General features: G+C 32.0%; 58 protein-coding genes, 1 riboswitch and 1 other annotated feature (2 of these 60 cut by a window edge). Of the genes, 50 read left to right on the forward strand and 8 right to left on the reverse strand.

The window, feature by feature from the left end:
• The 6 genes from ACUL40_RS05160 to ACUL40_RS05185 all read left to right on the forward strand — a co-directional run.
• A protein-coding gene (locus tag ACUL40_RS05160; protein ID WP_000565681.1) for a DUF1835 domain-containing protein crosses the window boundary here: on the forward strand, nt 1-290 show its end. Its footprint begins 715 nt before the window's first position; the window shows 290 of its 1,005 coding nt (coding positions 716-1,005); its start codon lies beyond the left edge, outside the window; its stop codon occupies nt 288-290.
• 145 nt (nt 291-435) lie between these two features.
• Nucleotides 436-840: a hypothetical protein gene (locus tag ACUL40_RS05165; protein ID WP_000282687.1), complete on the forward strand. Its 405-nt coding sequence runs from the start codon at nt 436-438 to the stop codon at nt 838-840.
• Between the two features lie 159 nt (nt 841-999).
• Nucleotides 1,000-2,235, forward strand: a complete 1,236-nt coding sequence (locus tag ACUL40_RS05170) for a cytochrome P450 family protein (protein ID WP_000062122.1) — start codon at nt 1,000-1,002, stop codon at nt 2,233-2,235.
• A 267-nt stretch (nt 2,236-2,502) separates the two neighbouring features.
• Nucleotides 2,503-3,786 (forward strand): MFS transporter, encoded by a 1,284-nt coding sequence (locus ACUL40_RS05175; protein ID WP_000106401.1) that lies wholly within the window; start codon nt 2,503-2,505, stop codon nt 3,784-3,786.
• The gene (locus ACUL40_RS05180) at nt 3,776-4,408 is read left to right on the forward strand and encodes a Vat family streptogramin A O-acetyltransferase (protein ID WP_060852101.1); all 633 of its coding nucleotides are present in this window, start codon (nt 3,776-3,778) and stop codon (nt 4,406-4,408) included. The genes ACUL40_RS05175 and ACUL40_RS05180 overlap by 11 nt, the downstream gene beginning before the upstream one ends.
• A 70-nt stretch (nt 4,409-4,478) precedes the next feature.
• Nucleotides 4,479-4,634 (forward strand): DUF1540 domain-containing protein, encoded by a 156-nt coding sequence (locus tag ACUL40_RS05185; protein ID WP_000046095.1) that lies wholly within the window; start codon nt 4,479-4,481, stop codon nt 4,632-4,634.
• Nucleotides 4,635-4,736: 102 nt separating this feature from the next.
• On the opposite strand, the gene ACUL40_RS05190 is transcribed toward ACUL40_RS05185, so the two are convergent.
• On the reverse strand, nt 4,737-5,234 hold the full coding sequence (locus ACUL40_RS05190; protein ID WP_000289127.1) for a PadR family transcriptional regulator: 498 nt from the start codon (nt 5,232-5,234) through the stop codon (nt 4,737-4,739).
• Nucleotides 5,235-5,374: 140 nt separating this feature from the next.
• Between ACUL40_RS05190 and ACUL40_RS05195 the strand changes: the two genes are divergently transcribed.
• The 7 genes from ACUL40_RS05195 to ACUL40_RS05225 all read left to right on the forward strand — a co-directional run bounded on the left by ACUL40_RS05195 (nt 5,375) and on the right by ACUL40_RS05225 (nt 14,958).
• Complete coding sequence (locus ACUL40_RS05195) at nt 5,375-6,589, forward strand: cytochrome P450 (RefSeq protein WP_000168020.1); 1,215 nt, start codon at nt 5,375-5,377, stop codon at nt 6,587-6,589.
• Nucleotides 6,590-6,698: 109 nt separating this feature from the next.
• The gene (locus ACUL40_RS05200; RefSeq protein ID WP_060852100.1) at nt 6,699-7,277 is read left to right on the forward strand and encodes a cysteine dioxygenase family protein; all 579 of its coding nucleotides are present in this window, start codon (nt 6,699-6,701) and stop codon (nt 7,275-7,277) included.
• 175 nt (nt 7,278-7,452) lie between these two features.
• A complete protein-coding gene (locus ACUL40_RS05205; protein WP_000766385.1) occupies nt 7,453-8,304 on the forward strand; it encodes a Cof-type HAD-IIB family hydrolase in 852 nt (283 codons plus the stop codon).
• Nucleotides 8,305-8,755: 451 nt separating this feature from the next.
• Entirely contained in the window at nt 8,756-10,543 is a 1,788-nt protein-coding gene (locus ACUL40_RS05210; protein ID WP_134208820.1) for a PAS domain-containing sensor histidine kinase, read from the forward strand.
• 234 nt (nt 10,544-10,777) lie between these two features.
• Nucleotides 10,778-12,904, forward strand: a complete 2,127-nt coding sequence (locus ACUL40_RS05215) for a peptidoglycan D,D-transpeptidase FtsI family protein (RefSeq protein ID WP_000743775.1) — start codon at nt 10,778-10,780, stop codon at nt 12,902-12,904.
• 76 nt (nt 12,905-12,980) lie between these two features.
• Nucleotides 12,981-13,511, forward strand: a complete 531-nt coding sequence (gene lepB, locus ACUL40_RS05220) for a signal peptidase I (protein WP_033666239.1) — start codon at nt 12,981-12,983, stop codon at nt 13,509-13,511.
• A 259-nt stretch (nt 13,512-13,770) separates the two neighbouring features.
• Nucleotides 13,771-14,958 carry a macrolide family glycosyltransferase gene (locus ACUL40_RS05225; RefSeq protein WP_000932155.1) on the forward strand — a complete coding sequence of 396 codons (1,188 nt, stop codon included), beginning with the start codon at nt 13,771-13,773 and terminating at the stop codon, nt 14,956-14,958.
• Between the two features lie 90 nt (nt 14,959-15,048).
• On the opposite strand, the gene ACUL40_RS05230 is transcribed toward ACUL40_RS05225, so the two are convergent.
• Entirely contained in the window at nt 15,049-15,729 is a 681-nt protein-coding gene (locus tag ACUL40_RS05230) for an aspartate/glutamate racemase family protein (RefSeq protein WP_000864372.1), read from the reverse strand.
• Between the two features lie 153 nt (nt 15,730-15,882).
• A riboswitch (SAM riboswitch) is annotated at nt 15,883-15,998 on the forward strand.
• A gap of 140 nt (nt 15,999-16,138) precedes the next feature.
• Between ACUL40_RS05230 and ACUL40_RS05235 the strand changes: the two genes are divergently transcribed.
• From ACUL40_RS05235 to ACUL40_RS05250, 4 genes are all read left to right on the forward strand, one after another.
• Entirely contained in the window at nt 16,139-16,687 is a 549-nt protein-coding gene (locus tag ACUL40_RS05235; RefSeq protein ID WP_001038210.1) for an ECF-type riboflavin transporter substrate-binding protein, read from the forward strand.
• Nucleotides 16,688-16,697: 10 nt separating this feature from the next.
• Nucleotides 16,698-18,398 carry an ABC transporter ATP-binding protein gene (locus tag ACUL40_RS05240; protein ID WP_420729251.1) on the forward strand — a complete coding sequence of 567 codons (1,701 nt, stop codon included), beginning with the start codon at nt 16,698-16,700 and terminating at the stop codon, nt 18,396-18,398.
• Nucleotides 18,391-19,191 (forward strand): energy-coupling factor transporter transmembrane component T family protein, encoded by an 801-nt coding sequence (locus ACUL40_RS05245; protein ID WP_000556372.1) that lies wholly within the window; start codon nt 18,391-18,393, stop codon nt 19,189-19,191. Before ACUL40_RS05240 ends, ACUL40_RS05245 begins: the two co-directional genes overlap by 8 nt.
• A 136-nt stretch (nt 19,192-19,327) precedes the next feature.
• Nucleotides 19,328-19,435 (forward strand): YjcZ family sporulation protein, encoded by a 108-nt coding sequence (locus ACUL40_RS05250; RefSeq protein WP_000120182.1) that lies wholly within the window; start codon nt 19,328-19,330, stop codon nt 19,433-19,435.
• Between the two features lie 92 nt (nt 19,436-19,527).
• Here the strand turns inward: ACUL40_RS05250 and ACUL40_RS05255 are convergent, their stop codons facing one another.
• A complete protein-coding gene (locus ACUL40_RS05255; protein ID WP_000348330.1) occupies nt 19,528-20,796 on the reverse strand; it encodes a LytS/YhcK type 5TM receptor domain-containing protein in 1,269 nt (422 codons plus the stop codon).
• 89 nt (nt 20,797-20,885) lie between these two features.
• Nucleotides 20,886-21,767: a protein kinase domain-containing protein gene (locus ACUL40_RS05260; RefSeq protein ID WP_000654538.1), complete on the reverse strand. Its 882-nt coding sequence runs from the start codon at nt 21,765-21,767 to the stop codon at nt 20,886-20,888.
• Between the two features lie 127 nt (nt 21,768-21,894).
• On the opposite strand from ACUL40_RS05260, the gene ACUL40_RS05265 reads away from it, so the two are divergent.
• From ACUL40_RS05265 to ACUL40_RS05320, 12 genes are all read left to right on the forward strand, one after another.
• On the forward strand, nt 21,895-22,401 hold the full coding sequence (locus ACUL40_RS05265) for a GrpB family protein (RefSeq protein ID WP_445422858.1): 507 nt from the start codon (nt 21,895-21,897) through the stop codon (nt 22,399-22,401).
• 172 nt (nt 22,402-22,573) lie between these two features.
• Entirely contained in the window at nt 22,574-23,563 is a 990-nt protein-coding gene (locus tag ACUL40_RS05270) for a zinc-binding dehydrogenase (protein ID WP_445422859.1), read from the forward strand.
• A 247-nt stretch (nt 23,564-23,810) separates the two neighbouring features.
• Nucleotides 23,811-24,410: an undecaprenyl-diphosphatase gene (locus tag ACUL40_RS05275; protein ID WP_001110124.1), complete on the forward strand. Its 600-nt coding sequence runs from the start codon at nt 23,811-23,813 to the stop codon at nt 24,408-24,410.
• A gap of 288 nt (nt 24,411-24,698) precedes the next feature.
• Nucleotides 24,699-26,837 (forward strand): penicillin-binding protein, encoded by a 2,139-nt coding sequence (locus tag ACUL40_RS05280; protein WP_445422860.1) that lies wholly within the window; start codon nt 24,699-24,701, stop codon nt 26,835-26,837.
• A 189-nt stretch (nt 26,838-27,026) separates the two neighbouring features.
• Entirely contained in the window at nt 27,027-27,623 is a 597-nt protein-coding gene (locus ACUL40_RS05285; protein WP_445422861.1) for a TetR family transcriptional regulator C-terminal domain-containing protein, read from the forward strand.
• An 83-nt stretch (nt 27,624-27,706) separates the two neighbouring features.
• Nucleotides 27,707-28,528, forward strand: coding sequence for an SDR family NAD(P)-dependent oxidoreductase (locus ACUL40_RS05290; RefSeq protein ID WP_445422862.1), 822 nt, complete (start codon nt 27,707-27,709; stop codon nt 28,526-28,528).
• 54 nt (nt 28,529-28,582) lie between these two features.
• Nucleotides 28,583-28,841, forward strand: a binding site (T-box leader).
• A 64-nt stretch (nt 28,842-28,905) separates the two neighbouring features.
• A complete protein-coding gene (locus ACUL40_RS05295; protein ID WP_000793348.1) occupies nt 28,906-30,138 on the forward strand; it encodes an MFS transporter in 1,233 nt (410 codons plus the stop codon).
• A 264-nt stretch (nt 30,139-30,402) separates the two neighbouring features.
• Nucleotides 30,403-31,428 carry a serine hydrolase domain-containing protein gene (locus ACUL40_RS05300; protein ID WP_445422863.1) on the forward strand — a complete coding sequence of 342 codons (1,026 nt, stop codon included), beginning with the start codon at nt 30,403-30,405 and terminating at the stop codon, nt 31,426-31,428.
• A gap of 225 nt (nt 31,429-31,653) precedes the next feature.
• Nucleotides 31,654-32,286, forward strand: coding sequence for a VanZ family protein (locus tag ACUL40_RS05305; protein ID WP_121868626.1), 633 nt, complete (start codon nt 31,654-31,656; stop codon nt 32,284-32,286).
• A gap of 191 nt (nt 32,287-32,477) precedes the next feature.
• Complete coding sequence (locus ACUL40_RS05310) at nt 32,478-32,630, forward strand: hypothetical protein (protein ID WP_000353713.1); 153 nt, start codon at nt 32,478-32,480, stop codon at nt 32,628-32,630.
• Nucleotides 32,631-32,688: 58 nt separating this feature from the next.
• Nucleotides 32,689-33,195 (forward strand): DUF3189 family protein, encoded by a 507-nt coding sequence (locus ACUL40_RS05315; RefSeq protein WP_000639421.1) that lies wholly within the window; start codon nt 32,689-32,691, stop codon nt 33,193-33,195.
• A 199-nt stretch (nt 33,196-33,394) separates the two neighbouring features.
• Nucleotides 33,395-34,201 (forward strand): DegV family protein, encoded by an 807-nt coding sequence (locus tag ACUL40_RS05320; protein ID WP_000831929.1) that lies wholly within the window; start codon nt 33,395-33,397, stop codon nt 34,199-34,201.
• A gap of 164 nt (nt 34,202-34,365) precedes the next feature.
• On the opposite strand, the gene ACUL40_RS05325 is transcribed toward ACUL40_RS05320, so the two are convergent.
• Entirely contained in the window at nt 34,366-34,938 is a 573-nt protein-coding gene (locus tag ACUL40_RS05325; RefSeq protein ID WP_098771888.1) for a DJ-1/PfpI family protein, read from the reverse strand.
• A 723-nt stretch (nt 34,939-35,661) separates the two neighbouring features.
• Here ACUL40_RS05325 and ACUL40_RS05330 point away from each other — a divergent pair.
• The 4 genes from ACUL40_RS05330 (at nt 35,662) to ACUL40_RS05345 (ending at nt 40,365) form a co-directional block, all read left to right on the forward strand.
• Entirely contained in the window at nt 35,662-36,627 is a 966-nt protein-coding gene (locus ACUL40_RS05330) for a helix-turn-helix transcriptional regulator (RefSeq protein ID WP_445422864.1), read from the forward strand.
• 71 nt (nt 36,628-36,698) lie between these two features.
• Nucleotides 36,699-37,331, forward strand: coding sequence for a type 1 glutamine amidotransferase family protein (locus tag ACUL40_RS05335; protein ID WP_001193598.1), 633 nt, complete (start codon nt 36,699-36,701; stop codon nt 37,329-37,331).
• 402 nt (nt 37,332-37,733) lie between these two features.
• Nucleotides 37,734-38,957 (forward strand): methyltransferase domain-containing protein, encoded by a 1,224-nt coding sequence (locus tag ACUL40_RS05340; RefSeq protein ID WP_414209386.1) that lies wholly within the window; start codon nt 37,734-37,736, stop codon nt 38,955-38,957.
• A gap of 112 nt (nt 38,958-39,069) precedes the next feature.
• Nucleotides 39,070-40,365 carry an MFS transporter gene (locus tag ACUL40_RS05345; RefSeq protein WP_427260147.1) on the forward strand — a complete coding sequence of 432 codons (1,296 nt, stop codon included), beginning with the start codon at nt 39,070-39,072 and terminating at the stop codon, nt 40,363-40,365.
• Nucleotides 40,366-40,404: 39 nt separating this feature from the next.
• On the opposite strand, the gene ACUL40_RS05350 is transcribed toward ACUL40_RS05345, so the two are convergent.
• A complete protein-coding gene (locus tag ACUL40_RS05350) occupies nt 40,405-41,109 on the reverse strand; it encodes a hypothetical protein (RefSeq protein ID WP_000035356.1) in 705 nt (234 codons plus the stop codon).
• Nucleotides 41,110-41,619: 510 nt separating this feature from the next.
• Between ACUL40_RS05350 and ACUL40_RS05355 the strand changes: the two genes are divergently transcribed.
• The 3 genes from ACUL40_RS05355 to ACUL40_RS05365 all read left to right on the forward strand — a co-directional run bounded on the left by ACUL40_RS05355 (nt 41,620) and on the right by ACUL40_RS05365 (nt 44,475).
• Nucleotides 41,620-42,420, forward strand: a complete 801-nt coding sequence (locus ACUL40_RS05355) for a GNAT family N-acetyltransferase (RefSeq protein ID WP_427260146.1) — start codon at nt 41,620-41,622, stop codon at nt 42,418-42,420.
• A gap of 45 nt (nt 42,421-42,465) precedes the next feature.
• Nucleotides 42,466-43,344, forward strand: coding sequence for a glycerophosphodiester phosphodiesterase (locus tag ACUL40_RS05360; RefSeq protein WP_240834990.1), 879 nt, complete (start codon nt 42,466-42,468; stop codon nt 43,342-43,344).
• Nucleotides 43,345-43,629: 285 nt separating this feature from the next.
• Nucleotides 43,630-44,475, forward strand: a complete 846-nt coding sequence (locus tag ACUL40_RS05365) for an SH3 domain-containing protein (RefSeq protein ID WP_000873738.1) — start codon at nt 43,630-43,632, stop codon at nt 44,473-44,475.
• Between the two features lie 133 nt (nt 44,476-44,608).
• On the opposite strand, the gene ACUL40_RS05370 is transcribed toward ACUL40_RS05365, so the two are convergent.
• Nucleotides 44,609-45,070, reverse strand: coding sequence for a DUF2306 domain-containing protein (locus ACUL40_RS05370; RefSeq protein WP_000021744.1), 462 nt, complete (start codon nt 45,068-45,070; stop codon nt 44,609-44,611).
• 166 nt (nt 45,071-45,236) lie between these two features.
• Here ACUL40_RS05370 and ACUL40_RS05375 point away from each other — a divergent pair, with 166 nt between their 5' ends.
• Nucleotides 45,237-45,767 carry a DUF4269 domain-containing protein gene (locus tag ACUL40_RS05375; RefSeq protein WP_000495197.1) on the forward strand — a complete coding sequence of 177 codons (531 nt, stop codon included), beginning with the start codon at nt 45,237-45,239 and terminating at the stop codon, nt 45,765-45,767.
• A gap of 44 nt (nt 45,768-45,811) precedes the next feature.
• Here the strand turns inward: ACUL40_RS05375 and norG are convergent, their stop codons facing one another.
• Nucleotides 45,812-47,245 (reverse strand): efflux pump transcription regulator NorG, encoded by a 1,434-nt coding sequence (gene norG / locus ACUL40_RS05380; protein WP_427260145.1) that lies wholly within the window; start codon nt 47,243-47,245, stop codon nt 45,812-45,814.
• A gap of 152 nt (nt 47,246-47,397) precedes the next feature.
• On the opposite strand from norG, the gene ACUL40_RS05385 reads away from it, so the two are divergent.
• The 13 genes from ACUL40_RS05385 to dnaN form a co-directional block, all read left to right on the forward strand.
• Nucleotides 47,398-48,312: a DMT family transporter gene (locus ACUL40_RS05385; protein WP_000551623.1), complete on the forward strand. Its 915-nt coding sequence runs from the start codon at nt 47,398-47,400 to the stop codon at nt 48,310-48,312.
• A 138-nt stretch (nt 48,313-48,450) separates the two neighbouring features.
• Nucleotides 48,451-49,812: a glycosyl hydrolase family 8 gene (locus ACUL40_RS05390; protein ID WP_445422865.1), complete on the forward strand. Its 1,362-nt coding sequence runs from the start codon at nt 48,451-48,453 to the stop codon at nt 49,810-49,812.
• Between the two features lie 162 nt (nt 49,813-49,974).
• Nucleotides 49,975-50,898, forward strand: coding sequence for a nucleoside hydrolase (locus tag ACUL40_RS05395; protein WP_075677084.1), 924 nt, complete (start codon nt 49,975-49,977; stop codon nt 50,896-50,898).
• 76 nt (nt 50,899-50,974) lie between these two features.
• Nucleotides 50,975-51,433: a GNAT family N-acetyltransferase gene (locus ACUL40_RS05400; RefSeq protein ID WP_001102671.1), complete on the forward strand. Its 459-nt coding sequence runs from the start codon at nt 50,975-50,977 to the stop codon at nt 51,431-51,433.
• Nucleotides 51,434-51,463: 30 nt separating this feature from the next.
• Complete coding sequence (cutA, locus tag ACUL40_RS05405; RefSeq protein WP_001160791.1) at nt 51,464-51,811, forward strand: divalent cation tolerance protein CutA; 348 nt, start codon at nt 51,464-51,466, stop codon at nt 51,809-51,811.
• Between the two features lie 16 nt (nt 51,812-51,827).
• Nucleotides 51,828-52,274, forward strand: a complete 447-nt coding sequence (locus ACUL40_RS05410; RefSeq protein ID WP_000836829.1) for an NUDIX domain-containing protein — start codon at nt 51,828-51,830, stop codon at nt 52,272-52,274.
• Between the two features lie 199 nt (nt 52,275-52,473).
• Nucleotides 52,474-52,740 (forward strand): heterocycloanthracin/sonorensin family bacteriocin, encoded by a 267-nt coding sequence (locus ACUL40_RS05415; protein WP_001071389.1) that lies wholly within the window; start codon nt 52,474-52,476, stop codon nt 52,738-52,740.
• Nucleotides 52,741-52,841: 101 nt separating this feature from the next.
• Nucleotides 52,842-53,858: a serine hydrolase domain-containing protein gene (locus ACUL40_RS05420; protein WP_000288894.1), complete on the forward strand. Its 1,017-nt coding sequence runs from the start codon at nt 52,842-52,844 to the stop codon at nt 53,856-53,858.
• Between the two features lie 31 nt (nt 53,859-53,889).
• Nucleotides 53,890-54,033, forward strand: a complete 144-nt coding sequence (locus ACUL40_RS05425; protein WP_000653680.1) for a hypothetical protein — start codon at nt 53,890-53,892, stop codon at nt 54,031-54,033.
• A 279-nt stretch (nt 54,034-54,312) separates the two neighbouring features.
• Nucleotides 54,313-55,521, forward strand: a complete 1,209-nt coding sequence (locus ACUL40_RS05430) for an L-lactate MFS transporter (protein ID WP_025687535.1) — start codon at nt 54,313-54,315, stop codon at nt 55,519-55,521.
• Between the two features lie 130 nt (nt 55,522-55,651).
• Nucleotides 55,652-56,077, forward strand: coding sequence for a GNAT family N-acetyltransferase (locus ACUL40_RS05435; protein ID WP_445422866.1), 426 nt, complete (start codon nt 55,652-55,654; stop codon nt 56,075-56,077).
• Nucleotides 56,078-56,356: 279 nt separating this feature from the next.
• Entirely contained in the window at nt 56,357-56,800 is a 444-nt protein-coding gene (locus ACUL40_RS05440) for an NUDIX hydrolase (RefSeq protein WP_229175314.1), read from the forward strand.
• Nucleotides 56,801-56,830: 30 nt separating this feature from the next.
• Nucleotides 56,831-57,671, forward strand: partial view of a DNA polymerase III subunit beta gene (dnaN, locus tag ACUL40_RS05445; RefSeq protein ID WP_229175313.1) — the 5' portion only. The gene runs 290 nt beyond the window's last position; only the first 841 of its 1,131 coding nucleotides appear in the window; the start codon lies at nt 56,831-56,833; the stop codon falls past the right edge of the window.

Below are 57,671 nucleotides of genomic sequence, written 5' to 3' on the forward strand. Positions count from 1 at the left end.
GATTATCGGAAAGCATAGAATGTTTAAGAGTGTGGAAAGAAAATGAAGTGCATTTTGTACAAGAAGATTATTTTGATCAATTTATAATTGAATGCGCGAAAAGTGTGGGTGCTGATCGAGAGTTCCTCAAAGCTCCTAGAGTAATTGGTGAAGCACTTGGTCTTGTTGAACAATTGGTTGGAGATACATTCTTAGAATATCGCTTGAAACAATTAATTAAACAAGAAGTATTTGAATTTGAAGGTTCGTTAGATGAAATGCGTTTTTATAGTGTGAAGTTAAGGAAATAATAAACACATTCTATTTTTGAAAGGCTCGTATTTTTAATAATACGAGCTTTTTAAGTTGAATTTGGGCTATACATAAGCTTCCTAGAGAGGGCATATCACATATGAATGATAAAGGTAATGAATGAAAAGAAGGTGATTTGTTAATATGTATAACCAACAAAATTATCCATATGATCAAGCGATGTATTATAATCCACAAAACTACGGGTATGAACCTACAAATGAAGTGAGAGATATTGAACAAGAAGATTACAGACCAGATGATGCGGAGGATGCTCCAACGTCACCACCACCGTCACAAGCGCCATCGTTACCGTCTACATTTGCTTCTCCAGCACAACCAGGCAATATGAAATCATGGATGTGTAACTGTTTAGGAAGATGGGGCTATTTACGTTTACATCGTCCTGGACCTTTTGGAAGGGATTTATGGTTCTTTCCGACTGAAGTGAGAAGAAACGGAGTATCAGGTTACACTTGGCAAGGTGGTCGTCGTCGTAAAGTAAGTTATCGCTATCAACAAATTAGTAATTTTATGTGCTTCGCATAAAGAGAGGTGGGAGAGTAAAATGATTGTACTCTCTCACTTTTTTATTTTTCAATATACGAAGTAAGATTTTGATTAAAAATTTACAATTTTCACGTTTTTATTAGAGTATAATGCATATGTTGGTTGGTTTTCAAAAACAAATGAGAGTGAGGGAATACAATGTCAATGAAAAACAAAGTTGGGTTAAGCATAGAGGATGGCATTAATTTAGCTTCAGCTCAGTTTAAAGAAGATGCGTATGAAATTTATAAAGAATCGCGAAAAAAACAACCTATATTATTTGTAAACCAAGTTGAAATCGGTAAAGAATGGCTCATTACTAGATATGAAGATGCTCTGCCACTTTTAAAAGATAATCGTTTAAAAAAAGATTGGACAAATGTGTTTTCTCAAGATATAAAGAACATGTATCTTTCCGTTGATAATAGTGACCACTTAACAACACATATGCTAAATTCAGATCCACCTAACCACAGTCGTTTACGATCTTTAGTTCAAAAGGCTTTTACACCGAAGATGATTGCACAATTAGACGGAAGAATTCAGAGAATAGCAGATGATTTGATAAGTGATATAGAGCGAAAAGGTACATTAAAGCTTGTGGATGATTATTCATTTCCATTACCAATTATTGTAATAAGCGAGATGCTCGGTATTCCAAAAGAAGATCAAGCGAAATTTAGGATTTGGTCTCATGCTGTTATTGCATCACCAGAAACACCTGAAGAAATAAAAGAGACTGAAAAACAACTATCTGAATTTATTACATATCTTCAATATTTAGTTGATATTAAAAGAAAAGAGCCAAAAGAAGACTTGGTGAGTGCTTTAATACTTGCAGAGAGTGAAGGGCATAAACTTAGCGCTCGGGAACTATATTCAATGATAATGCTATTAATTGTCGCAGGACATGAGACGACAGTGAATTTAATTACAAATACGGTATTAGCACTTCTTGAAAATCCAAATCAATTACAGTTATTAAAAGATAATCCAAAACTAATTGATTCGGCTATTGAGGAAGGATTGCGTTATTATTCTCCAGTTGAGGTTACAACTGCAAGGTGGGCAGCGGAACCTTTTCAAATTCACGACCGAACAATTGAAAAAGGAGATATGGTTGTCATTGCCTTAGCTTCTGCAAACCGTGATGAAACTGTATTTGAAAACCCAGAAGTATTCGATATTACTCGAGAAAATAATCGTCATATTGCCTTTGGTCATGGTAGCCATTTCTGTTTAGGCGCTCCACTTGCGAGGTTAGAAGCAAAGATTGCTATTACTACTTTGTTTAATCGAATGCCTGAACTACAAATAAAAGGGAATCGTGAAGAAATTAAATGGCAAGGGAACTATTTAATGCGTTCTTTAGAGGAATTACCTTTAACTTTCTAGAATAGTTAAAAGGAGACATGCATACATCGAAAATGATTTACATAGAGTATGTATGTGTTATTTAAATTCGAAACGGAAGGGTGAAGACATCCCAATGATCAACTAATTCTATTTGTAAGAGATCTTCGTTAAAAAACGAAATATTCTTCTGAATAGGGTTAGTCTGTACATTTATAGAAAAGGGATGTATTTCGCTCTGCGAATATATAGTCTTTTTATATGATTTGTGCTGCCTCCTGTTCAGAACATGAAATAGGAGGCTTTTTTATGTCGACAAATGTAGTAACGAAACAAAACAATGGGGTATCACAAGTATTAAAAAATCGGTTTGTACAAGGGATTTTAGCATCAGCATTATTTTTACAAATAGGAATATGGGTTCGAAACTTTGCGGTATTACTATATGTAATGGAAATGACAAAAGGTGATGCTTTTGCTATTTCTATGATTTCAGTTGCTGAATTCGCTCCAATTTTTATTTTTTCATTTATTGGCGGTACCTTTGCTGATAGGTGGAAGCCAAAGAAGACAATGATATGGTGTGAAACGTTAAGTTCCATTTCAGTATTCGCTGTATTAATTACGCTTATGTTTGGAACGTGGAAAATTGTGTTTTTTGTGACACTCATCTCTGCAATCCTTTCACAGTTTTCACAACCATCTGGAATGAAGTTGTTTAAACAACATTTATCAACGGAACAAATTCAATTAGCGATGTCTATATATCAAACGATATTTGCAATATTTATGGTATTAGGACCAATTCTAGGGACATTTATCTTTCATAGTTTTGGAATTTATATTTCAATCATCATAACAGGTATCTCGTTTTTACTTGCGGCAGTTGTATTGTTATTTCTTCCGAAAGATCTTGAAAACGACGTAGAAAAGAAAGATATCACTCTGCTGCAGGAGATGAAGGATGGTATTAAGTATGTCAAAAAGAAAAAAACATTAACTTTGCTAGGGCTTTGTTTTATGGCTGCAGGACTAGGTATAGGATTAATTCAGCCATTAGGTATATTTATTGTGACTGAGCAGTTAGGATTATCAAAAGAGAGTTTACAGTGGCTACTAACAGTAAATGGTGCGGGAATGATTGTTGGCGGAGCATTAGCAATGGTATTTGCGAAAAATGTTGCTCCGCAAAAGATGTTAATTATCGGTATGCTTGGTCAAGCAATTGGTATTGGCATTATAGGATATTCTACAAATTTATGGGTGACACTTACGGCGCAGCTTTTTAGTGGTTTAGCTCTTCCTTGTATCCAAATTGGTATTAATACGCTTATTATTCAAAATAGCGATACCGATTTTATAGGTCGTGTAAATGGTATTTTAAGTCCGCTTTTTACCGGTTCAATGGTAGTAACGATGAGTATAGCTGGTTCATTAAAAGAGATGTTTTCATTAAGTATGATGTATGAAGGGACGGCTTTACTTTTTATAATTGGATTATTGTTTATTTTACCTATATACAATTTAAAGCCAGTAATAGCGGTAGAAAGTGAAATAAGTGGTAAAGGAAGTGCCGTACAAAATGAATCCTAATCCAAATGTTAAATACCCTATTGAAGGAAATCAAAACGTTCAATTTATAAAAAATATAATAACAAAACCTAATATACTTGTTGGTGACTATTCTTATTTTGATGCAAAAGATGGAGAAACATTTGAAAATCGAGTATTACATCATTATGAATTTCTTGGAGATCGCCTTATTATTGGAAAGTTTTGTTGTATTGCATCTGGAGTTAACTTTATTATGAACGGAGCCAATCATCGGATGGATGGATTTTCGGCATATCCATTTAATATATTTAGAAATGGGTGGGAGAAGTATACACCTAGTTTGTCTGATTTACCTTATAAAGGTGATACAGTTATAGGAAATGACGTTTGGATTGGTATGGATACAACAATTATGCCCGGAATAAAAATAGGGGATGGTGCAATCATTGCAGCTAAATCTGTTGTGACTAGAGACGTCGCACCATATACAATTGTTGGTGGAAACCCTGCAAATAAAATAAAAGAGAGATTTTCAAATGAAATAATTCAAGAATTATTGCAAATTCAATGGTGGCATTTTGATATTGAAAAAATAACTGAAAATATAGATGTGATTGTACGAGGAGATATTGAACCATTAAGAAAGCTAAAAAGGGAATAAAAAATGCATGACAAAGAGTATCATACCTCCGAATGTTGTTAATGATAATAGAACAAGGAGGTGTGATACTATGGCACAAGACGTTTTATGTGAAGTAAATAACTGTAAATTTTGGGCGAACGGTAATAAATGTAGTGCAGAGGCAATTTACGTAGTAAGTCATAAAGGTAAACATGCATCTACAACGGAAGAAACAGATTGCAAAACTTTCGATCCAGAAGTGTAAATGTTTGAAGGGTAGCCAAATCGTGGTTGCCCTTTTATTAATTATAGTATTGATAATAAATATCATTTTCATTCATTGTTTTTAACTTTTCTTGTTATTTTTTCATATTTTTTTCATAAGTGATGTAATCCAACTCAATTCATGTTCAATTCGTGATTTACTAAATTCAATGACTTCAGTAATAAAAGATGAGGTAACATCTAGAGACTGAATAGCAGTAAGCTGATTATATAGTACGTTTTGACGTACAGTCAAAATCTCTTTTCTATCCTCATAGTCAAGTTTTTCAAATAGCGCAATACGAACAAGAAATTCTGTATTGTTTGTCGCAAGTTTTTCGGGAAACTCTCGTAACATTTCAGAAAAAATTTCTTCTCCTGTTTCTGTTATATCGTACATATTTCGGTTTGGTTTTCCGACTTGTTTATGTATTTTTTTCGTTATAGCACCCATATTTTCAAAGCGCCGAAGGGCAGGATAAAGCATGTTGTGATTTAATTCGAAATTTTCACCTAAACGATTTTGAACATTTTTTTTAATTTCATATCCATGTTTTGGTCCTGTCGTTAATTCTGCTAGTAGTAAAATGTCAACGTACATAAAAATCCCCCTTATATATTTCTCAAGTTCTCTAATGAAAAATCCCCTTTGGTATATGTTAAAATAACATATGATAGTTTATACAACTTTGGACTGCCGACCTATCACTTTTATTGTAAAAGAAAAGGGAGGAAAGAACTATGGCTTCACCTGAAAATGTTATTTTAGTTCATGAAATTTCAAAGCTGAAAACAAAAGAAGAATTATGGAATCCATATGAATGGTATCGTTTGATGAGGGATAATCACCCAGTTCATTATGATGAAGAGCAGGATGTATGGAATGTTTTTTTATATGATGATGTAAATCGTGTTTTATCAGATTATCGCTTATTTTCAAGTAGAAGGGAGCGCAGACAATTCTCAATCCCTCCTTTAGAAACTAGAATAAATATAAACTCTACAGATCCACCAGAACATCGCAATGTACGTTCCATTGTTTCTAAGGCATTTACTCCAAGAAGTTTAGAACAGTGGAAACCTCGAATACAGGCTATCGCAGATGAACTTGTACAACATATCGAAAAATGTAGTGAAGTTAATATCGTTGAACAGTTTGCTGCACCTTTACCTGTTACCGTTATTTCCGATTTATTAGGAGTCCCAACAACAGATCGTAAAAAAATGAAAGAATGGTCTGATATTTTATTTATGCCGTATAGTAAAGAAAAGTTTAATGATCTGGATGCCGAGAAAGGGATAGCATTACATGAATTCAAAGCATACCTTCTACCGATTGTTCAGGAAAAGAGATATCATTTAACCGATGATATCATTTCTGATTTAATTCGAGCTGAATATGAAGGCGAAAGATTAACCGATGAAGAAATTGTAACCTTTTCATTAGGTTTACTAGCGGCTGGGAATGAAACCACTACAAATTTAATTATTAATAGCTTTTATTGCTTTTTAGTAGATTCACCTGGAATTTATGAAGAGTTAAGAAAAGAACCTAACTTAATTTTAAAAGCGATTGAGGAAGTATTACGCTATCGCTTTCCTGTTACATTGGCCCGGAGAATTACAGAGGATACAAATATATTTGGTCCTTTCATGAAAAAGAATCAGATGATTGTTGCGTGGGTTAGTGCAGCGAATTTAGATGAGAAAAAATTTTCACAAGCCTCTCAATTTAATGTACATCGAACAGGAAATGAAAAGCATTTAACCTTTGGGAAAGGTCCTCACTTTTGCTTAGGAGCACCACTTGCACGTTTAGAAGCTGAGATTGCATTAACTACCTTTATAAATGCTTTTGAAAAAATAGAGCTATCTCCATCTTTCTGTTTAGAAAAATGTATATTGGAAAATGAACAAACATTAAAATACTTACCTATTCGATTGAAAGCCAAATAAAAATCTTAACAAGGTGCATACATTTGCATCTTGTTTTTTTGTTTCTCAATTGTGAGTTTTCGGTAATTACCTTAATATGGAATTGTATAAAACGTAGAGGAGGATTCTTATGTTGACTTGTAATGGAAGTAAATCATTTCAAAAGTTTATTAAAGGTGTTACAAATCTTATGGAAAACGGTTTATTTGAAGAAGAAATAGTGTGTGGCATTGAAAAGTTACTAGAAGAACTTTTAGAAAAGAAAACATGGCTTCCGTTAGATAAACAGAAGGCCAATTTGACTCAATATGCACGACATTTATTGTATGAAGATCCGCTCAAACGTTTTGAAGTACTAGCTCTCGTATGGAAAGATGGACAATCTACACCTTTACATGATCATGACGGCACATGGGGAGTAGAAGGCGTTTTTTCAGGAAGGATTATGGTGCAGAACTTTATACAAACGAAACAACTTGGAAATTCACTTGTTTATTTAACACATACAGGAAATCTTTATTTGGGAGAAGGAGAAACAGATAAAGTAATTCCACCAGCGGATTGTCATATTCTTGAAATCAGCAAAAATGAAAGCGTTATTACGATTCATGTCTATGGAAAACGGTTAGAAAAGTTTAAAGTATATATCCCAACTGAAGAAAAAAATGTGTACATGTGTGAGACGAAATACATTAGTTATAATTCATAGTTTAAAATCCAAAGCTTTTTTAAAAAGAAAAGCTTTGGATTTTATTTTTAATTATTTCTTGACCTGAAACGCTTTTCATAAATTATAAATAAGAAGTACCTCACGAGGATTGTATGAAAACGATACCTAATAATTAATTAGAACTCGTGTATTTATAGAAAGTGGTGAAGAAATAATGAAATTAATTGCAATTGATTTAGATGGAACTCTTCTTTCGGGGAATAAAATGATAAGTAAAGAAAATGCAGAAGCAATTCGAACATGTCAAGAAGCTGGCCATGTTGTAGCAATTTGTACAGGACGTTCTATTGTTGACATTGAGCGATTATTGTTAGAAGTTGATTTAGAGTGTCCAATCATTGCGGAAAATGGTGCTCTTATATATAAAGATAAAAAAATGATGAAGAGATATCCAATTCAAAATATGCAGGCACTTGAAATTGTAGAATATCTTGAAGAGAATGGTTTATATTATCAGCTCTATACTGATAAAGGTGTGTATGTACCGGATTATGGAGTAGAGAGTGTACGTAATGAAATTGAGCATGTGAAGAATTCAAAAGAAAATTTCGACTTGAAAGAGTTAGAAACAATCGCAGCATTATATCTTGAGCATACAGCGTTTCATAGTGCGGAAAGTTGTAAACCAATTGTAGAAACAGATATACATGTGCATAAACTATTACCATTTTCTTATGAAATTGAGAAATTAAAAAAACTAAAAGAAACATTTCTTCATAATACAGATTTAGCAATTACATCTTCATATTGGCACAATTTAGAGATTAATCATCGAGATGCTCAAAAAGGGAATGGATTATATACTTTAGCAGAACATCTTAATATTCCGGTTGAAAACACTGTAGCGATAGGTGATGGGCTAAACGATGTTTCTATGATGGAAAAAGCGAACATATCAATTGCAATGGGGAATGCAGTAGAAGAAATAAAAGCAATGTGTAAATACGAAACGTTATCAAATGAAGAACATGGTGTGGCACATGCTTTATATAAATATGTAATGTAATTAAAAAAGAAAAAAGAATCCAAATGGATTCTTTTTTCTTTTTTATTAGGGGTAAGGTATTCTATGAGATTCATAGAAGCCTTATTACATTTTATTATATAGAATATATTGGAATAAATGTTTATATTTTTCATAAAAATTGTGAATATTTTATGAACTTTATACTTATTGCATGTTTATACCGCTATTAGTAACGTGTATGACTCTCGAGTGAAAATTCAGTGAATGTAAGGAGGAATTCAAGTTATCTAGACAATAAGTGAGGAATCAACGAAATATATACTAATTAAAGGTATATTCAGTATATATATTCTTTTCTTGTTTTAATTGAAAAATAAAATTTGTTCGAATAATTATTCTACAGCTATATACCTACACTAGCTTTCTTCGTATAATGGAGAAGTATGAATTTTAGATTTGTATTAATTTTACATATTGAGGTGAAAAAGGAATGAATTCGCGGCTAATGGAACTTATTGATGTGAGTACAATAGAAACCATGGCAGAACAATTTTATAAATTAACTAACATATCACATCAACTTCTTGATGCTGAAAAAGAGTGTGTTTTTTCATTCGGAATGAATGAGATAAAAAAGAGTAAACTTCCAAAGATTGAAATCCCCATTTTCTTATACAATCAACATTTAGGCTCTTTTGTTGTATGGTCCAAAAAAAGTGAAATTTTCAGTTGTCAAAAATACTTTGAAATGCTCTCAAGTTTAATTTTAGATAGCGCAATAAAAGTATTTCAAAGTAAAAATACAACGTTGCTTTCTCAGAAAGAGGAGGAACTACATACGATTTTACAAAACATGCCTGTTATGGTAGATGCGCTTGATTATAATGGAGATTTTGTTTTGTGGAATCGAGAATGCGAAATTGTAACAGGTTATACCGCTGAAGAAATAATTGGAAACCCCAATGCACTGCAATTATTGTATCCTGATCATAATTATCGCCATCAAATACAAAAGAAATTTTTAACTTGTGGAAAAAATTTCAGAGATTGGGAAATGCACTTAACATGTAAAAATGGTGAAATCAAAACAATAATGTGGTCGAATATATCAGAACAGTTTCCTGTAACAGGATATAGTTATTGGGCTGTTGGTGTAGATATTACACATTTAAAAGCGATAGAAGAGCAGTTAAAACAACAAACATCTGAACTGGAATTAATTTTTAAAGCTTTACCAGATTTATGTTTTTTAACAGAAGATGATGGCACAATTATAGATTACAAGGCAGGATCTCCTACAAAGTTTTACGTACCCGCAGAAGCTTTTATGGGAAAAAAGTTTTACGAAGTATTACCAACGTCAGTAGCACAGCAGTTTCAGGAAGCCATTAATCAAGTGAAGGAAAAAGGAACGAATGTAATTGTAGAATATCCACTCACACTTAATGGAAGTATTGATTTCTTTGAGGCTAGGTGCTTACCATTATTACATGATAAAATTATGATTATTGTACGCGACATTACAGAGCGAAAAAAGACAGAAGAATTGCTAAATAAATCAGATACGCTTGCAGCAATTGGTCAATTAGCAGCTGGCGTGGCTCATGAAGTAAGAAATCCTTTAACTGTAATTAAAGGTTTTATACAGTTATTTCAAATTAATAAAGAAGATCAAGAAAAATATTTTGATCTTATGCTCTCTGAAATTGAAAGGATAGAAGCGATCCTGCAAGAATTTCTGGCAATTGCTAAAACAGATGAGATAAATACAGAAAAGAAAAATATTTATCAAATTTTTAAAAATGTCGTATCGTTGATGAACACAAAAGCAATTATGACAAATATTCAAGTTGAACTATTTACGGATGACAAAGATATAATTATTGAATGCTCAGAAAATCAATTGAAACAAGTATTTATTAATATTTTGCAAAATTCAATCGAAGCTATGCCAAATGGTGGGGGAATTTCAATTCACATAAAAGAAATAAATGATGATGGTGTCATCATTCATGTAATAGATGAAGGAATAGGAATACCTGAAGAAAGAATTAAGAGATTAGGTGAACCTTTTTATAGTACGAAAGAAAAAGGGACTGGTATTGGATTAATGTTAAGTTATAAAATTATTGAAAGTCATCAAGGGACAATTAGTATCATGAGCGAGGTTGGTGTCGGGACAACAGTAACTATTTACTTACCGAAAGTACTAAGTAAACAATCTCTTTCTAATTGTGACGACAAATGTATAGCAATACGCACTAGTAGTAATTCTTAAATCAATTAATACCCAATAACAAAGCGATTAGTGAAAACTAAGCTTTTTGTTATTGGGTATTTTTTATATTTAATTTAGTAAACTTTACCTTTTCTTTACCTTTGTTTTAATTTCTATTAAGTTTTAAACATTATATTAATATTTGTACAAAGCAATGTATAGAAATTGTACATTACTTTTAATATAGAAATGTGATTATTATTTGAAATATTGTAAGGAGGAGATTATGACAAGGTGAAAAAGCAAGAGAAGAAAAGTGGTAGAGTAGTACCTCTCCGGTTAAATATTTTATTCCTTTGTGTATTTTTATTATTTTCTGGCATTATTATTCAGTTAGGGAAAGTGCAAATTTTTGATGGAGAAACATATAAAAATGAAGTAGAGAAGAGAGAAAATGCAACCGTGGGCCTTTCTGTACCACGTGGGAAAATATTTGATCGTGAAGGAAATCCAGTAGTTGATAATAAGTCTTTACGTACGATTACATATACAAAGGTGAAAGGTGTAAAACAAGAAGAAATATTAAAATCAGCAAGACAACTTGCAGATATTATTGAAATGCCACAAGAAGATATAGATAAGTTAACTGAGACTGATAAGAAAGACTTTTGGATGCAATTAAATCCAGAACTTGCTCAAGACTTAGTATCAAAAACAGAAATAGATAAGTTCCGAGATAAGGATATTACCGGAAAAGAGCTAGACAAAAAAATAGAAGATTTAAAAAGGAAACGCGTTACAGATAAAAATCTTCAAGAACTAACGGCTAAAGATATAGAAGTGTTAGCTATTAAAAGTAAAATGACCTCAGGTTTTCAAATGGCACCTCAAATTATTAAAAAGGACGTTAGTGAACAGGAATATGCGGTGATTAGTGAAAATTTAGCGAACCTTCCAGGAGTAGACGCATCAGTTGATTGGGAGAGAATCTATGTAAATGATGGATTATTCCGTTCTGTCCTTGGTAACGTTTCAAATGCTGATGAAGGATTGCCACGTGAACGATTAGATTATTATTTAGTGCGTGATTATAGCCGAAATGATAGGGTCGGCAAAAGTTATATCGAACAGCAATACGAAGATGTACTTCATGGTACAAAAAAAGAAGTAAGAAGCATTGCTGATAAACAAGGAAATACTATTAGAACGGAAACGGTTTCGGAAGGGAAAAGCGGTAAAAATTTAACTTTAACAATAGATATGGAATTGCAAAAAAAAGTAGAGGAGAGCATAGAAAAAATATTAAAACAATATAAAGGATCAGAATCAATGTTAGACCGTGCTTTCGTAGTGATGATGAATCCGAAAAATGGCCAAGTATTATCAATGGCTGGGAAAAGGCTTGTAGAAAAAGACGGGAAAATGGAAGTTGAAGATTATGCTTTAGGCACGCTGACAAGTTCATATGAGCTTGGATCAACGGTTAAAGGTGCGACAGTGTTAACAGGGTTTGAAACAAATGCAATAACTCCTGGAACACATTTTTATGATGCACCTATGAAATTTAAAGGAACTAAGGAAAAGAAGTCTTGGAAAAATTTTGGTGATATAGACGATCTAAGAGCGTTACAAGTTTCTTCAAACGTTTATATGTTTAATATAGCATTAAAAATTGCTGGCGTGGGTTATGTGAAAAATAGTTCACTAGATATTAAACAAGAATATTTTGATAAAATGAGGTATTATTTCAGGCAATTTGGACTAGGCGTACAAACTGGTATTGATTTACCAAATGAAACCGCAGGACAAATTGGAAGAAAAGATAATCAGCCTGGTTTCTTATTAGATTATTCTATTGGACAATATGATACGTATACACCACTTCAGCTTGCACAATATATTTCGACTATCGCAAATGGAGGGTATCGAATGAAACCACAAATTGTTCAAGAGATTAGAGAACAAACCGTTCAAAAAGATGAGGTTGGTAAAGTAGTACAATCAATAGAACCCGTTGTTTTAAATAGAATCGATATGAAACAAGAATATATTAATCAAGTAAAAGAAGGATTTAGAAAAGTATTTCAAGAGGGAGATGGAACGGGAGTAAGAGCATTCCAAAAAGCACCATATAAACCAGCTGGTAAAACAGGGACCGCACAAACTGTATATGGTGGAGAAAATGAAATTGGGCGAAATGCGAAAGGTGATCGTAGAGAATGTTATAACTTAACATTGGCTGGATATGCGCCATATGATGATCCAGAAGTAGCATTTTCTGTTGTAGTACCATGGGTTGAAAATGATAAATCGGGCATTAACTCCGATATTGGAAAAGAAGTTTTAGATGCTTATTTTGATTTGAAAAATAAGAGATTAACTGGTGAAGCGCCAAAAACAGATGCCTCTAAAGAGAATTAAAATGTACGAAACGTCTCTAGCATTCCTGTAAACTAGAGGCGTTTTTATCTGGGAATAGATTAGAAATGGGGTATATATGAAGCTGTTTATTCTAAAATATTGGAGGAACATATGTAGCTACATATTCATTATAATAGGGGTTATTTTTATTAATAAGTCCTTTTTATTTTGTATGGTAGAAGGAATTTCGATGCAACCTACTTTGAATGAAAAAGATTATATACTTGTTAATAAGGTAAACGTCTGTTTATCGTCTTTTCATCATGGAGATGTTGTCATTATAAAAAAAGAAGACGCGCCTACTTACTATGTGAAACGAATTATTGGATTATCGGGGGATAACATACAACTAAAAGAGGATGAGGTATTTATTAACGGTAAAAAGCGTGATGAGTCGTATATACATTTAGATATGTCACAAGTATCCAATCGTTTTTCAAATTTTAGAGAAATAAAAGTTCCTACGCATAAATTATTTGTGTTAGGTGATAATCGTAATCATAGTAAAGATAGTAGGAATACACTTGGACTTATTGATGAATCAAATATAATAGGTAAAGTAGAAATGGTATTTTATCCATTTGATCATATAAAATGGATAAAATAATTCTATTAACGATTCACATTTTATAAAATAAATCATATATTGATAGCATAGGACAAGCAGAAACGCTTGTTCTAACCTCACAGAACACTCCTTATCACGGTTAGGCATCTACATAGGTAGATGCTTTTTTTTATGTTGATGACTGAAAATTATTTATCAATATAATGTAGCAAGCATATTAGGACTATTAGGGGAAGATTACTTGTACAAATAACAGTATGCTTAATTAAAACAGTGAAATGTAAGGAGTGAGGAATAAGTGCTAAATATTTTAGTAGTTAATTTTCCAGCAGAGGGGCATGTAAACCCTACATTAAATTTAGTAAAAGCCTTTACTGAACGAGGGGATAACGTACATTATATTACAACGGCAAACTTTAAGGATAGAATTGAAGATTTAGGAGCTACTGTACATACTCATCCGGATCTATTAAAAGAGATTTCTATTGATGCTGAAACCTCATCTGGGTTAAATGCTTTCTTTCATGTGCATGTTCAAACTTCTTTATATATATTAGAAATTACGAAACAATTATATGAAAGTATAAATTTTGATTTCGTAATTTATGATATATTTGGCGCAGGAGAGTTAGTAAAGGAATATTTACAAGTTCCAGGTGTAGTGTCCTCACCTATATTTTTAATTCCGCCAGAATTTTTGAAGACATTACCTTTTCATCCAAATGCAGATATGCCATTTCAACCAGAGGAAATCTCTGAAAAATTACTAAATCAGATGGAACATAAATTTGGAGTAAAACCAAAGAATAATCTTCAATTTATGAATAATAAGGGTGATGTTTGTCTCGTATACACAAGTCGTTATTTCCAACCTAATAGCGAATCGTTCGGGGAAAATAACATTTTTATTGGACCGAGTATTTCAAAGCGTAAAACAAATATAAAGTTTCCACTGGAATCACTTAAAGAAAAGAAAGTTATTTATATTTCAATGGGAACACTGCTTGAAGGACTCGAACCATTCTTTAATACTTGTATTGATACTTTTTCAGATTTTGATGGGATAGTTGTAATGGCAATTGGTGATAGAAATGATATTTCTAAAATTAAGGAAGCACCAGATAATTTTATAATTGCTCCATACGTACCTCAATCAGAAATATTAAATGAAGCAGATGTTTTTATTACACATGGCGGTATGAATAGTGTACACGATGCCATTCATTATAATGTCCCATTTGTAATAATACCGCATGATAAAGATCAGCCAATGATAGCGCAAAGATTAACTGAGCTTGAAGCGGCACATAGACTATTGAAAGAACATGTTAATGTACACACTTTAAAAGAGGCCGTAACAGATGTACTTTCAAATGAAAAGTATAAACATGGTATAAGAAAACTTAATGATAGCTTTTTAGAATGTGGTGGTTCAAAAGAAGCCATTGCAGTTATTGAATCTCTTTTAAATAAAGTAAAACTTTAATTGGTGGGGCTTTACTGCCTGCAAATAGCGGGATAATTAGTCGTAACTGTATACAAGCATAGAGGTTCTCACCTTTATGCTTGTGTATTCTTATCCAGCAAATTGTACAGCAGTATTTGCATGTAAAAAAGCAGTATCAAAAACGGGAACAGTAAGATCATTTTGGGAGATGAGTAAAGGTATTTCAGTGCAGCCTAATAATATACCTTCAGCGCCGTTTTGAATTAATGATTTTGTAATTTGTAATAACCTTTTTTTAGATGTTTCTGAAATGATCCCTCTACTTAATTCATCTAATATGACATGGTGGATAAAAGTTCTTTCCTCGTCATTTGGGATAATTGTCTCAATGTTATATTTCGCTAATCGTGATTTATAGAAATCTTGCTCCATCGTTTGTTTTGTTCCTAATAGTCCGATACGTTTTATATTCTGTTCTACCATTTCTTTAGCACTTACATCACCAATGTGAAGAAGCGGGATAGATATTGCTTGTTCTACCTCCTCGGCAAATAGATGTACAGTATTTGAACACATTAATAAACATTCAGCCCCAGATTTTTCAACTTTCTTTGCAACTGTAACTAGTTCATTTTTCACTTCTTCATATTGATGGTTTTGTAATAAAGTAGTTACTTCACCAAAGTCCATACTATATAAAATTAGCTTCGCATTTTGATCGTATTGAGAGAGTGTAAGTGTATTAATATGTTTATAGTATAATGATGTAGATTCCCAACTTAATCCTCCAATCAAACCAATAACTTTCATAATGCATTCCTCCCGAAACGATTTTGAACTCATTATTTCATAATTCCGATAAGAATACAATGATTTAAATGCGCTATTTAATAAAAAATAAAAATAGTAAGAAAAGTGTTGAAATTTACATTCTTTAGTGCCATAATACGAATTACAAATTAATACTTATCCAGAGAGGTGGAGGGAACGGCCCTAAGAAACCTCAGCAACCCCTATGCAATTTTATAGGAAGGTGCTAATTCCGCAGAGGACACGATGTGTTTTTTGAAAGATAAGAGGATTCTTGAAAGTGAAAGAAAGTGACCTCTTATGTAAGAGGTCATTTTTTTGTTGTATAGAAAGGGAGTGTCGATGCATAATTCATTTTTAAATTAAATATAGAGTAATAAAAGTTGACTAATATGAGAGGGGAATTGTCATGAATAAATTATCAACAAAGTTAGTAGTAGCAATCGGTATTGGAGCAGCATTATACGGGATATTAGGACTTTGGGGATTTTCTATTGCACCGAATACATTTATTAAACCAGCATTAGCTATATTAACTGTTTTTGGAGCATTATTTGGTCCAGTGGCAGGACTGTTAATCGGACTTATCGGTCATACCGTAACAGATACGATTGCTGGATGGGGTATTTGGTGGGGATGGGTTATTAGTTCAGGAATTATTGGTTTTTCAATGGGGCTTATTCAAAAAAGAGTTGGTTTTAGTGTGAAAAACGGGTCGTTTAACAAGGGGGATATTTCTTATTTAGCAATTACTGGGCTAGTTGGTATTGTCATTGCTATTATATTTGCTGGGGCATTCGATATTATTGTGATGGGAGAACCATTTGACAAAATTGTTATACAAGTATTAGGAGCAACAATTTCCGATGTCATCGTTTTCTTAGTACTTGGATTGCCACTTACAATTGGTTTGGCGAAATCCAATAAGAAACATACACATTTAAAAATTGAAAAGTAGGGATGTTAACATGCAACCAATTATTTCGTTTGAACAATTCACCTTTCAATATGGGCATGCTGCGCAGCCTACTTTAAGTGATATTACCTTTCATATATACCCTGGGGAAAAAGTGCTAATTGCTGGACGAAGTGGTTCAGGAAAGTCGACATTAGCTCATTGTATAAATGGGCTAATCCCATTTTCTTACGAAGGGAATAGCACAGGTAACGTTTTAATTGCCGGTAAAGACCCAAGGGAAGGAAGTATTTTTGAACAAAGTAAACAGGTAGGAACAATTTTACAAGATCAAGATGCTCAATTTATTGGTCTGACAGTAGAAGAAGATGTAGCTTTTTATTTAGAAAATGAATGTGTAAAGCAAGATAACATGAAAAAGATTGTTTCGGACTCATTAAGAAAGGTGAAGATGCATACGTTTCATAAACAAAGTCCACATGAATTATCAGGAGGTCAAAAGCAAACAGTTTCTCTTGCTGGTTTATTAACAACAAATGCGGATATATTATTGTTCGATGAACCATTAGCGAACTTAGATCCACTAAGCGCCATACATACGATAGAACTTATGAAAGATATACATGAGCAGTATAATAAAACGATTGTTATTATCGAACATAGGATAGAAGAAATTTTAAAACTGGATTTAGACAAAGTTATATTAATTGATGAAGGTAAAGTCATTGCGATGGGAACACCAAAAGAAATCTTAGCGTCAAATATATTACCACGTATTGGCTTAAGAGAGCCTATTTACATCGAAGCATTAAAGAGATTACATTTTGATCGTAATAATGACGTAATATATCCAATGGAAAACCTTCAAAAAGAAAAGGTAAGCAACGTTATAAAAGAGTGGATGGAGAAACAAGTCATATTAGAAAGGAATGCTAAAAACAAGGAATTACTTAAAGTGGAGAATTTATCATTTTCATACCCTAATAAACAAAAAGTATTAGAAAATGTAAACCTTTTAATATATGAAGGAGAAATTGTGGCACTGTTAGGACATAATGGAGCAGGGAAATCAACATTAGCTCATAGTCTTATAGGTATAAACAAAATGAAAAATGGGAAAATTGCGTTAAAAGGTGAAGATATTAGTTCTTGGTCTATTCGTAAACGTGGGGAAATCATATCTTACGTGATGCAAAATCCAAATCATATGATTACACAGCCTACTGTTTTTGAAGAAGTTTCATTTACATTAACATTACATAATTTTTCTAAGGAAGAAATTAAGAATAAAGTAGAAGGGATTTTAAAAATTTGTGGCTTATATCCATTTCGTAATTGGCCAATTCAAGCACTAAGCTATGGGCAAAAAAAGAGACTAACAATCGCATCTGTATTAACAACAAATCCTAAGCTTATCATATTAGATGAACCGACAGCGGGACAAGATTATTATCATTATAAACAATTTATGTCGTTTATTAAAAACCTAGCTAAAAAGGGAATTTCATTTGTTGTTATCACTCACGATATGAATCTCGCGCTAGAATATACAGACCGTGCAGTAGTTCTACATGAAGGGAAAATTATTGCGGATAATACAGTGTTTGATGTATTAGGCAATCAAGAAACGTTACAAAGAGCCAACTTAAGAGAGAGTTCTTTAACCAAGCTTATTAAATTTAGTGGGATTGCATGTCCAGAAAAATTTATGGAGCTTTATTTAGACAGTAATAGGAGGGAGGAAGGTGCATAGTACATATTTTCATCGTATGGATGGGGTAGTGAAATTGTTTTTATTTATTTTTTGTATGACGCTTACTTTTTTGTTTTTTGATTTTCGGGTGTTGCTAATATTATTTATTATTGGGTGTATCGGACTCAGCATTGCTAAAATTCCATTTCGTAAAATTTTAATTGTTTTTAGTGTCATATTTACATTTAGTTTATTAAACTCTGTCATGATTTTATTTATTACACCAACTCATGGATCTGAATTAACTGAATCATATACCGCGTTTTTACATGTTGGATATGCAACGATTACATATGAAACATTATTTTATGCAGCTACACTTTCATTAAAGTATTTTACGTTATTACCATTTACACTTCTTTTTATTTACACGACAGATCCAAGCGAATTTGTAAGTAGCTTAAGTAAACTTGGTATTCATTATAAGATTACATATGCAATAAATATTGCACTACGTTATATTCCTGACATCCAGTCTGAGTATAAAATTATTAAACACGCGCAAGAAGCGAGAGGAGTGGCTTTTGAAAAAGGAGAAGCAAGTTTATGGGTTCGTATGAAGAACCGTGTTTTAATTTTCTGGCCACTAATCATTCATTCTCTAGAAAGAATAGATACGGTTTCAAATGCAATGGATTTAAGAGGATTTGGAAAGAAGGATAAACGTACATGGTTTTATACAAGTAAGGCGAAACGTGAAGATTTCATCGCTTTATTTGCCGGTATTTTCATATTTATTGTTGCGGTATATTTAAAATTAAACGTATTTCAAAACTTTTGGTATCCATTTTAAAGCACTCTTTAAACGAGTGCTTTTACTTATTTTTATGTAGACATGCTCAAAAAAGGGATATATACATAATGTATAATACGAACCAGTTAAAATGATCAACTACCTATTAGTTTTCAAACCAAAAGGAGGAGAAAATATGAGTTACGGTGGTTCTTGTGGTTTTGGTGGAGGTTTCGCTTTACTAGTTGTGTTATTCATTCTATTAATAATTGTAGGATGCAGCTGCTGGGGCGGAGGATACTAATTTTTAATTAGTCTTCACAAATGTAAACTAAAAAAACATTGAAGATACTTATGTATCGAAACAAATAAAAAAGGAGCAACTATGCTCCTTTTTTATTTGTTTAAATGCGTATTCTCACTATATTTCGGGAACGTAATCGTTAAAGTCGTTCCTTTACTAACGATACTTCGGATTTTTAAACTTCCATGCATCGTCTCAATAATCTTAACAGCAACCATTGTACCTAAACCAGTTCCTTTTGTTTTTGTACTAAAATACGGTTCACCGAATCGATGTATTTGCTCCTGTGACATTCCAACTCCGCTATCTTCAATTCGTATTTCAACTTTACTATTATTGATAGATGAGGAAATATTTAAGGTGCCACCATTAGGCATTGCTTCAATACTGTTTTTTATTAAGTTTAAAAAACATTGTTGAAAGTGCTGTTTATTACCAACAATGGTTGCCTCAGAAAAATCCTGTGTAATATGTATCGTATTCATATTACACAATGGCAATATCATATTAATAACTCGATTTAACTCTTGTTTTACTGAAATTTGATCTAATTTTTCTGGAGCAGGTTTGGCAAACGTTAAGTAATCATCGATAATTTCTTGGGCACGATTTAACTCTTCAAGTATATGTTTAATATATTCGTCTCTTGATTCAGGAGTTAAATTTTGTGTTTTCAAAAGCTGTGTAAATCCTTTTACAACCGTTAAGGGATTCCTTACTTCGTGCGATATACTTGCAGCGAGTTGGCTAACAATCTCCATTTTTTCCATTTTAATTAATTTAGAGCGCATTAATACAGCATCCTTTATAACTTCATTTATATAAACAATAAATAACATTAAAGTAGTCGGTAATACCATGAAATAAATAATATACAAATTATTCACTTCAAAATCTGATAAAGTTAATACAATTAAAGTTGTAAATATTGCTAGGAAAAAGGTTAAAAACATGGAAAAAGCTACTTTAAGTTTTCTATTATATGTATTAAATTTTGAAGATGCGAGTGCTGTAACGATGAACATTATTCCGTAAACAACGACTGTTAGCATATTAAATCCATAAAATATAAATCTTGTAATTAATAAAATTGTAAACAATATGATACCGACAGGGAATCCACCATAAAGCGTAGCTATTATGACCGGAATTTGTCTTAAATCATGAATACAACTTTCATCCATATAGATAGGGTATCGCATACATAAAATAAGCGGAATACTAGAACAAAGGGTAATCAGTAGTATTTTATATTTCTTTAAATAGTGCCGGCTATCATATATGAAATAAAAAACAAATATACTACATAAAATGTATAGAAGATTATTTAACACGTTTTGATTAATATAAACAAAGTCCATAATATTTGCCTCGTTATTCTGAATTTCCTTTTCATATGTATTATACATGATAATAGTATAAACTCTATATTTCTTTTAATAATTTAGGGTTATATCCTTTCCGCATTAGCCGCTTTTAACCACGCTTCATAGAATTCTATAACTGATGCATACCGTTCTGCTCGATTGGCATTTACAGCACGATACGCTACCTCATATAATTCCTTACTTGCTTCCCATTTTATAAAAGAACGATCTTTTTCACCGCCTAAAAGTGAGAAAGCCATTGCTCCCATATTAAATACATTTGTTCTTTCATCAATTGTTGCGTTTAGTTCAAATTCCTCTGGTGACATAAAACGGGAGGAACCCCATAGCCGGCCCATTCTATTTATGTAAGGTTTCTTACTGTATAAATCTATATCACAAATTTTTGTCTCGTTTGTATTAAAATTATATAAAATACTACCGTCATAAAAATCTATTGCTACATAGTTTTTCTTTTCTACATAACTATGGAAAGAAAAAATGGAATGTAAGGAATGAATTCGTTCTATAGCAGATAAATGTCTAAATTTATAAAATGGTGAGTTTGGATTTTTATATTTTTCAGGAGATGGGAAACGCCAATGCGAATGAAGACACTCACCATCAAACCAATCGAAAATTAATACATATCCAGATTGAACTGGAAAATGATCAATTAATCTTATGAGCGATTTATGCTTTAAATCTTCATAGATAGTAACTGAATTTTTTAGCCTTTCAATAGCATCACCCGTTGTTCCTTCATATGCAATTGTTTGTGCTCCTGCGTATTTGATAAATTTCTTATGCCCATCTTTTTCTACACCAAAACTTATATTACCTGAATCTTGTTGGTCAAAAACTGCAAATACGGTCCCTAATTTAATAAGCCAATCAAAATTATGATATTCTTTTAATTGGAATGTTACGTTATTTAACTGAATTTCCACGGAATTATCTTTCATAGATTACCTCACATTTAATATAATTAAGTTGTACATTCCACTATTCGACATATTTTATGGAAATCCTATGCTAATAATATAAAATTTTATAAATATAATGATAAATATTTATAGAGAGGTGAATACAATGGATCAACAAATTGTTATTAAACCGTATCAAAAAGAATGGGTTGAAGAGTATATAAAAGAAAAAGAGAAATTTTGTTCCTTGTTAGGACAAGAAATAATTGCTGTTGAACATATAGGAAGCACAGCAGTAGAAGGATTAGGAGCTAAACCTCTTATTGATATGATGATTGGCGTAACAGAATTGCAAATAACTGAAAAGTGGATTGAAGTTCTATCGGAAATTGAATATGAGTATGTTCCAAAAGATGCAACGAATTGGCGTTTTTTTAGAAAGGGAAAATGGAGAGCGGGTACTCATCATTTGCATATTTATATTTATAATAGTGATGAGTGGAGAAACAATATTTTATTTCGTGACTTTCTAATAAGCCATGAATGGGCACGTAAAGAATATAGAGAATTAAAAGAGAGGCTTGCTATTACATATGCTTTTGATCGTGTTTCATATACAAAGGCAAAAGCGCCGTTTATTCGAAAAATATTAGAATTGGCTAGAACTCAATGAATTTATAGATTCTTATCTAACTAGTTTTGAAACCTCTTCCTATACTTTTTATAGGGAGTGGGATTTTTTGTTTTTTCATGCCTAAATATATAATTTCTAATTATTGGAGGCAAACTATTTTATTTATTTTGATATTTCTAGTACATTGGAAATATTAAGGGGGAATTAAGCAATGAAAGCTATTGTACATCAATATGAAAAAGGATTAGAGGGGTTAGAATATAAATTTTCACCTGAGATAAGTCCTAATGCAGGTGAAGTAAGAATAAAGTTAAAAGCTGCAGGGTTAAATCATAGGGATTTATTTATTATAAACAATAGAAAAGAAATGGATCTACCATTAGTAATAGGTTCAGATGGCTCAGGAATTGTTACAGAAATAGGAGAAGGAGTTTCAAATATTACACTACATACAGAAGTTATTATTAATCCTAGTATTGGATGGGAACATGCTACTGAAGTACCAGAGTTACCGGAAGTACTAGGTGGGCCGAAAGATGGAACGTTTGCTGAATATGTAATTGTACCAGCTGAAAATGTAGTAGAAAAGCCGTCATATCTTACTTGGGAAGAATCAGGTGTTTTATCTTTATCTGCATTAACTGCATATAGAGCGCTTTTTACAAAAGGGAGATTGAAGTGCGGTGAACACGTTTTAATTCCGGGAATAGGCGGTGGTGTTGCTACATTTGCCATGTTATTCGCGAAAGCAATTGGCGCTAAAGTGAGTGTTACTTCAAGGGTAGAGAATAAAAGGAAACTTGCTGCAAAATATGGTGCAGATATTTCTTTTCATAGTTCTGGAAATTGGGAAGAGAGCTTACAAGGTGAAAAAGTAGATTTAATAATAGATAGTATAGGCCCGGCAACTTTCTTGAAATATTTTGATGTATTAAAACCAAATGGAAGAATCGTGAATTTTGGTGCAAGCTCAGGAGATAAAATTGAATTACCATTACGCGCATTATTTTACAATCAAATTGATATTATGGGAACATCCATGGGTAGCCGTGAGGAATTTAATGAGATGATAAAGTTTATTGAAAAATATCAAATTAAACCAATTATTGATAAAGTTTACTCGTTAGAAGAAGCAATTCGAGCACTAAGCCGTATGGAACATGGGGAACAATTCGGAAATATTGTACTTCAAATGAATTAAAAAATATGATTTTGCAATTAGTATATTTAAATGAATATGTTATGTATTTCAAACATGAAAAAAATACGAACCGCCTTATTATAAAGGCTTACCGGCTTTATACATAAATAGCGTATAAAATTTGTTTAATAATTGTCATATGAGTAATAGTAAAATGAGAATTAGATGAAAAAAGTTTAAGCCTATTTTCATAATGGTATTGTATACTGTGTAAATCAAGAACACTTGTATGTAAGGAGAGAGTTTAATGAATTACACAGTATTTCAGTGGTTTAATAATTTTGCTGATTCATCCAAACTATTAGATACGTTAATGATTGCTATTACAAATAGCGCTGCATACGTAGCCGTTCTATTTATGTTTATCTTATGGTTTAATAATGGAAAGAAAGAAAAGGCAATTAGAAAACAATATACAGTTTTATATACGACGCTTTCGGTTATTATTGCATTATTAGTAAATGTTCTTATACACGCGGTATATTACCATCCGCGTCCGTTCGTATCACATGATGTACATCAATTAGTACCACATGCAGCAGATTCATCATTCGTTAGTGATCATTCTGTACTTGTATTTTCAATCGCCTTCGTATTTATTCTTAGAGGAGAAAAACTAAAATATATCGCGCTATTATGGGCAGTACTAGTCGGTATATCACGTATGTACGTAGGTGTTCATTATCCTTTAGATATACTTGGTGCAGCATTCTTAACACTTATTACGAGTGCTTTAGTAATGCAAAGTACACGTATGTTTGAACCAATAGCGAAACTTGTATTCAAAATGTATGCATTAGTAGCGAGACGAATTCCTTTCTTAGCGAAATATAACCATATCGCATAATTTTCCTATAAAAAATTCCCCTTTGGACATCCAGAGGGGAATTTTTTTATAGGAAATACGAAAAGAGTTTAGAGTGCTCTGTAATCAAGTTGTACTAATTAATATTCTGAAATTTCACGCACCGTATTTTAAATATATAAAATAATGACACAAAATAACAACAGTTAGTTTTGCATTGTTTTAAAGGAATTAAAAAGAAAACTTCGAAACATATAGTATCGTAAACAAAAACTACAAATTTTAAAACGGATCTTCGTACGAATCCATTCCAAAAGAGAGGAGATAAGTATGCAAAAACTCCAAACGAATAAAGGCGCTCGATATATGATGATTGCTTTTATTGTTTTGTTTCTTATTATGATTTTGCGTATATTCTATATTCAGGCAGTAGGAGTCGTGCATAATGTGAATGTAAAGGATCTCGCGAATGAACAACATAATAAAAAAGGTGTTTTAGAAGCGAATCGTGGCACTATCTATGATCAAACCGGAAAGGTGTTAGTACAAGATTCTACAACGTATCGAGTTGTTGTGAATTTAAAAGGAAAAGATAAAGTGAAAAATAAAGATGAAACCGCACAACAATTAGCCGATGCGCTTGAAATTGATAAAGAAGAAGTATTAAAAAACTTTCATGAAGGGCGTACGCAAGTTGAAATTGGGAAAATTGGTCGGAACTTATCTAGGGAAAAGAAGGAAAAAATTAATGATTTAAAAATACCAGGTGTATCTTTTATGTTGGAAAAAGCAAGAGTGTATCCGAATGAAGACTTTGCATCCTATATACTTGGTTTTGCTAGACCAGATGATAAAGGGAATACGGAAGGAAAGTTTGGGCTTGAAAAGAGTTTGGATAAATATTTGCGCTCTACAAACGGGAATATAGAATATGTGGGTACACGAAGAGGGATTCCGCTTACAAATGATATAGGTAAAGTAGAACCTGCTAAAAATGGAAATAACGTATATTTAACGCTTGATAAACAAATTAATAGTTTTTTAGAAGAAGCGATGAACAAAGCGCAAGAGCATTATGATCCGTCTATGTTAATTGGAATTATTGCTGATCCAAAAACAGGCAAGGTTTTAGCGATGTCTAGTAAACCTAGTTACAATCCTAATGTAGGTGATATCGAATATTTTTTAAATGATCCGATTGCAAATGCATATGAACCAGGTTCAACAATGAAAGTTTTTACGTTAGCAGCTGCCATTAATGAAGGTGTATATAACGGCAAAGAATATTTTCAATCTGGAAAATATTCCGTTGGTTCATCTGATATAAAAGATCATAATGGTGGATTTGGATGGGGATCAATTACATTTGATGAAGGTTTTGAAAGGTCATCAAACGTAGCTTTTTCTATTTTAGAAGATCAGTTACTGAAACCAAATAAATTTAAGCAATATATGAATAAATTTGGATTCAATCAAAAAACAGGGATAGATTTACCTGGAGAAAGGAAAAATACTTTATTATTAAATACACAAATTCAACAGGTTACAACTTCTTTCGGTCAAGGTTCTACAGTAACTCCGATTCAATTAATCCAAGCGGCTACTGCTATAGCAAATGACGGGAAAATGATGCAACCATATATCGTTGATAAAGTTGTAAATCCAACAAACAAAGAAGTTATTATGGAAAATCAACCGAAAGAAATTGGGAATCCGATAAAAAAAGAAACAGCGGACAAGGTTAGAAGCTTAATGGAGCGTGTTATAACATCTTCAAAAGGAACTGGTACAATGTATAAAGTGGATGGTTATCCAATTGGAGGTAAGACAGGAACAGCACAAATCCCGAATCCTGAAAATGGCCGATATATGGAAGGGAAAGAGAATTACATTTTCTCCTTTTTAGGAATGGCTCCAATTGACGATCCGGAGTTAATCGTATACTTAGCTATTAAGCAGCCAAAGTTAAAAGGAGATGAGTATGGAGCTCAGCCTCTTGCTGAAATATTTAAACCTGTTATAAAAAACAGCCTTGAATATTTAAAGGTGAAACCGTATACAGAAAAACAAATAGCTGATGCAGCGAAACAATCTCAATTAAAAGTACAAAATTATGTAAATCAATCGATGGATACAATAGAGAAAAGTGTAGAAAAAGAGAAGCTACAGCCGGTAATTTTAGGAGAAGGAAAAATAATAAAACAATATCCACAGTCTGGCGAGGTAATGAGTGAAGGTGATCGTATATTTTTATTAGGGAATAACGCACAAATGCCAAATGTAAAAGGTTGGTCCATGCGTGATATTATGTATTTCTCCAAGCTTTTGAAATTAGATTTGAAAACTTCGGGTACGGGTTATGTAACGAGCCAAAGTATTGAAAAAGGACAAGATTTACGAGAAGGAGATACACTAGAACTAGAATTAGAACCGCCGTTACAACCGTTAGCTGAGGCAAATACGAATTAATTCAAACTTGTTGAAGAACCTACATCCAATAGGTTCTTTTTTAAAAATTTATGAGTAATTTCACGCACCGTATTTTTCAGAAAAAATAATAAATAAAATGCTTAACAGTTACTAAAACAAAAAAACTTACATATATTGAAATTAGAACGATTGTTCAATTTTTGTATTAAACGATGGAAGGAGTCTACATTGAATAAAAGACGATATGATAGTGATTTAGCCAAAGAAATAATAGCAGAAAAAGCGATAGAGTTATTTTCCTTAAAAGGGTATACAAGAACCTCCATTGATAACATTGCTAAAGCCTCTGGTTATAGTAAAGGACATATATATTATCATTATAAAAATAAAGAAGAATTATTTGTTTATTTAGCTAAAGACAGTATGAAAAACTGGCATGATAAATGGGAAATAGCAGAAAAACACTATACAAACGCAACTGAAAAATTATATGGAATGGCTAAATTTGTACTTTATAATTACAAAACGCCGTTATTAAGAGCGGGGCAAGAACTTGCCTCTGATCCGAGCACGAATCCTTCTACAGTTCAACAACTTTATGGTTTAGCTGTTGTCCCTTTAAAGGCATATCAACAAATTTTAGATGAAGGTATAAAAAGTGGTGAGTTTTATATGAAAAATGTTGAGGGTTCATGCCTTTTATTAGGTTCATGGCTAGGTGGATTATGTCAATTCATTCATTCAATTGAAATGGAGAAATTAGAAGTTTTATTTGAAGAAGCTATTAAAATTTTTTTACTCTCTATTTCAAACAAATTTATGTAGAATGACACGCGAATTAGAACGATTGTTCAAATCCTTACACTCGTCCGTTTTCATTATATGTATAACAACAGGAGGTTATTTATATGGATGAGCAAAAAATCGCAATTATAACTGGCGGCGCTTCTGGTATTGGTAAAGCTTTAGCCATTCAATTAGCAAATAAAGATATATTTGTAATTATCGCTGATATTAATGAAACTTGTGGCCAAGACCTTGTGAATAATATAAAAAATAATAATCAACTAGCTAGGTTCGAATATTTAGATGTTACTAACGCTGGATCCGTAAAAGAACTTATTATAAAAATAGTTAATGAGTTTGGTAGAATTGATTATATGTTTAATAATGCAGGAATTGCTATGTATGGAGAAGTATTCGATATGTCTTTGGATGATTGGAAACATATTATTGAAATAAATTTATTAGGAGTAATTTACGGAACACAATTGGCTTACCAATTCATGAAAAAACAAGGATTTGGTCATATCATTAATACTGCTTCTGCAACTGGTTTAGGACCAGCTCCCCTTTGTACCGCGTATGCAACAACCAAACATGCTATCGTAGGTTTAACAACTTCATTACATTATGAGGCGGAAGAATACGGTGTAAATGTAAGTGTGCTTTGTCCAACTTTTGTAGATACACCCATATTTGAAAAATCAATTGCAATTAATATGAATAAGAATCAAATTATAAAACAACTAAAAACAAATAAGTCAATTTCAGCTGACAAATTCGCTGAAATTGCACTGAAAGCTATTCATAAAAATAAATTAGTAATTTGTCCAATGCCATTAAAAAAAACGATGGACGTATTCTTCACTTTATTTCCTTATCTTCATAAAAAGCTAATGCGTTTCGTATGTCAAATTGGTCGTAAAGCAAAAATGACGAAAATATAAATATCTGATTATTGTTTATTTACAGTTAAATTTATATGTGATAATATGGAAAAAATAAATGCAGTGAAGAGAAGAGTAAATAAAATGAATTTTTCACAGAGAGCTCCATGTAGCTGAAAAGGAGTAAAAATTCTTTATTGAACCAAGCCTCTGAGCAGCACATCGGAACCTATTATTAGGGGATGGTGTGACGGGAGCTCCCGTTATAGAGCTATGGTATAAGCATGAATTAGAATGCAGTACCTGATAAGGTTAGTATGGTGACATATTAACAAACTAGGGTGGCACCGCGATGATAAATCTCGTCCCTAAGATTAAAAGTCTTGGGGGTGGGATTTTTTATTGTTGTAAAACAATTTTGAAAGCGGGGGCCAAAAATGAAAAATTTACTTAAAGATTGGAAATATCCTTTATTACTATTGTCCGGAGTTGGTATTGCGAATTTAGGGGCATGGATTTACTTAATAGCACTGAATGTACTTGTCTATAATATGGGTGGCTCAGCCTTAGCTGTTGCTACTTTATATGTAATAAAACCATTAGCCACTTTATTTACAAACGCTTGGTCTGGGAGTATGATTGATCGTTTAAATAAACGGAAATTAATGATTCACCTCGATATATATCGTGCGTTATTTATCGCTATTTTACCTTTACTTCCGTCACTTTGGATTGTTTATGTATTCGTATTCTTTATAAGTATGGCCAGTGCAATTTATGAGCCAACTGCTATGACGTATATGACGAAATTAATTCCAGTAGAGCAAAGACAACGTTTCAACTCATTACGTACTTTAATAGGATCTGGTGCATCATTAATTGGACCAGCAGTAGCGGGGGGATTATTAATTGCAGGTACACCAGAGTTTGCTATATATATGAATGCTATAGCATTTCTCTTATCAGGATTCATTACATTACTTTTACCGAATCTTGATAAGAAAGAAGATTCGGATACAACTAGTAATACATTATCACTTACAGTATTAAAAAAAGATTGGAACACTGTTATAAATTTTAGTAGAAAACATGTGTATGTCGTATGTGTGTATTTCTTATTTCAAAGTATGTTCGTATTAGCAACTGCTACTGATTCACTTGAACTATCGTTTGCGAAAGAGGTATTACTACTAACAGATAGTGAATACGGTTTTCTAGTTAGTATAGCTGGTGCAGGATTTATTTTAGGTGCCATAACAAATACAATTTTATCAAAGAAATTAGCACCTTCATTTCTAATTGGAATAGGATCATTATTCATCGCAATTGGTTATCTAATTTATGCTTTTTCAAATGTATTTTTAATAGCTGCTATTGGATTCTTTATTTTATCTTTCTCTATGGCATATGCAAATACAGGATTTTATACATTTTACCAAAATAACGTTCCCGTTCATATAATGGGACGGATCGGGAGCATATATGGACTTGTTATTGCGTTAGTAACAATCTTTATTACAATACTATCTGGTGTTGCGACTCAGTTCATTTCTATACAACTTGTAGTTATTGTAGGGTCATTAATAATGTTATTTATTACTATCGTCTTGTGTGTGTTTACTTTATTCCCATCACAATCTAAGTTGTATTCTACTGAGTCAATAAAGTGAAATTTTAATCAGGGGAGCATCCCCCCACTGATTATCAGCCCTCACCAATCGGGCTTTTACGGGCAGCAGTGTCCCCACTTAACTTCTTTGCTTTCGCTGAATTTTGGGATGGGGGTCCTACTGCCCACAAATAGCGGAGTACATTCGAAATGAACTTTGTGTTCTCATTAACAATTTATCGTATTTAATAAAAGGGTTCTTTCTCTTTTATATGGAAAAATTAATAAGGGTAAAGAACAATACCGAAAGACAAGGGTGGTTGTCGTGATAAAAACAAAAGATGAAATTAATAGAATTGTAAAAGAAATACAAAAGAAAATAGATTTCTCTGGAGTAGTTTTAGTAAAAAAAGAAAAAGACTTAATCTATGAAAAAGCAATGGGTTACGCAAACAAAAGTGAATGTATAAACAATACGATACAAACAAGATTCGGCATTGCCTCAGGATGTAAAATCTTCACTGCAATTGGCATCTGTCAACTTGTTGAAAAAGGTGTTATTTCTTTTCATACAAAATTAAAAGATTGTCTAGAGATAAAATTTCCAAACTTCGATGAAGATATTACAATACATCAACTACTAACGCATAGTGCTGGTATACCAGATTATTTTGATGAAAGTATTATGGATAACTTCGAAGACCTTTGGAAACAAACACCTATGTATCTACTAAAGAGCGTAAAAGACTTTTTACCATTATTTCAAAACAATAATATGATGTTTGCACCTGGAAATAAGTTTCACTACAACAACGCAGGTTTTATTATAATTGGATTAATAATAGAAGAACAGACGGGACTTAAATTCACGGAGTATATAGAAACAAACATTTTTAATCCTGTTGGTATGAATGATTCTGGCTATTTTTCGTTAGATAGATTACCAAGACATACAGCTCTAGGATATATAAAGGACGAAACCAACCAAAATTGGAGAACAAACGTCTACTCTATACCAATAAAAGGAGGAGCTGATGGAGGTGCATATGTTACTGCACCAGACATGCTGAAATTTTGGGCGGCACTATTTAATAATGAAATTTTAGGAAAGGAATATACAAGGTTACTTTTAACTCCCCACATTCAAGTAAATGATAAACAATCTTACGGATATGGAATATGGATTGAAACACGAGAAAACAAGGTATTCAAATATCATGTAATGGGATATGATCCAGGCGTCAGTTTTCGCTCGGCTATATATCCAGAATTAGGAATCACTTTAGTTATTCCATCGAATAAAGGGGCAGGACCCGAAAAATTAATGACAGAAATAGAAAGAGCTTTTTAATTATATGGATATAAAAGAAGAGATACGAAAATAATTTAAACGGGTTCATGCTTGTTTCTGTTTTGAAAAATATTTTAGTTAACGAGGAACCCTTTATTTATTAAATAAGGGGTTTTTGTAATTCTGCACAATTACATGTAATTATATGAATTTTTAAATTAAAAAACATTACTATATAATTGTAAATTTTAATTATTACTTCATATGAAAGGATGTGTTAACAATTTGTATATGATCAACGGTAGTTTGTTTATCATTTTAGGGGTTATTTGTTATTTAATTGTACGTGGAATATTAATTGGTACCAAAAATAAAAAACATGTGATTTGGTGGAAAGAAATAGTAAGTTTTTTATTCGTGGTTTACATTTGTATGGTTGTTGCAGTAACTTTATTCCCTTTACCAATCGGTTTTCCTTCTAATATTGAAAATCTGAATCGCTCGGTCAATATAATACCATTTGCATCAATTATTAAAGACATCAATCAAATTGGTAGTGCTTATGATGGAGATGCCCTATTTATGATTGGGCTAATTGTAAGAAATGTAGGCGGGAATATTTTATTATTAATGCCTTTAGGATTTTTAGCACCTATCCTATGGGATAAATATAAGAAATTCAAAAATACAATTTTATTAGGATTTTCTATATCAGCTAGTATTGAATTGCTACAATTAATTGAGTCTTTATTTAGTGGAGTGGGACGTATTACTGATATTGATGATGTGATTTGTAATGTTCTAGGTTCTATTTTTGGATATTGTATTTATAATATCTTTTTAAAAGCCATTAATAAATTTAACATTCGAGTGTTGGATAAAACTAATTCTAAAGGTGTGGAATTAGTTGATAAATAGGAGTTTAAACGAGTTATTAAAGGCGTACGAGTAAAAAGTACGTCTTTTTTATTTTTATAAATAATGCTTAAGGCTGATGAGAAATCACATTTTCCATCTTACACTTGAAAGTAGCTATCGTATTTCAAGTATGGAGTGAAAAGAGGAGAATATAATCTTTAAAGATAAGCAAGTTTATAGGAGGATTCTAAATGGATATTTTACTTGTTGTTCTTATTATTGTTTTGATGCAAAGTAAAGAACGAAAAGTGAAAATAAACCGTATTTGGCTCATTCCGGCTTTGTTGTGCTTTGTAACAATCCAGTCCATTATTCATATGGGACAAATAACATCCCTTGTTTAACATTGCTAAGAACGGTAATACTAATTAACATTGAACTTTTACAACAAGGGATGATAATATGATATACATTTACACAGATTTTGGTGGAACACATACTACCTCACTAGCTGCAGCGTATCATTTAAATAAACTACCAACGGATCGTAAGTTAACGAAAGAAGAAATTTTGAATGTAGATTACTTTAATAAATTGAAAACAGAAGATATGGGAAAAATTATTTTTCATGGAATCGATGAACATGGTCATCCTGTATATACGATTGGATGCGGCGCATCAAAAGTTGTTGTACCTGCGATGAAGCATTTAGGAGAAATCTTGCAAAAACATTATCAAAGCCATGAAAAGATTATATTTTCTAATACATCACCAACAGTGCCTTTACCGATGACTTTCGGTGGGCTGTTTTCTAGAAGGTTCCATATTGATTTTATTGGCGTACCGTTACTCGTATGGGGAGCAAAAATTTGCTGTGATAATATACAAAGGCTTGTTAGTTATACAAAAGAAGCTGGACGATTAACGAATGATTATGTAGTAATTTTAGATAATGAAACTTTTAAATAGTATATGATAAGAAGAAAATCGAGCAAATTCCTTGATTTTCTTTTTTATTTGTGAAATAGACAAGAAATAGTCACAATTAATATGCATCTACTATAGCCAAAACAATAAAGTCCTGTTACTATTACAGGGATATTCTCTTTTCGTAACATAAATATATAGAAAAGTCAGAAAAGAGGAATTGAATTAAGGGAGGAACAACATGAAGCGTGTTGCTTGGATTACTGATAGTACAACTGCGAGTTTTAAAACAGAAGGAGATAACTTTGTTATCCCAATTGAAGTTATTATTGATGGTGTGTCGTACAAAGATTGTGAAGAAGGTGTGCGTGAGCGCGTTTATAATGCTTTGAATGAAGGTAAAACTGTCACTACATCACAGCCTAACATAGGGGAAATGGTAGATTTATTTTCGAAATGCAAAGAAGAATATGAAGAAGGATTTGCAGTTGCTATTAGCGGAAAAGTAAGTGGAACCTATCAAAATATGAAGCTAGCTGCAGAAATGGCAGGTTTTCCATTAACGGTATTAGACAGTGAAACAACAAGTTATCCAATGGATGAACTAATTAGAAAAGCGAAATCGTTATACAATGATGGTATGACTTTACAAGATATACACAAAACATTAGTAGATGAAAAAAGAAGACCTTTCCACGTATTCCCGAAAAGTTTAAAAGGCCTTTATGCAAGTGGTCGTGTAAAGGGCATTCAATTTTTACTTGGAAGTTTATTAAGTGTTAACTTAATATTAGAAGTAAAAGGTGGAGAGCTTTTACTTGAAAAGAAAGTTCGTAAAATCCAAAAATGTCGAGAATATATTAAAAATGAACTTGAAAAAGAATTACCAAAAGTACTTCACATGTTCCATGCTAATGATAAAGATGGAGCCGAGGAATGGATTGCAGATATTAGACAAGCATTCCCTGAAATGGATTTCAAATTATATCCATTACCAATTTCATTTGCGGTTCATGCAGGTGAAGGTACAATTGCAATTAGTTATTAAAGTAAAACCCGTGAATAGTTCACGGGTTTTTTATTTATAAATGGTGCACGCCATCATCAAGTTGAATTTTATAGCACTTTAGAACGAAATTTGTGTTAACTTGAAACAAAAATCTTATTTTATCGTTTTGGGGAGAAACCACAATTCCTTGACTTGATTTGAGATTAAAAATATAAACCTTTTCCTACTGGCTGAACAGTTTCTAGTACAATATCAACCATTTTTTCATTAAGTAGGGTCCTTATAATCCAGGCTGAGAGTTCTTGAGCAGCAAAACAACCCGCAGCAGTCGAGATATTTCCTTCGTTTACGAAACTTTGCTCAATAACGTCTACATCAAATTGTTTTAGCTGTTCTACTGCGGATGGATATGTTGTAGCTTTTTTACCAGTTAGTAATTTTTTAGCTCCTAATAGTAGTGAACCAGAACACATAGATCCTATTAATTGTCTTTGAGGATCTACATGAATGCTATTAATATATTGTTGATTTTTATATAAATCCTTTACACCTTTACCACTTGCAAATATTACAGCGTCGGCAAAAGGGATATCAGATATGCTTCCTGTCATGGGAATACGCAAGCCAGACATAGATATATGAGTTTCTTCCGTTCCTAAAAGCTGTACATCCCAATCAGAAAGACCACCGACTAAACGTACACGATTTAATAAATCCCATGGTAGAAAAACATCTATATCAGTAAAGTTATCGAAGCAGACTATTGCAATTTTCATTTTCTAACCCTCCACTTATATATATCATTTTATTTATAATATAAACATCTCCTTTTTATGTTCTATATCAAGTTATAAATCCCTGTATATTACACATATATGAAGGAGGTGTAGTGATTTTTTAATTCCTCTAAACATAAAAAGATATAAAATCATTTTCTTGGTTTCTATCGATTTTTTGTACAAAACCAAGACCCGTAGCAAGAACTCGTATGGTATTGGGGATGAGGATTTTTAAAATTCTCAAGGAAATAGGTGTAATTTATCACACATACAAATAGAAATAAAAACGTCATCCTTTCTTATAAATTCACAGATAGAAACACGTTTTTCGCTTTTAGGGGGCATTATTTCAGTAGTTTACTAATCTATATATAATATGATTTTTATAATTTCCGTAAAATAATTTTGACGTATTTATTTTTTCAATATAAAATAATATTCATTCATCCAAATTTAACCAATAGTATATAAAAGGTATATCTTTAGTTTCAAGGGGAAAGGTTAATATAAAAATAAGGAAACTAGTTACGCTTGCAGTACCATTTATGCTATTATACGTGTCAGTTCAATTAACCAGAATTCTTCAAGGCAATTTCAGCAACTGAACGAAATCAGAATGGATATTATTTTTGAAGAAAAAGTTTAAGGAACAATTGATGAGTTATACCGAAAATCGGAAATTTATAATAGAAAATAAGTTTCATATAGAGATGAAATTATATGCCTAAAATTGACAATATGTTAGCAATTCTTTGGATGCTTCGTTCAGGTGAAAAAATTACTGCAAAACAAATTTCAGAAAAGTTAGAGATGAATATAAGGACTGTGTATCGTTATATTGATACAATTTCAACTAGTGGAGTACCTATAATTTCAGAACCAGGACATAACGGCGGATACACTTTATTGAACAATTTTATTGAAGCCCCTCTTTTTTTTGATTTTGAGGAGCAAACTTCACTATTTCATGCTGCTGTTTTTGCAGAAGAAGCCGGGTATTATGGAGGTGAAGCATTAAATAGGGCCATTTCAAAACTAAGTAAATACTCAAATCAAGAGCAGGAAACAAAGATAAATCAACATTTAACTAGTCTTGAAATAATAAGTCGATTAAGTCCGCTCTCTATAGAAACTTTTTTGAAGGAGTTGGAGCAGGCCGTAGCTGACGGGTACTCAGTAAAAATTCTTTACCATAAAAATGGTGAAAAGAAATTAAATTATAGATTGGTCGATCCATACAGAATTATCTATTGGAATAATAAATGGTATGTGATTGGATTTTGTCATCTTAGGAATGATATCCGTAGTTTTAGAGTAGATCGAATTGAAAGTTTAATGTTAACGGAAAATAAGTTTAACCGGCCAGAAAATTTTTCAGCACGGGACTTTTTTATAAAAAGTCTTCTTCCAACTATAGAAGATAAGAAAGATATTATTTCTTTGGTTATTAATGGGGATAAAAATGTATTAGCTGATATTTGCCAACATTGGTTTTTAGGACATTATTTACAAGAACGGACTTCAAATCAAGCTGTTTTTCTTCTTGAAAAAGATATGATACATACATATGTACCTTATTTACTTTTACCGTACAATAAATCTATTAAAGTTATTGAGCCAATAAGTCTTAAGAAAAGACTTATTGAAGTTCTGTCGGAATTAATAAAATTTCATCAAGTAATATAACTTCCCTGACGTTAACTGTCAGGGAAGTTATATTATAATAGCTGTATAAATTGTGATTGGAGTGTTATTGGATGCAAACAAAAAAAGTTTTTCTATATGTATTTAATACAATGTCGGACTGGGAATATGGATATTTAATTGCTGAACTAAACTCAGGAAGATATTTCAAAAAAGATTTAGCACCTTTAAAAGTAATTACAGTAGGAGCTAATAAAGAAATGATTACTACTATGGGAGGACTGAGCATAAAACCAGATATTTCCCTTGATGAATGTACTCTTGAGAGTAAAGATCTTTTAATTTTACCAGGAGGGACTACTTGGAGCGAAGAAATTCATCAACCTATCTTGGAAAGAATTGGCCAAGCTCTAAAGATTGGCACTATTGTTGCTGCAATTTGTGGTGCAACTGATGCCCTAGCGAATATGGGATACTTGGATACTAGAAAGCATACAAGTAATAACTTAGAATATACTAAAATGGTATGTCCTAACTATAAAGGAGAAAAGTTTTATGAGTTGGGATCTGCGGTATCTGATGCGAATTTAGTTACTGCATCAGGAATAGCTCCTCTGGAATTTGCAAGGGAGGTACTGAAAAAAATAGATGTATTTACACCAGATGCATTACATTCATGGTATAACCTAAATAAGACTCATAAACCTGAATACTTCTTCCAGTTAATGAATTCAATAAAAAAATGAAATAATTAAAAAGCGCAATTTCTCTGCAAATCAAAACAGAGAAATTGCGCTTTTTAATTTGGAATTCCCTTATCATTGTAAATCGGCATTTTCCTGACGCTCCCCCTATGTAACCTTCTACAGTAATCCTACTCCAACAATTCAATAAAGCGATGCTATAATGTCCGTTTATAGGTACATTTCATTAAGTAGAGAGTAATAAATCTATTTAGGTTTAATAATTTTGATACTGACAATTTAACATACATAAAACCAAAAGTTGCATGTTATATTATTAGGCACAACAATATAAATAATACTATTTGTTTATTCCGTAAATAATGCTGATAAAAAAAGGTGAAAGGATTTTTAAAGATAAAAATAGAAATCTATATAAAAAAATATTTAAATGGTAGGGATATTATGAAAATCGGTAAGTTTGGTGAAGTAAATAACATAAGTATTGATACAATTAGACATTATATGGATCTCAGTCTCATTATTCCTGAAAAAAAAGGAGGGCACTATTTTTTTGATGAGTATTGTCAAAGAGATTTAGAACTTATATTACATTACAAAGATTTAGGGTTTAGCTTGAATGAAATTAAAGAACTATTTTTTTATAAAAATTTAGCGAAATCTATGAATTACGAAAAAATTACCTTTTACCAATCTTTATTTAAACTAAAATATGACGAAATGGAACAGGAAATAGAACTTTTGGAGAAGAAACGGGATAAATTAAAGGAAGCGTTACATAATTTATCTATAGAAACTGAAATCTCGAGTTCAATTTTAGGGGTAGATTTAAAAGTACTTCATTTATTTAAATGTGTTAAGTGTAACGGAAATTTAATTCTTGAAGATGGGATTATTAATAAGAATCAAATTATTGAAGGAAAGTTAATTTGTAATTGTAGTGAAGAATACGCGATTATTTCAGGGGTTTTAACAGCTGGTAACTCGTTGAAAGCGTATGAAAAGACATCACTTGAAGATTCTATTTCGGATTATATCCATGAAACCGATACTGCTTTTTTGGAAAATGTTCAAAGAGGAGGAGAATGGTCAAAAAAGAAACTAATGCAACTAGATTTAAATGAAAAAATACTACTTGATTTAGGGTCTGGTATTGGGTTCTTTTTACGAAATATTTATGAAGAACTACCGGAAGATTGTTTATATATTGCTGTTGATCGAGATTTGAATAAACTTTTACTTTTAAAAGATGTAATTGAGAGAAGAAATGTGAAAAGAAATATTGTATTTATTTGTGCCGACTTTCTAAACATACCTATTCAGAGTAGTTCTATTGATATTGTAATTGATCAATCAGGTACAAGTAATTATAGTTTTGAACATGAGGAGTTCTTATTGCGCGAATCAAATTCCCTTTTTAAAAACAATTGTTATTTATTAAGTTCATTTATTTTATTTAATAAATTCAGCATAAATAGCCAAATTGCACCTAGACTCCGAGGGAATTTTACATCTGCAAAAGTAACGAAAGAAATCCAAAATTTACAGTTTCAATCGATTGATGAAAGCACTTCAAATTATTTAAAAAGAGGCGGAAAGTACGAGGATTTCTTTGTTCAAGGAGAAGAAATTTATACATATTCATTTTTCGGAAAAAGATGGGGTTAACTCCATCTTTTATTTATTTTCCCTTAAAACTTTTCAAATCGTACATATTGCTATTGGGCTGACCCAAGAACTTACAATGTACGTAATACAAAGTTATGCAGGGGGGAAAATGATGGGAAGTTTACGATTACATATAGAAAATAAAAATAGAAACCAAGAACTAAGAAATATTTGTTTATATTCAATTGCAAAAACAGTATCACTATTTGGTAGCTCTATTTATAGTTTCGCATTAGGATTGTATGTATTACAAATAACCGGATCTGCTTTAAATTTCGCGATTACGCTTATTTTAGGAACGATTCCAATGATCGTTATGAATCCATTTGCCGGTGTCATTGCTGATAAGGTTGATAAAAAGAAACTCGTCGTTTGCATGGATGTATTAAGCGGGTGCTTATTAATAACTGTTTATATATTAAGCAACTATTATGGATTAAACTTATTCATTATTTATACTACTACCTTTCTTATGACCGTATTTACAACGTTTTTTGGAATAGGATTAGAGGCCGTAAAACCGAATATGGTTACTAAAGAACGGTTAATGAGTATTAATTCTATAAGTAAAATTATTGATTCTATATCTTTAATTTTAGGGCCTATGTTAGGGGGCATTGTTTTTGCAGTCTTTGATATGAAAACTTTTATAATTATTAACGGTATTTCATTTATCCTTTCGGCTATATCCATATTGTTTATAAACTTTAAATTGTGCGAGCAAAACATAAATGAGGAATGTTCAATTAGAGAAATTAATTTTATTGAAGATATAAAGGAGGGATACTCTTACTTATTGGAGCGGAAAAGCTTAAAAAATACTTTTAGTATTTTAATTTCCCTTAATTTCTTTTTAGGCTTTGCTGTAACCGTTCCGTTGCCATACATTATTAACACAGTTCTCAATCTTAATTCTAAGCAATTTGGTATGATTCAAGGGACTTTTCCGATAGGTATGATAGTTGGTGCAATATTAGTGAAAAAGATAACTGATTGTTATTCTTATTCTTATCTATTGAAAAAAATAAGTTTTATGTTGGCAATTTTTATGATAGTTTTAGGGATACCTGTTTTATTTAAATCTATTGTAGTAAATAATTTGGTATATGTTACTACGTATTGCATGATTATGTTCTTTTTAGGATTTATGATAGCACAAATTGATATTCCTTTAATGTATTTCATGCAAAATGAGATTCCTGAAGAATATAGAGGAAGAGTTCTTAGTATTGGATTAAGCTTAGGTAAAATAATGCAACCAATAGCACTTGCAATATCAGGACTATTATTAAATTTCATTCCAGCCTACACGCTTCCCATTGCAGGGGGGATTGTATTTTTTACTTTGAATAAAATTTTAGCAAATAAGTTTAATTTAGAAATTCATTCAAAAGATTATAGTGTTTAACGTAACTTAAAAAGCGCAGGATCAGCATCCTGCGCTTTTCTATCGTAATTCAGCTGTTTTTCTAATAACGATCTTATCAATTTCATCTTCTTCATCACCAATAAATAATCCTCGTTCTTTTAAATATGCTTCAAAATATAAATCTGCTTCAGCGCGTTCGTCATATGGCTTTACAGAGAGAACGAAACCTAATTTGTTTTGTTCTTCTAAATGAGAAGTGGAGATGTAAGCCGGTACATTATGGCGTAAAAAGAGTTCTTTAACTGGAATAATCATATCTTTCATTAATTTTGTTAGCATACCCATTTCAAACTCGAAATTAAAGCGATCTATACTAGATAAATCAGCGAATACTACACCGATAAAACCTGTATTAAATACTTCTTGATATTCTACATCTTCATCATGGCCGCCATAAAAATTCTTTTCGATTAAATAATTTACAAAATAAGCAACGCCATCACTTTGTTCAAATGGTTTCGTTGAAAGAACAAAGCCAATTTTCTTTTGTTTATGTAAATATACACATGACATGTATGCTGAAATGTTATGTTCTTTAAACAAAGCGCTTGTTGCTCCAGAGAGACCATCTAATACGTGATGAACAATTTGAAGTTTTTTACGAGCGAAATAATAGGATTTCTTTTGTAACTCCAATGTATCAATAAAGACAGAGCCGATAAAGCCTGTATTTGAAATAATAGGTGCTTGCTTTTTTCTTCCTCTGCGCTTTAATGGAGCCATTGTTAAAATCATCCCTTCATGTACGTTTAAAATAAAAAGAACGTTTGTTCGTATATTTACATTTTACTATTAAAACGCTATAAAGTAAAGGGTTTTTGATGAAAATATAACAAAAAAGACACCTTATAAAAGGTGCCTTAAACGCTGTAAGGGATAGGGTTTACCCTAACTATTTATATTATGATACAGAAACAATCTCTTCTGTATCTTCTACATCTAAATGACAGTCCATAGTACGAACATCTTGATCTTCATGACTTCCGAAATAAATAGTAATTTTCATATGTATCGCTCCTTTATTCTAGGAATACCTAAAATAATTACTAGTAATGTTAATATTTATTATATACCACTTTTTTCATTCCGACAACGTTATATCATTTTTAATTATTTTAAACTATAGAGCACAATTTAAAGAGGTACTTTTTATAGAAAATGGTAAATTTCTAATATGTTATATTTAATATAGAAAAATTCGAGTGTTACTTTTTATGAAAAGGAGAACTATTGATGAATTATAAACAACTACTACTAGAAAACTTTGCATTTAAAACTTCATATGTTGCGCAATTTGTGCCCGGAATGAGTATAAAAAAAACGAAAGATTATATTGCTGTTGATTGTGGATTACCTGCCGATACATTTAATATCATTACTCTACTGAACAATAATTTAACGGAAGGGGTCGAGAAATTATATAAGGAGGTAGAATACTATAATCAAAAGAAATTTCCAATGAGTGTTTGGTTATGGGATGAGGAGCAAGAGCGGGATATAAAAAGTGAGTTAATTAAAATCGGTTTAAAAGAAGTGGAACAGAATATTGCGATGGTAGCAGACTTAAAAACAATTTCCCCAACAATAAACATGCCAGTAAGTTTTACTATTCAACAAGCATCTTCACCTGGACAAATAAATAAATTTGGAGAAACGTTAGCTAATCTATTCGGCACATCAGAAGAAGGTATACATGTACAAGCATTCTATAATCAAATTTCTAATCTTGATATATGTAACAGTGAGAATATGAAATTATTTTTAGGGTTATATGAAGGTGAAGTCGTAACTGTTGGTTCATTGATATGTTCAAAAGATAGTATTGGTATTTATGACATAGCAACTAAAGAAGGAATGAGAGGACGAGGGTTTGGATCTGCTATGTTCAATTTCCTGCTGCAAGAAGCACATAAATTTAAAAATACGTATTGTGTATTACAAGCTTCACCCGATGGAATCAATATTTATAAAAAATCGGGATTTCAAGCTATCGGCAAAATGACTGTATTGGAAAATCGACATTTAATTGAGTAAATCATTCAAGTTAAATCGTCTTTATATAGGAGCTTATAAATCGTTATGAAAAAGATATATCTCGTTACAATAATTTGTGCCTTTATAGTAATAAGTATCTTTGTTTTTCAGAAAATAAATGAACATAAGTATACTAAAGCTATGAATCAATCAAATCATATAAAAAATATCGCACATAGAGGTGCTTCTGCATATGCGCCTGAACATACAATAGCAGCATATAAATTAGGACAAAAAATGAATGGAGATTATATAGAAATTGATCTCCAAATGACAAAAGATGGGCATTTAGTGGCAATGCATGACGAAACCTTAAACCGTACAACAAATGGTACTGGGCTAGTGAAAGAGCATACATTAGAAGAAATAAAGCAACTAAATGCAGATTCTTTTTTCAACGAAAAATATCCGAACTTAGCAAAGAAAGAATTTGAAAATGCTAAAGTCCCAACATTAACAGAAATTATTGAAACGTTTGGGCATAACGCAAACTATTATATTGAAACAAAATCACCTAATGAATATCCAGGAATGGAAGAAAAATTATTAGAAATTATTAATCACTATGAAATACAGGATAAAGTTATTATTCAATCGTTTAGTGAAGAAAGTCTGCAAAAGATTCATAGCTTAAATAGTAATATATCTTTAGTACAATTATTACCTTATAAAAAAGCAGTTCAATTAACAGAATTAGAGATAGAAAAGTATAAAACGTACTGCATAGGTCTTGGTATGAATTACAAATATATTGATTCAGATTATGTAAAGAAAATAAAGAAAAGCGGATTAGAAGTTCATCCATTTACAGTAGATAATGAAAAAGATATGAAAAAGTTACTTTCATGGGGAGTCGATGGGATGTTTACTAATTATCCGGATCGTTTACATTCAATATTATTGGATTTGAAAAGTCATGAATAAGAAGTGTTATTCATAAAGGAAAAATTTACAAAACCTGCATATTAGGATTATCAATGCAAGAAGGCATGTAGCATATAAAAAGAAAATACCAAAAACCGCAACTTGAAGACTTAGGTTGTGGTTTTTTTATTGCTTCGATTTCAACTTACAAAGTTTGAAGCTAGAAGTGAAAACCTTTTTAGCTGAATTGGCTTCCTATGTATTTGTACTTCGTATCGTTCTAGGTATATGTACAACCCGTGAGACGAGTTTTGCATAGGATAATAGAAAAGGAGATGTTGCATATTGAAATACCACAATAGAAATGTAAGTAATCTGAATAAATTAGCGGATAATACGAAAGCTGCAGCTTTTAAGTGGTATCAGTACTGTATCGACAATGGAATTGAAGTATTAATTTATGAAACAATCCGTACAGTCGAGCAACAACGTGAATATGTTCGTAAAGGAGCATCACAAACGATGCGCTCATATCACTTAGTAGGACAGGCATTAGATTTTGTTCCAATTCAGTCGAATGGTACAGAAGATTGGAATGGCTATAATAAAGAACCGTGGGCTTCAGCAATTCGTTATGCTAAACAAATTGGTTTCGAATGGGGCGGTGACTGGAAAGGATTTGTGGATAGCCCGCATTTGCAATATAACTACAAAGGGTATGGAACGGATACTTTTGGAAAAGGTGCTCAAAACGTAGTGACTCCTCCCACGTCGAATGATAATGTAGGGGTTGCTTATATTAACGGTAGTAATGTAAATTTACGAAAAGGACCTGGTACTGGATATGGCGTTATTCGTCAATTAGGGAAAGGAGAGTCCTACAAAGTATTTGGACAAACAAATGGTTGGTTAAATCTAGGTGGCGATCAGTGGGTTTATAACGATCCATCATACATCCGTTATACGGGAGGAAATGTACCAGCAACTTCACAATCATCAAATGATGGTGTAGGTGTAGTTACTATAATCGCGGATGTATTGCGTGTTCGTACCGGCCCTGGAACAAATTACGGCATTGTGAAAAACGTGTATCAAGGTGAAAAATATCAATCGTTTGGATATAAAGATGGTTGGTATAATGTTGGTGGAAATCAATGGGTTTCTGGTGAATATGTTACGTTTGTAAAGTGAAAATAAGAGCCGTCCAGTTGGGCGGCACTTTATTTTAAATATTCATAGGGCGAGCACTTATAATATCATTCGTGATGCATAGAGTATAATTTTTCATTCTAATAATCAGAAAGTAATCAAAATGTAATTAATTTCAACTACGCTTTTTATATTTTTTTGATACACTGGCTACGAGGGGGATACCAATTAAGGTCGGTAAAAACCAAAACCATATTGGCGGAAGTAAATTTATAATGGGAATATGGATGCCGACATTTACTAAAAGTGCGGTGACTGCACCAATATAAGAACCTAACATGCCTCTAATGTGGTGATGGAGCCAATTTTTCCAACGTTTTTTTCGTGCAAGGTATCCATAAATCGCAAATGAATAAGAGAAGATTGCTACATAAAATAAATATGCGATTTTATCCCAGTTGATAATGGATAATATTATTGCCGTAAGGGTAATGACAACATAGGATGCATGATATATTTCGCCCCATTCGGTATGTTTTCCTTTCTTCTTTTGGGCAACCATCGCTACAATACCAGTGATTAAGCATATTGTTCCAAATAGGATGTGTATGGTTAAAAGAATGTTAAAAATGCTCATAATAATTCCTCCTTTTTTATTTTTATAGTATTGCAGTATAGGAGAAAAGTTGAAAAATATAGTTAGTTCGGCTTAATATATTGAAATAAAGGTACTCCTAGAACAAAACCCAATGATTTTAATATTTAGTGAGATGATTATTATGTTAAATGAAGGAGAGACTTCTATGTTTACATCTATTACATATTTACAATCTGGCAATGAGAAACAACAAAAAATATATGATGTTTTGAATAGCCTAAACATAATGGAGGATTTAGCTTTATATAATCCCGTTCTTTGCGGGACAATCCCTATAAGAATTGATACTCCTCAATCTGACTTAGATATTGTAATGGAAGTATATAATTTTGATGTTTTTGAGCAGGAAATGAGATCTTTATATGGTTCTTATGGAGGGTTCAACATAAAAAAGAAAAAAATTAAAGGTACTGAATCGATAAAGGTGAATTTTGAATTCGAAGGTTTTGAATTTGAATTATTTGCTCAACCGAAGCCAGTGCGTAATCAAAATGCATATAGACACATGATAGTGGAGCACATGCTATTAATGCAGCATCCCCATATAAGGGAAGAAGTTATTCGCTTAAAGGAACAAGGTTTAAAAACAGAACCTGCTTTTGCTCAAGTATTAAATATTGACGGAGATCCTTATGAAGAGCTTATTTTATTAGGGCAGGAAATGAAATTGTGGTAAATAAGATACATAAAAAAATCCTCCAAAAACAAAAGAGGATTTTTTTATGCTGTTAACTTCCGAATTAATTCACTGAGCAATTTAATTCCGTTAGTCATTTGTTCTGGAGTAGCATATCCATATGATAAACGAATGTACTGATCTGATTCTTCTTCATAAATACGTCCCGGATTTAAAAGAATTCCTTTTGATAGTGCCTCTGAAAATAGTTTTTTCATCGGAATGTTATGTATAACCTTTAGCCATATAAAAAATCCACCACTAGGAATATCCCATGATGCAATATCTGCACAATATTTATTTAAAGCTCGTATCATTATTTGTCTTCGTTCTTTCAGGTGCATTCTTACGTTTGCTACATGTTCTTCATAAAAACCTTCATTTATCCATTCAGCAGCTACTCTTTGAGATAAAGAGCTGGATCCATAGTCTGTTTGCATTTTTATATCTGACAATCTATCAATAACAGGTTCTGGTCCGATTATCCATCCAATTCTAAGTCCTGGGCTAAGTGTTTTAGAGAGACTACCAATATATAATACATGTCCATGTTTATCCATCGACTTTAAAGGAGCTGGAGGTGATTCATCAAGCCATAACTCTCGGTATATATCATCCTCGATGATAGGCAATTGCTCTTTTTTACATATTTTTAATATTTCTTTTCTTCGCTCTTTGGACATCAATATCCCCGTTGGATTTTGAAAACAAGGGATTGAATATAAAATATTATTCTTTTGACTATATTTAATTCGTTTTAATAAGTCGTTAGGTAAAATACCGTGATGATCCATTGATATACCGGATAAATTTATATTTGCTGATTGAAAAACATGAAGTGAATATAAGTAAGAAGGTTGTTCAAGTAAAACAGTTGATTTTCTATGTAAAAGACCAATCGATATTAATTGTAATGCTTGGAGTGCACCAGAGACTATTAATATAGAATCCGGTGATGCATGTATTCCAAATGATCTTACATATTTGCTTATTGCTTCACGTAACGGATAAATACCTTTTTGTTCTTCGTATCCGAAATAATCTAATTCCTCACTGACGTTTTTTATTATAGATTGCATAGTTTCGAGCGGGAAAAGATGAGGTGCAAGTTCACCTTTACTAAGATGGATAAGCGTTTTATTTGCTTCTGCTTCATTTATTTCTCGCACCATTAACTTACTTGGTTTATGAATACCGGCTTTTACATATTCACTCCAATCGGGCGGAGGATTAGTTGCTAATAATGACCATGTATTATTCATTACAATTGTTCCTGCTCCGATTTGTCCTTGAATTAAACCATCTGCTATAAGTTCATCTAGCGCAGTAATTACAGTACTTCGATTTACATGAAATAATTTTGCTAACTGCCGCTGACTAGGGATTTTACTTCCAATTGGCCATTCTCCGTTTTCAATTTTTTCTTTCATATAGTCTATTATCTGCTGATATTTGGGCACTTTTTTATCGGTCGTCATATAAAAAACTCCTTCGTTTATTTAAAAGATTCAAAGTGGTTGGTTTTTCCGATAAATAACTGGTTGAAGACATTGTATCAACTATTAAATATGATGAAAAGAAATAATTGGTAATTTAAAAATGGTTGGTTTTTTAGGGAAGGAGAGAAAATATGCATAATAAAAAATGGGATTTACGCATTATATGTGCTCACGCTTTTACAATTCTTATATGGGGAACTGCTTTTCCAGCAATTCGTATGGGGCTTGAATCTTATACGCCTGAACACCTTACTTTACTACGCTTATTAATCGCCTCATTTATACTTTTGTTATTTTCATTTATATACAAACTACGACTACCGGATTTAAAGGATATCCCAGCAATTTTTATATTTGGTGCTCTAGGATTTACTATTTATCACATCGCATTAAACTACGGCGAAAAAACAGTAAATGCTGGATCTGCAAGTTTAATCATTTCAGTCACTCCAATAGTGACGGCAATTCTTGCTTCTGTTTTTTTGAATGAAAAAATGAAATTAAATGGTTGGCTTGGTGGTGTAATTAGTTTTGCAGGAATTGCCTTAATTTCATTTAGCCAGGGCGATGCTATTCAATTGAATAGCGGGGGATTATTTATATTATTAGCGGCGATTTCAGAAAGTCTATTTTTCGTTTTCCAAACATCTTACTTAAAAAAATACGGCTTCTTACCATTTACCATATATACAATTTTGTCTAGTACTGTATGTATGCTTATTTTCTTACCCGGAGTTTATCAAGAAATACTAGCAGCTCCTCTTGAAGTTAACTTGAGCGTTATATATTTAGGTGTCTTTCCAACAGTACTCCCGTATATTGCATTGGCCTATATTATATCTCGTGCTGGTGCTTCTGAAGCAACAAGTTCTCTATATTTAACGCCAATAACTGCGTGTTTCATTGCTTGGATATGGTTAGGAGAAGTGCCAACTTTGGTTTCGATAATTGGCGGAGGAATTACTATACTTGGAATTGTGATTGCTCATATACCGGTATTAAGAAAAGAAAAACATAGGAATTTAGCAAATAATCAATCCGTATAATGTAATTCAATAATAATTTTATGATACTTTTTTATATAGTTTCTTTCTTATGTTGATAAATATAATATTTTGTATTTCAGTTAAATATTGTATGTTACATTTTATGTAGTAAGCATTTTAAAAGGAGCTGACAACATAATGAATGGAAAAAGAAATATTTTTATATGTATTTCTATTGTAGGAATCGGACTAGCTAGTTTTTCTAATTCTAGTTTCGCAGCAAGTGTAACGGACAATTCAATACAAAATTCTATTCCCGTAGTTAATCAACAAGTAGCTGCTGCAAAGGAAATGACACCATTTCCCCAGCAAGTTAATTATGCAGGTGTTATAAAACCGAATCATGTTACACAGGAAAGTTTAAATGCTTCTGTAAGAAGTTACTACGATAATTGGAAAAAGAAATATTTGAAAAATGATTTATCTTCTTTACCTGGTGGTTATTACGTAAAAGGAGAGATTACAGGTGATGCGGATGGGTTTAAGCCACTTGGAACTTCAGAAGGTCAAGGGTATGGGATGATAATTACAGTATTAATGGCTGGTTATGATTCGAATGCTCAAAAAATATATGACGGATTATTTAAAACAGCAAGAACTTTTAAAAGCTCTCAAAATCCTAATTTAATGGGATGGGTTGTCGCAGATAGTAAAAAAGCACAAGGTCATTTTGATTCTGCTACTGATGGAGATTTAGATATTGCGTATTCTCTTCTTCTTGCTCATAAGCAGTGGGGATCTAATGGAACAGTTAATTATTTGAAAGAAGCACAAGACATGATTACAAAAGGTATTAAAGCTAGTAATGTTACAAATAATAACCGACTAAATTTAGGAGATTGGGATTCTAAAAGTTCACTTGATACGAGACCATCTGATTGGATGATGTCACACCTTAGAGCATTTTATGAATTTACAGGTGATAAAACTTGGCTTACTGTTATTAATAATTTGTACGATGTTTATACGCAATTTAGTAATAAGTACTCTCCAAATACAGGACTTATTTCAGATTTCGTTGTAAAAAACCCACCACAACCCGCACCTAAAGACTTCTTAGATGAGTCAGAATATACAAATGCATATTATTATAATGCTAGTCGAGTACCTTTAAGAATTGTAATGGACTATGCGATGTACGGCGAGAAGCGAAGTAAAGTCATTTCTGATAAAGTCTCTTCATGGATTCAAAATAAAACGAATGGAAATCCTTCTAAAATTGTGGATGGTTATCAATTAAATGGATCCAATATTGGTAGTTATCCAACTGCTGTATTTGTTTCACCGTTTATTGCTGCAAGTATAACGAGTAGCAATAATCAAAAGTGGGTAAATAGTGGTTGGGATTGGATGAAGAATAAGAGAGAAAGTTATTTTAGTGATAGTTATAATTTATTAACTATGTTATTTATTACAGGAAATTGGTGGAAGCCTGTACCTGATGATAAAAAAACACAAAATCTAATAAATGATGCAATTTATGAAGGATACGATAATTAATTAAATTTGAGAATGGTTACTGAAGAAAGGAATTAGCATTCGCTAGTTCCTTTTTAATGTTTTGTAAAACATTATCCATTCTAAAATTCGCATAGATATACTTGCTTTTTTCATATACATAGTTATTGATGACTCTATGTTTTTATGAAGGGAGAGTATTTCTTGGAAAAAGTATTATTTTTCGGAGATCCAGGTATTGATGACTCATTTGCCATTATGTATGGTTTACTGCATCCCGAAATTGAAATTGTCGGTATTGTAACCGGATACGGAAATGTTGAGCATATACACGCTGCACATAATGCAGCGTATATTTTACAGTTAGCAAATAGACAAGACATTCCTGTCATTAGTGGTGCAACAAAACCACTTACAGAAGAAATCACTACGTACTATCCTGAAATTCACGGAGCAGAAGGATTAGGGCCCATCCATGTTCCAGAAAATATATTATCTATTCCAATATATAATTTCGGCAGTATTGCTGCGATTCTTATAAAGTACGGAAAAGATTTAACGATTGTTGATGTAGGAAGATCTACCTCGTTAGCAATTGCTTTTAATTTATGGAATGATTTAATGCTAAATGTAAAAGGAATCTATTTCATGGGTGGTGTTTTTTTAGAAGTAGGAAACGTTACGCCATTAGCAGAGGCAAACGTGTATGGAGATCCGATAGCAAGTAAAATTGTTTTCCATCAAGCAAAGAATTTATTCATATTCCCTTTAAATGTAACAAACAAAGCTGTGTTAACACCAAATGTATTTAACTATATTCAAGCTAATGCAAAGAATCCATTTCATATGATAATGAAACCAATGTATGACTACTATCTATCCGCATACCAAAAACTTAATCCATCTATGGAAGGACCTTTGCTACATGATGTGGTTGCAATAAGCGGATTAGTAAATCCAAGTTTTTTTGAATTTGTGCATCGTACAGTAAATGTAGATACATACGGAGATACGAAAGGACAAACATTTGCTGATTTTCGCCCTAACTCTAAATCTGAAGGAGCCCGTATAGCTTTAGAAATAGATGCAGAAAAATTCATTCAAGATTTTATAAAAATTATGTTATAAGTTGCTGTCGAAAAAGGGAATTATTTCAATGCGTTGAATATAAAAATACATCCTCTAGATAAAGGAGCTTACAATATTGAATGTCCAGTTAAAGGTTGTTACGAGAGACAATTGGGAAGATGCATTAAAGTTACAAGTTAAAGAAGATCAAAGAAAATTTGTCCCCGCTGTAGCAGTTTCACTTGCTAAAGTATATATAAAACCAGATGGTGACAATGTAGAGTACATACCATTCGCTATATACGATGGTGACCTTATGGTTGGTTTTGTTATGCATGCTGTTGTAATAGAGACATCGGATATGTATTGGATTAACGGATTTATTATTGATCAATCGCAACAAGGTAATGGTTATGGAAAAGCAGCATTACAAGAAAGTATTGATATAATAAAAAATACTTTTAAATCGTGTAAAGAAATAAGATTAACCGTACATAAAGATAATCTCTCTGCAAAGAAATTATATGAACGATATGGTTTCATATCATTAGGACAGGAGTATGATGGTGAGCAAGTATACCGTTTATTTGTTTAACTATTAAGAAGTAAAGGTGTGAAATGAAATATGCAATTTACTGAAGTGAAAATTGAAGTGTTCATTCCTGAAGAATATATTGAAACATTAAGGGATGAATTAAATAAAATTGGAGCATGTAAAACGGGCGAATATGACCATTGTCTTTCCTATAGTTCAGTGAAAGGATATTGGAGACCTTTAGAAGAGGCATCTCCTTTTAATGGAGAAATTGGTCAAATATGCGAAGGACAAGAATGTAAAGTTGAAATAAAGTGTAAACGAGAACTTGTAAAAGATGCTCTTGAAGTTATTAATGATATTCATCCGTATGAAACACCTATGATTTATATTATACCAATACTAAATGACTATTTTGAGAAACTATACATTAAATAACTAGGAGGAATATCAATTGAAAAGTAAATTTCATCATATTGTACGAGCAGTCATGATAAAAGATGAAAAATTATTAGTTGCTGAATATATCGGCCATCATTATTTTTTACCTGGTGGCCATGTTGAAATTGGAGAATCAGCAGAGAATGCATTAAAAAGAGAGTTAAGAGAAGAACTTGGAGTAAACTGTAGTATACAACAATTTTTAGGCGTCATAGAAAATCAATGGCAAGATAAAGAAATTCTTCATCATGAAATTAACCACATTTTTGAAGTAGAGTCACAAGATTTACATACGGACTTAACACCGCAATCTAGCGAGTCTCATTTAGTATTTCACTGGATAGCTTATAATCAAGAAGCCTTAAATCATTATGAAATCATGCCAATGCCTTTAGTAAAGGAATTACTAGAAAGTAAGTTAAATGATGAACTCCTAAATTGTTGGATTAGTAATTTTTAAATCACTTTATTTATAGTAAATACGTCCATCGAATGAATATAAAGAAAATAGGCTGAAAAACAAGGTACATCACCTAGTGTAAGTTCATATTTTGTTGATGTACGCATTTAGTCTATAGTCTTGTTTCTACTTTGTTTAAAAGAATTTATTAACTTTAATATTTGGACGGAATTTACATTTATAAATGGAGGGTTTCATAATGAATCAGTTTCAACAAGAACTACAATCATTAAACCTTAATGATTATCAAACTGGCAATGTTGTGTATTGGGATCAACAACAAAGTCAATATCCATACTATTACATTCAAGACGATGCACGTCGTTGCGGCGGATGTGGCGGTTGTGGTGGACGTTGCGGTGGATGTGGCGGTAGATGTGGTGGTTGTGCAGGTCGTTGCGGCGGATGCATAGGATGCGCAGGATGTTTCAGTTGCTTTAATTGCTGGAACTGGTGGATTATTTAAGTATAGAAAATTCAAGTTATTTTATATGAAAGAAAGGTGTAAAAACTATTTTGCACTTTTCTTTCATGCTGTAATTTTGATGTGTATTAAGGGGGATTTATTTGTATACATATGATAAGTTGATTTCTTGGGTAGAGGATATAAAAGAAAAAAATCATAGTTCTGCTACAGCACTTTGTATTATAAAAGATAATAAAATCGTACTAGAGCATTATAGTGGTTATCACTCAAATACATCTACAACCAAGAGAGTAACAGCATCTTCACAATTTAACGTTGCTTCTGCTAGAAAAAGTTATTTAGGATTAATGATAGCGTATGCGCTTTATGAGGGGAAAATAAACTCTATTGATGATGAAGCGATAAAATATTTTAAAGACTTTGATCCTGCATTGCTTAGTAAAACGACGATAAGACATTTAGTAACACATTCGCATGGATTAGAAGAAACGAATGACAGGACAATTTTTCGTGAATTTGCACCGGGGCAATCATGGGCGTATAGAGATATTAATGTAAGAATGATGACACGTCTTATTTATCAGCTATATAACAAAAGTTTTCCTGAATTGTTAAAGGAGCGTGTGTTTAAGCCTGCTAATTTTCAAGAAACAGGTTGGAGAGTTCAGCGAGATGAAAATTTAGTTGACGTTGTTAATAATCCAAATGAAGACGCAATTAGTGAAATTGGTACGGTAGATGACGGTACTGAAAAAAATTTGTTTGTCTCAGCTAGAGAATTTGCGCAGTGGGGCAATCTTCATTTAAATCAAGGTGGGATAGATGGTAAACAAATTGTTCCAAAAGAAGTTATAAAAATCGCTACGAGTTTGCAGAGTCCAACATATATAAACAAAGAGCTACCACAAAATGGATTGTTTTGGTTCATCCAAAATGAGCCTGCGCAATTAAGCGAACTTGGTGAACGTGTTCCAAAAGGGTCGTATCAAATATTAGGGATTACTGGACCGACCATTTTAGTAATACCTGAATATAATGTAGTTGTTGCAAAGATGTATAATAAAAGATATAACTACGGTGGTGATAATTACTTATATTATTTACGTGAATTTAGTAATTTAGTCGCAGATACATTTAGTAACGGTAATAGGGCATAATTACTCCTATAACGAAAAGGAGTGATTGAAAGTGAAAGATAAAGTGAACAAAAATAAAAAGCAAAATATAAAAGATGTAAATACAGAGCAAAATGCGATTTATAGCGATCCTAAAGATGCAGCTAATATGCAAACTGTACCGCAGCCGAAGGATTTTGATGAAATCGAATATTAATTTTTCATCCGACTATATGATGAATGAAAAATACGTCTTAAGTCTCATCACATATAAGAAATTATTTGATAACATATATACATAAGCATTTGAAAATGGCTTATCTTAACAAAGCTTTCTTTAGAAACATCTGATATAACCTGCAAAAGGCACTTCTTTATGAAGTGTCTTTTTGTGTATATGAACTTAATTACCATTTTCCGTACAGTATCTTGCAATTTATGATGGATATACTAACTGTGAAAATTCATGTCAAGATAAAAGAAGGGGACAGTTAGTATGAAACAAACTTCTATAAATCCGTTACTAATTGTTCTAGGTACAATCATTGTTCAAATTGGACTTGGAACAATTTATACATGGAGTTTATTTAATCAACCCCTTGTAAGTAAGTTTGGATGGAATCTTAATGCAGTAGCGATAACTTTCTCTATAACAAGTTTTTCTTTATCATTCTCAACTTTATTTGCAGCAAAGTTACAGAAAAAATTAGGACTTCGGAAACTTATTGCTACTGCAGGAATTGTTTTAGGACTCGGCTTAATACTTAGTTCTCAAGTTTCTTCTTTACCACTATTATATTTATTAGCTGGTGTCGTTGTTGGTTATGCGGATGGAACAGCTTATATTACATCACTATCTAATTTAATTAAATGGTTTCCAAATCGGAAAGGGCTTATTTCAGGTATATCTGTATCAGCGTATGGAATGGGCAGCTTAATCTTTAGATATATAAACGGAAATCTTATCGATAACCTTGGTGTATCACAAGCATTCTTATATTGGGGTATTATCGTGTTACTTTTAGTGTTAATCGGATCGTTCTTCTTACGTGAGGCAATTGTAAGTAATGCTGTAACTGAAACATTACACAATGACTATACTCCGCGTGAAATGATGCGAACGAAACAAGTATATCTGCTATTTTTTATGTTATTCACCTCGTGTATGGGTGGTTTGTATTTAATCAGTATGGTAAAAGATATCGGTGTACAACTCGTTGGACTTAGCGCAGCAACCGCTGCAAACGCCGTTGCTATGATTGCAATCTTTAATACAGTAGGTAGAATCATTCTTGGGACGTTATCAGATAAAATCGGGCGAATGAAAATTGTCTCTGCAACGTTTATTATTATAGGATTGTCAGTCTTTACTTTAAGTTTTATTCCGCTAAATTACGGAATCTATTTTGCTTGTGTAGCAAGTGTCGCCTTTTGCTTCGGCGGTAATATAACTATATTCCCAGCTATTGTCGGAGATTTCTTTGGATTAAAAAACCATAGTACAAATTACGGGATTGTCTACCAAGGTTTCGGATTTGGTGCGCTTGCAGGATCATTCATTGGAGCGATACTTGGAGGATTTCAACCAACTTTCATTATAATTGGTGTGTTAAGTGTTATTTCCTTCATTATTTCAATATTAATCCGTCCACCAAATGCAGAGAAGAAAAAGGAACTAAAACATTTACATCGGAAAGTAGCTTAATTTAAAAAAGAGTCCTCATACTAGGGCTCTTTTTTATTCCATTAACTTTGCTTCTTTACCAACTCATTAAAGACAGGACAATATCATTTTAAAATTGAATAGATAAGTAAAAAGGAGCGTGACACTTAAAATGAAAATAGTACAGCAGTGGGTCCAAGAAGATAGTGATTACATAAGAGAAAAAGTAATTGAATATAACCAAAAACATATTTCAGATGAAGAGAAAAAACCTTCAGAAAAAATTAGTTTTATAGTGAGAAATGAAAAGGGAAAAATTGTAGGTGGAATAACTGCAATTACATTTTTGCACCACGTACATGTTGATTTCCTATGGGTTTCTGAAGAATATAGACACGAAGGTTATGGAACCAAGTTAATAAAACTTATTGAAGAATTTGCAATTGAAAAAGAGTGCAGGTTAATCAATTTAGATACTTTTAGTTTCCAAGCTCCTGATTTTTATAAGAAGCATGGATATAAAGTAATCGGAGTAAGTGAAGATTATCCGAAAGGACATAATCATTATTATTTAGAAAAACGGCTAAAAAGTATATAGAATTTGTTAACATTAGTATTTGGAATACAAATGCAATAAGGGCGAGGTTATTATTAATTTCAGTATTAATTGGATCAATTTTTATTCTAAAACTGCAAGAACGTACTTTGGATACTCTTCCTAAGGTACGTTCTTTTTTTATATCAGTAGCCTATTCTTATTAACTCCACCAATAGTGGTAAAGGCAAGACTTAACTAACTTATATATATTAAAAGGAGTTAATGGTAGAATGAATAGAAGACAGAAAATTCCTTTTATTAAAAATAGAGGAGGTACATATGAAAAAAGTTAATGTTACATACGCGATTTTGTACGATAAAACTAATGAAAAGATTTTAATGGTAAAAAACAAAGGGGAAAATGGTTCTTATTATACATTACCAGGTGGCGCAGTTAAATTAGGAGAAACATTGGAAGAAGCAGTAATTCGAGAAGTAAAAGAAGAAACAGGGTTACATATAAACGTAAAAGGGATTTTTTCTATCAGCGAAGCCTTTTTCGAGGAAAGAGATCATCATGCAATTTTCTTTAATTTTCTAGGTGAAATAATTGGCGGAGAGACATATATATCAAGGCCAAAAGAAATTGAAGAGATTACTTGGATGGAATTACATATAGCAGCTCCATATTTACGCATACCAGAACATTTACTAGATTTATTACAAAAGAAAGAAACAGTACCTTATTTTTTTAACGGAACAATCGTTCATCAATCTTCATAAAAATATTATCTCATGTAAGGCGGGGAAAACATGGAGTTTATCGTTAATCACAAACAATTCACTCAAGCACTTTCAGAAGTCAACAAAGCAATATCAACAAAATCTTTAATTCCTATATTATCTGGTATAAAAATAACTGCAGATCAATCTGGAATTACTTTAATTGCAAGTAACTCGAATATTTTTATTGAAAAATTCATTCCTGTTTTAATTGAAGACGAAAAGATTGCAACTATTTTAAAGGCAGGAACTATTGTTGTACCTGCAAAGTATTTCATTGAAATAATAAAGAAAATGCCAAGTGATATAGCAATAAAAAGTAAGAATGAGCAAATTATTAAGATACAATCAGAAGAAATCACATTAAGTTTAAATGGATTTCCTGCAGATGAGTTTCCGAATGTACCACTTATAGACAATCATGCAGAAATCAAAGTAGAGACAGAGCAATTGATTGAAGTATTTAAACAAACAGTTTTTGCGGTAGCAAAAAATGAATCTAGACCTGTTCTTACTGGGGTGCATATAGAGTTATCTAATAATAAGTTAATTTGTGCTGCAACTGACTCACATAGACTAGCGATACGTGAAACGCTACTTTCCTCAGATGTAAAAGCAAATTGTATTGTACCAAGCGCAACCATTAATGAACTTCTAAAATTAATGAACAGCAATTCGGAATTCGTATATATCTACCTTTCGGAGAGTCATATTATATTTACGTTTGGAACAACTACATTATATTCAAGACTAATTGAAGGGAAATATCCTAATATTTCTAACCTTATCCCAAATGATTTTAAAACGATTATTAACGTAGATAGAAAAAAGATATTACAAGGTGTAGACCGATCAAGTTTATTAGCAAGTG

The organism is Bacillus sp. KNSH39 (assembly GCF_052656585.1).

What these genes read in the sequence shown, in the direction of transcription:
- ACUL40_RS05190 (WP_000289127.1), bottom strand. Translation starts at nt 5,234, where the DNA reads ATGTACGTTGACATTTTACTACTAGCAGAATTAACGACAGGACCAAAA.
- ACUL40_RS05235 (WP_001038210.1), top strand. Translation starts at nt 16,139, where the DNA reads ATGAATAAATTATCAACAAAGTTAGTAGTAGCAATCGGTATTGGAGCA.
- ACUL40_RS05165 (WP_000282687.1), top strand. Translation starts at nt 436, where the DNA reads ATGTATAACCAACAAAATTATCCATATGATCAAGCGATGTATTATAAT.
- ACUL40_RS05335 (WP_001193598.1), top strand. Translation starts at nt 36,699, where the DNA reads ATGCAAACAAAAAAAGTTTTTCTATATGTATTTAATACAATGTCGGAC.
- ACUL40_RS05275 (WP_001110124.1), top strand. Translation starts at nt 23,811, where the DNA reads ATGAATTACACAGTATTTCAGTGGTTTAATAATTTTGCTGATTCATCC.
- ACUL40_RS05340 (WP_414209386.1), top strand. Translation starts at nt 37,734, where the DNA reads ATGAAAATCGGTAAGTTTGGTGAAGTAAATAACATAAGTATTGATACA.
- ACUL40_RS05250 (WP_000120182.1), top strand. Translation starts at nt 19,328, where the DNA reads ATGAGTTACGGTGGTTCTTGTGGTTTTGGTGGAGGTTTCGCTTTACTA.
- ACUL40_RS05210 (WP_134208820.1), top strand. Translation starts at nt 8,756, where the DNA reads ATGAATTCGCGGCTAATGGAACTTATTGATGTGAGTACAATAGAAACC.
- ACUL40_RS05315 (WP_000639421.1), top strand. Translation starts at nt 32,689, where the DNA reads ATGATATACATTTACACAGATTTTGGTGGAACACATACTACCTCACTA.
- ACUL40_RS05325 (WP_098771888.1), bottom strand. Translation starts at nt 34,938, where the DNA reads ATGAAAATTGCAATAGTCTGCTTCGATAACTTTACTGATATAGATGTT.
- ACUL40_RS05240 (WP_420729251.1), top strand. Translation starts at nt 16,698, where the DNA reads ATGCAACCAATTATTTCGTTTGAACAATTCACCTTTCAATATGGGCAT.
- ACUL40_RS05360 (WP_240834990.1), top strand. Translation starts at nt 42,466, where the DNA reads ATGAAAAAGATATATCTCGTTACAATAATTTGTGCCTTTATAGTAATA.
- ACUL40_RS05180 (WP_060852101.1), top strand. Translation starts at nt 3,776, where the DNA reads ATGAATCCTAATCCAAATGTTAAATACCCTATTGAAGGAAATCAAAAC.
- ACUL40_RS05345 (WP_427260147.1), top strand. Translation starts at nt 39,070, where the DNA reads ATGGGAAGTTTACGATTACATATAGAAAATAAAAATAGAAACCAAGAA.
- ACUL40_RS05355 (WP_427260146.1), top strand. Translation starts at nt 41,620, where the DNA reads ATGAATTATAAACAACTACTACTAGAAAACTTTGCATTTAAAACTTCA.
- ACUL40_RS05230 (WP_000864372.1), bottom strand. Translation starts at nt 15,729, where the DNA reads ATGAAAGTTATTGGTTTGATTGGAGGATTAAGTTGGGAATCTACATCA.
- ACUL40_RS05440 (WP_229175314.1), top strand. Translation starts at nt 56,357, where the DNA reads ATGAAAAAAGTTAATGTTACATACGCGATTTTGTACGATAAAACTAAT.
- ACUL40_RS05415 (WP_001071389.1), top strand. Translation starts at nt 52,474, where the DNA reads ATGAATCAGTTTCAACAAGAACTACAATCATTAAACCTTAATGATTAT.
- ACUL40_RS05205 (WP_000766385.1), top strand. Translation starts at nt 7,453, where the DNA reads ATGAAATTAATTGCAATTGATTTAGATGGAACTCTTCTTTCGGGGAAT.
- ACUL40_RS05320 (WP_000831929.1), top strand. Translation starts at nt 33,395, where the DNA reads ATGAAGCGTGTTGCTTGGATTACTGATAGTACAACTGCGAGTTTTAAA.
- ACUL40_RS05390 (WP_445422865.1), top strand. Translation starts at nt 48,451, where the DNA reads ATGAATGGAAAAAGAAATATTTTTATATGTATTTCTATTGTAGGAATC.
- lepB (WP_033666239.1), top strand. Translation starts at nt 12,981, where the DNA reads ATGAAGCTGTTTATTCTAAAATATTGGAGGAACATATGTAGCTACATA.
- ACUL40_RS05185 (WP_000046095.1), top strand. Translation starts at nt 4,479, where the DNA reads ATGGCACAAGACGTTTTATGTGAAGTAAATAACTGTAAATTTTGGGCG.
- ACUL40_RS05330 (WP_445422864.1), top strand. Translation starts at nt 35,662, where the DNA reads ATGCCTAAAATTGACAATATGTTAGCAATTCTTTGGATGCTTCGTTCA.
- ACUL40_RS05370 (WP_000021744.1), bottom strand. Translation starts at nt 45,070, where the DNA reads ATGAGCATTTTTAACATTCTTTTAACCATACACATCCTATTTGGAACA.
- ACUL40_RS05310 (WP_000353713.1), top strand. Translation starts at nt 32,478, where the DNA reads ATGGATATTTTACTTGTTGTTCTTATTATTGTTTTGATGCAAAGTAAA.
- ACUL40_RS05260 (WP_000654538.1), bottom strand. Translation starts at nt 21,767, where the DNA reads ATGAAAGATAATTCCGTGGAAATTCAGTTAAATAACGTAACATTCCAA.
- ACUL40_RS05350 (WP_000035356.1), bottom strand. Translation starts at nt 41,109, where the DNA reads ATGGCTCCATTAAAGCGCAGAGGAAGAAAAAAGCAAGCACCTATTATT.
- ACUL40_RS05375 (WP_000495197.1), top strand. Translation starts at nt 45,237, where the DNA reads ATGTTTACATCTATTACATATTTACAATCTGGCAATGAGAAACAACAA.
- ACUL40_RS05270 (WP_445422859.1), top strand. Translation starts at nt 22,574, where the DNA reads ATGAAAGCTATTGTACATCAATATGAAAAAGGATTAGAGGGGTTAGAA.
- cutA (WP_001160791.1), top strand. Translation starts at nt 51,464, where the DNA reads ATGCAATTTACTGAAGTGAAAATTGAAGTGTTCATTCCTGAAGAATAT.
- ACUL40_RS05435 (WP_445422866.1), top strand. Translation starts at nt 55,652, where the DNA reads ATGAAAATAGTACAGCAGTGGGTCCAAGAAGATAGTGATTACATAAGA.
- ACUL40_RS05430 (WP_025687535.1), top strand. Translation starts at nt 54,313, where the DNA reads ATGAAACAAACTTCTATAAATCCGTTACTAATTGTTCTAGGTACAATC.
- ACUL40_RS05175 (WP_000106401.1), top strand. Translation starts at nt 2,503, where the DNA reads ATGTCGACAAATGTAGTAACGAAACAAAACAATGGGGTATCACAAGTA.
- ACUL40_RS05385 (WP_000551623.1), top strand. Translation starts at nt 47,398, where the DNA reads ATGCATAATAAAAAATGGGATTTACGCATTATATGTGCTCACGCTTTT.
- norG (WP_427260145.1), bottom strand. Translation starts at nt 47,245, where the DNA reads ATGACGACCGATAAAAAAGTGCCCAAATATCAGCAGATAATAGACTAT.
- ACUL40_RS05255 (WP_000348330.1), bottom strand. Translation starts at nt 20,796, where the DNA reads ATGGACTTTGTTTATATTAATCAAAACGTGTTAAATAATCTTCTATAC.
- ACUL40_RS05195 (WP_000168020.1), top strand. Translation starts at nt 5,375, where the DNA reads ATGGCTTCACCTGAAAATGTTATTTTAGTTCATGAAATTTCAAAGCTG.
- ACUL40_RS05290 (WP_445422862.1), top strand. Translation starts at nt 27,707, where the DNA reads ATGGATGAGCAAAAAATCGCAATTATAACTGGCGGCGCTTCTGGTATT.
- ACUL40_RS05280 (WP_445422860.1), top strand. Translation starts at nt 24,699, where the DNA reads ATGCAAAAACTCCAAACGAATAAAGGCGCTCGATATATGATGATTGCT.
- ACUL40_RS05295 (WP_000793348.1), top strand. Translation starts at nt 28,906, where the DNA reads ATGAAAAATTTACTTAAAGATTGGAAATATCCTTTATTACTATTGTCC.
- ACUL40_RS05200 (WP_060852100.1), top strand. Translation starts at nt 6,699, where the DNA reads ATGTTGACTTGTAATGGAAGTAAATCATTTCAAAAGTTTATTAAAGGT.
- ACUL40_RS05265 (WP_445422858.1), top strand. Translation starts at nt 21,895, where the DNA reads ATGGATCAACAAATTGTTATTAAACCGTATCAAAAAGAATGGGTTGAA.
- ACUL40_RS05170 (WP_000062122.1), top strand. Translation starts at nt 1,000, where the DNA reads ATGTCAATGAAAAACAAAGTTGGGTTAAGCATAGAGGATGGCATTAAT.